General features: G+C 56.0%; 62 protein-coding genes (2 of these 62 only partly in view). 32 read left to right on the top strand and 30 right to left on the bottom strand.

Annotated features, from left to right (window positions below; translation table 11 throughout):
* The 6 genes in view from FHS72_RS12715 to FHS72_RS12740 are tightly spaced (at most 58 nt apart) and all read left to right on the top strand, a layout consistent with a single transcriptional unit that may run on beyond the window.
* Positions 1-778 carry the 3' portion of a formate dehydrogenase accessory sulfurtransferase FdhD gene (locus FHS72_RS12715; RefSeq protein WP_183529708.1) on the top strand. Its footprint begins 101 nt before the window's first position, so the window shows 778 of its 879 coding nt (coding positions 102-879); its start codon lies off the left edge, out of view; the stop codon is at positions 776-778.
* 58 nt (positions 779-836) lie between these two features.
* Positions 837-1,418, top strand: coding sequence for a molybdenum cofactor guanylyltransferase MobA (gene mobA, locus FHS72_RS12720; protein WP_183529710.1), 582 nt, complete (start codon positions 837-839; stop codon positions 1,416-1,418).
* Entirely contained in the window at positions 1,415-1,906 is a 492-nt protein-coding gene (gene mobB / locus FHS72_RS12725) for a molybdopterin-guanine dinucleotide biosynthesis protein B (RefSeq protein ID WP_183529712.1), read from the top strand. The genes mobA and mobB overlap by 4 nt, the downstream gene beginning before the upstream one ends.
* Positions 1,903-2,718, top strand: coding sequence for a molybdopterin guanine dinucleotide synthesis (locus FHS72_RS12730; protein ID WP_343042685.1), 816 nt, complete (start codon positions 1,903-1,905; stop codon positions 2,716-2,718). The genes mobB and FHS72_RS12730 overlap by 4 nt, the downstream gene beginning before the upstream one ends.
* A gap of 47 nt (positions 2,719-2,765) precedes the next feature.
* Positions 2,766-3,983 (top strand): molybdopterin-binding protein, encoded by a 1,218-nt coding sequence (locus FHS72_RS12735; protein WP_246414668.1) that lies wholly within the window; start codon positions 2,766-2,768, stop codon positions 3,981-3,983.
* Between the two features lie 9 nt (positions 3,984-3,992).
* Positions 3,993-4,571, top strand: coding sequence for a GNAT family N-acetyltransferase (locus FHS72_RS12740; protein WP_183529714.1), 579 nt, complete (start codon positions 3,993-3,995; stop codon positions 4,569-4,571).
* Positions 4,572-4,575: 4 nt separating this feature from the next.
* Here FHS72_RS12740 and mbfA read toward each other — a convergent pair whose 3' ends face one another.
* Together mbfA and FHS72_RS12750 are read right to left on the bottom strand one after the other, a co-directional pair.
* Complete coding sequence (gene mbfA, locus FHS72_RS12745) at positions 4,576-5,553, bottom strand: iron exporter MbfA (protein ID WP_183529716.1); 978 nt, start codon at positions 5,551-5,553, stop codon at positions 4,576-4,578.
* Positions 5,554-5,667: 114 nt separating this feature from the next.
* Positions 5,668-6,780, bottom strand: coding sequence for an S-(hydroxymethyl)glutathione dehydrogenase/class III alcohol dehydrogenase (locus FHS72_RS12750; RefSeq protein WP_183529718.1), 1,113 nt, complete (start codon positions 6,778-6,780; stop codon positions 5,668-5,670).
* Between the two features lie 113 nt (positions 6,781-6,893).
* Here FHS72_RS12750 and FHS72_RS12755 point away from each other — a divergent pair, with 113 nt between their 5' ends.
* The 4 genes from FHS72_RS12755 to FHS72_RS12770 all read left to right on the top strand — a co-directional run bounded on the left by FHS72_RS12755 (position 6,894) and on the right by FHS72_RS12770 (position 8,346).
* Positions 6,894-7,169: an I78 family peptidase inhibitor gene (locus FHS72_RS12755; protein ID WP_183529720.1), complete on the top strand. Its 276-nt coding sequence runs from the start codon at positions 6,894-6,896 to the stop codon at positions 7,167-7,169.
* A complete protein-coding gene (locus FHS72_RS12760; protein WP_183529722.1) occupies positions 7,160-7,453 on the top strand; it encodes a hypothetical protein in 294 nt (97 codons plus the stop codon). Before FHS72_RS12755 ends, FHS72_RS12760 begins: the two co-directional genes overlap by 10 nt.
* On the top strand, positions 7,444-7,740 hold the full coding sequence (locus tag FHS72_RS12765; protein WP_183529724.1) for an I78 family peptidase inhibitor: 297 nt from the start codon (positions 7,444-7,446) through the stop codon (positions 7,738-7,740). The genes FHS72_RS12760 and FHS72_RS12765 overlap by 10 nt, the downstream gene beginning before the upstream one ends.
* A gap of 273 nt (positions 7,741-8,013) precedes the next feature.
* Positions 8,014-8,346, top strand: coding sequence for a DUF2794 domain-containing protein (locus tag FHS72_RS12770; protein ID WP_183529726.1), 333 nt, complete (start codon positions 8,014-8,016; stop codon positions 8,344-8,346).
* A gap of 51 nt (positions 8,347-8,397) precedes the next feature.
* Here FHS72_RS12770 and FHS72_RS12775 read toward each other — a convergent pair whose 3' ends face one another.
* From FHS72_RS12775 to FHS72_RS12785, 3 genes are all read right to left on the bottom strand, one after another.
* The gene (locus FHS72_RS12775; protein WP_183529728.1) at positions 8,398-9,225 is read right to left on the bottom strand and encodes a C40 family peptidase; all 828 of its coding nucleotides are present in this window, start codon (positions 9,223-9,225) and stop codon (positions 8,398-8,400) included.
* Entirely contained in the window at positions 9,222-10,601 is a 1,380-nt protein-coding gene (locus FHS72_RS12780; RefSeq protein WP_183529730.1) for a leucyl aminopeptidase family protein, read from the bottom strand. Before FHS72_RS12780 ends, FHS72_RS12775 begins: the two co-directional genes overlap by 4 nt.
* A gap of 97 nt (positions 10,602-10,698) precedes the next feature.
* Positions 10,699-11,034, bottom strand: coding sequence for a hypothetical protein (locus FHS72_RS12785; RefSeq protein ID WP_183529732.1), 336 nt, complete (start codon positions 11,032-11,034; stop codon positions 10,699-10,701).
* A gap of 211 nt (positions 11,035-11,245) precedes the next feature.
* Here FHS72_RS12785 and FHS72_RS12790 point away from each other — a divergent pair, with 211 nt between their 5' ends.
* Positions 11,246-11,890 (top strand): carbonic anhydrase, encoded by a 645-nt coding sequence (locus FHS72_RS12790; RefSeq protein ID WP_183529734.1) that lies wholly within the window; start codon positions 11,246-11,248, stop codon positions 11,888-11,890.
* A 126-nt stretch (positions 11,891-12,016) separates the two neighbouring features.
* Here the strand turns inward: FHS72_RS12790 and FHS72_RS12795 are convergent, their stop codons facing one another.
* The 3 genes from FHS72_RS12795 to FHS72_RS12805 all read right to left on the bottom strand — a co-directional run bounded on the left by FHS72_RS12795 (position 12,017) and on the right by FHS72_RS12805 (position 14,898).
* Entirely contained in the window at positions 12,017-13,039 is a 1,023-nt protein-coding gene (locus tag FHS72_RS12795; protein WP_183529736.1) for an aspartate-semialdehyde dehydrogenase, read from the bottom strand.
* Positions 13,040-13,105: 66 nt separating this feature from the next.
* Complete coding sequence (locus FHS72_RS12800; protein WP_183529738.1) at positions 13,106-14,284, bottom strand: MFS transporter; 1,179 nt, start codon at positions 14,282-14,284, stop codon at positions 13,106-13,108.
* The gene (locus FHS72_RS12805; protein ID WP_183529740.1) at positions 14,281-14,898 is read right to left on the bottom strand and encodes a hypothetical protein; all 618 of its coding nucleotides are present in this window, start codon (positions 14,896-14,898) and stop codon (positions 14,281-14,283) included. Before FHS72_RS12805 ends, FHS72_RS12800 begins: the two co-directional genes overlap by 4 nt.
* A gap of 303 nt (positions 14,899-15,201) precedes the next feature.
* Here FHS72_RS12805 and FHS72_RS12810 point away from each other — a divergent pair, with 303 nt between their 5' ends.
* The 7 genes from FHS72_RS12810 (at position 15,202) to FHS72_RS12840 (ending at position 20,559) form a co-directional block, all read left to right on the top strand.
* Positions 15,202-15,996: a TIM barrel protein gene (locus FHS72_RS12810; RefSeq protein WP_183529743.1), complete on the top strand. Its 795-nt coding sequence runs from the start codon at positions 15,202-15,204 to the stop codon at positions 15,994-15,996.
* Between the two features lie 83 nt (positions 15,997-16,079).
* Complete coding sequence (locus FHS72_RS12815) at positions 16,080-17,015, top strand: sugar ABC transporter substrate-binding protein (protein ID WP_183529746.1); 936 nt, start codon at positions 16,080-16,082, stop codon at positions 17,013-17,015.
* Positions 17,016-17,107: 92 nt separating this feature from the next.
* The gene (locus tag FHS72_RS12820; RefSeq protein WP_183529748.1) at positions 17,108-18,181 is read left to right on the top strand and encodes an ABC transporter permease; all 1,074 of its coding nucleotides are present in this window, start codon (positions 17,108-17,110) and stop codon (positions 18,179-18,181) included.
* Between the two features lie 7 nt (positions 18,182-18,188).
* Entirely contained in the window at positions 18,189-18,965 is a 777-nt protein-coding gene (locus FHS72_RS12825) for an ATP-binding cassette domain-containing protein (protein WP_221235417.1), read from the top strand.
* The gene (locus tag FHS72_RS12830) at positions 18,965-19,195 is read left to right on the top strand and encodes a hypothetical protein (protein ID WP_183529752.1); all 231 of its coding nucleotides are present in this window, start codon (positions 18,965-18,967) and stop codon (positions 19,193-19,195) included. The genes FHS72_RS12825 and FHS72_RS12830 overlap by 1 nt, the downstream gene beginning before the upstream one ends.
* A gap of 9 nt (positions 19,196-19,204) precedes the next feature.
* Complete coding sequence (locus tag FHS72_RS12835) at positions 19,205-20,209, top strand: LacI family DNA-binding transcriptional regulator (RefSeq protein ID WP_183529754.1); 1,005 nt, start codon at positions 19,205-19,207, stop codon at positions 20,207-20,209.
* An 89-nt stretch (positions 20,210-20,298) separates the two neighbouring features.
* Positions 20,299-20,559, top strand: coding sequence for a hypothetical protein (locus FHS72_RS12840; protein WP_183529756.1), 261 nt, complete (start codon positions 20,299-20,301; stop codon positions 20,557-20,559).
* A 105-nt stretch (positions 20,560-20,664) separates the two neighbouring features.
* Here the strand turns inward: FHS72_RS12840 and FHS72_RS12845 are convergent, their stop codons facing one another.
* From FHS72_RS12845 to FHS72_RS12855, 3 genes are read right to left on the bottom strand one after another with little or no spacing between them, the layout of a single operon-like run.
* A complete protein-coding gene (locus tag FHS72_RS12845; protein WP_183529758.1) occupies positions 20,665-21,819 on the bottom strand; it encodes a Gfo/Idh/MocA family protein in 1,155 nt (384 codons plus the stop codon).
* A 57-nt stretch (positions 21,820-21,876) separates the two neighbouring features.
* Positions 21,877-22,767: a TIM barrel protein gene (locus FHS72_RS12850; RefSeq protein ID WP_183529760.1), complete on the bottom strand. Its 891-nt coding sequence runs from the start codon at positions 22,765-22,767 to the stop codon at positions 21,877-21,879.
* A 13-nt stretch (positions 22,768-22,780) separates the two neighbouring features.
* A complete protein-coding gene (locus FHS72_RS12855; RefSeq protein WP_183529762.1) occupies positions 22,781-23,884 on the bottom strand; it encodes a Gfo/Idh/MocA family protein in 1,104 nt (367 codons plus the stop codon).
* Between the two features lie 83 nt (positions 23,885-23,967).
* Here FHS72_RS12855 and iolD point away from each other — a divergent pair, with 83 nt between their 5' ends.
* The 6 genes from iolD to FHS72_RS12885 all read left to right on the top strand — a co-directional run bounded on the left by iolD (position 23,968) and on the right by FHS72_RS12885 (position 31,145).
* Entirely contained in the window at positions 23,968-25,830 is a 1,863-nt protein-coding gene (gene iolD / locus FHS72_RS12860) for a 3D-(3,5/4)-trihydroxycyclohexane-1,2-dione acylhydrolase (decyclizing) (protein WP_183529764.1), read from the top strand.
* Position 25,831: 1 nt separating this feature from the next.
* The gene (iolC, locus tag FHS72_RS12865; protein ID WP_183529766.1) at positions 25,832-26,827 is read left to right on the top strand and encodes a 5-dehydro-2-deoxygluconokinase; all 996 of its coding nucleotides are present in this window, start codon (positions 25,832-25,834) and stop codon (positions 26,825-26,827) included.
* 3 nt (positions 26,828-26,830) lie between these two features.
* Complete coding sequence (locus tag FHS72_RS12870; protein ID WP_183529768.1) at positions 26,831-27,673, top strand: 5-deoxy-glucuronate isomerase; 843 nt, start codon at positions 26,831-26,833, stop codon at positions 27,671-27,673.
* Positions 27,674-27,799: 126 nt separating this feature from the next.
* Positions 27,800-28,642, top strand: a complete 843-nt coding sequence (locus tag FHS72_RS12875; RefSeq protein WP_183529770.1) for a class II fructose-bisphosphate aldolase — start codon at positions 27,800-27,802, stop codon at positions 28,640-28,642.
* Between the two features lie 4 nt (positions 28,643-28,646).
* Positions 28,647-29,633 (top strand): inositol 2-dehydrogenase, encoded by a 987-nt coding sequence (gene iolG / locus FHS72_RS12880; RefSeq protein ID WP_183529772.1) that lies wholly within the window; start codon positions 28,647-28,649, stop codon positions 29,631-29,633.
* A 129-nt stretch (positions 29,634-29,762) separates the two neighbouring features.
* On the top strand, positions 29,763-31,145 hold the full coding sequence (locus FHS72_RS12885; RefSeq protein ID WP_183529774.1) for a serine/threonine protein kinase: 1,383 nt from the start codon (positions 29,763-29,765) through the stop codon (positions 31,143-31,145).
* Positions 31,146-31,151: 6 nt separating this feature from the next.
* Here the strand turns inward: FHS72_RS12885 and FHS72_RS12890 are convergent, their stop codons facing one another.
* Positions 31,152-31,610, bottom strand: a complete 459-nt coding sequence (locus FHS72_RS12890) for an Lrp/AsnC ligand binding domain-containing protein (RefSeq protein WP_183529776.1) — start codon at positions 31,608-31,610, stop codon at positions 31,152-31,154.
* A gap of 135 nt (positions 31,611-31,745) precedes the next feature.
* Here FHS72_RS12890 and ald point away from each other — a divergent pair, with 135 nt between their 5' ends.
* Positions 31,746-32,864, top strand: coding sequence for an alanine dehydrogenase (ald, locus tag FHS72_RS12895; protein ID WP_183529778.1), 1,119 nt, complete (start codon positions 31,746-31,748; stop codon positions 32,862-32,864).
* Positions 32,865-32,920: 56 nt separating this feature from the next.
* Here the strand turns inward: ald and mscL are convergent, their stop codons facing one another.
* Entirely contained in the window at positions 32,921-33,334 is a 414-nt protein-coding gene (mscL, locus tag FHS72_RS12900; protein ID WP_183529780.1) for a large conductance mechanosensitive channel protein MscL, read from the bottom strand.
* Between the two features lie 157 nt (positions 33,335-33,491).
* Between mscL and FHS72_RS12905 the strand changes: the two genes are divergently transcribed.
* A complete protein-coding gene (locus FHS72_RS12905) occupies positions 33,492-34,193 on the top strand; it encodes a glutathione S-transferase family protein (protein ID WP_183529782.1) in 702 nt (233 codons plus the stop codon).
* On the opposite strand, the gene FHS72_RS12910 is transcribed toward FHS72_RS12905, so the two are convergent.
* The 9 genes from FHS72_RS12910 to pyk form a co-directional block, all read right to left on the bottom strand.
* Positions 34,190-34,633, bottom strand: coding sequence for a YtoQ family protein (locus tag FHS72_RS12910; RefSeq protein ID WP_183529784.1), 444 nt, complete (start codon positions 34,631-34,633; stop codon positions 34,190-34,192). The two genes, FHS72_RS12905 and FHS72_RS12910, sit on opposite strands and share 4 nt — an antisense overlap.
* Positions 34,634-34,703: 70 nt before the next feature.
* Positions 34,704-37,097 (bottom strand): phenylalanine--tRNA ligase subunit beta, encoded by a 2,394-nt coding sequence (pheT, locus tag FHS72_RS12915; RefSeq protein ID WP_183529786.1) that lies wholly within the window; start codon positions 37,095-37,097, stop codon positions 34,704-34,706.
* Positions 37,098-37,206: 109 nt separating this feature from the next.
* Positions 37,207-37,632: an ASCH domain-containing protein gene (locus FHS72_RS12920; RefSeq protein ID WP_183529788.1), complete on the bottom strand. Its 426-nt coding sequence runs from the start codon at positions 37,630-37,632 to the stop codon at positions 37,207-37,209.
* 161 nt (positions 37,633-37,793) lie between these two features.
* The gene (locus FHS72_RS12925) at positions 37,794-38,102 is read right to left on the bottom strand and encodes a hypothetical protein (RefSeq protein ID WP_183529790.1); all 309 of its coding nucleotides are present in this window, start codon (positions 38,100-38,102) and stop codon (positions 37,794-37,796) included.
* The gene (gene pheS, locus FHS72_RS12930) at positions 38,099-39,172 is read right to left on the bottom strand and encodes a phenylalanine--tRNA ligase subunit alpha (protein ID WP_183529792.1); all 1,074 of its coding nucleotides are present in this window, start codon (positions 39,170-39,172) and stop codon (positions 38,099-38,101) included. The genes FHS72_RS12925 and pheS overlap by 4 nt, the downstream gene beginning before the upstream one ends.
* A 155-nt stretch (positions 39,173-39,327) precedes the next feature.
* Entirely contained in the window at positions 39,328-39,690 is a 363-nt protein-coding gene (gene rplT / locus FHS72_RS12935; RefSeq protein ID WP_183529794.1) for a 50S ribosomal protein L20, read from the bottom strand.
* Between the two features lie 18 nt (positions 39,691-39,708).
* The gene (gene rpmI / locus FHS72_RS12940; protein WP_183529796.1) at positions 39,709-39,909 is read right to left on the bottom strand and encodes a 50S ribosomal protein L35; all 201 of its coding nucleotides are present in this window, start codon (positions 39,907-39,909) and stop codon (positions 39,709-39,711) included.
* 138 nt (positions 39,910-40,047) lie between these two features.
* Positions 40,048-40,272: a hypothetical protein gene (locus tag FHS72_RS12945; protein WP_183529798.1), complete on the bottom strand. Its 225-nt coding sequence runs from the start codon at positions 40,270-40,272 to the stop codon at positions 40,048-40,050.
* 34 nt (positions 40,273-40,306) lie between these two features.
* The gene (gene pyk, locus FHS72_RS12950; RefSeq protein WP_183529800.1) at positions 40,307-41,755 is read right to left on the bottom strand and encodes a pyruvate kinase; all 1,449 of its coding nucleotides are present in this window, start codon (positions 41,753-41,755) and stop codon (positions 40,307-40,309) included.
* A 233-nt stretch (positions 41,756-41,988) separates the two neighbouring features.
* Between pyk and FHS72_RS12955 the strand changes: the two genes are divergently transcribed.
* Complete coding sequence (locus tag FHS72_RS12955) at positions 41,989-42,288, top strand: DUF1244 domain-containing protein (RefSeq protein ID WP_183529803.1); 300 nt, start codon at positions 41,989-41,991, stop codon at positions 42,286-42,288.
* Between the two features lie 6 nt (positions 42,289-42,294).
* Here FHS72_RS12955 and FHS72_RS12960 read toward each other — a convergent pair whose 3' ends face one another.
* The 5 genes from FHS72_RS12960 to FHS72_RS12980 all read right to left on the bottom strand — a co-directional run bounded on the left by FHS72_RS12960 (position 42,295) and on the right by FHS72_RS12980 (position 47,150).
* Positions 42,295-43,155 (bottom strand): D-amino-acid transaminase, encoded by an 861-nt coding sequence (locus FHS72_RS12960; RefSeq protein ID WP_183529805.1) that lies wholly within the window; start codon positions 43,153-43,155, stop codon positions 42,295-42,297.
* A 5-nt stretch (positions 43,156-43,160) separates the two neighbouring features.
* On the bottom strand, positions 43,161-44,126 hold the full coding sequence (gene dgcA / locus FHS72_RS12965; protein ID WP_183529807.1) for an N-acetyl-D-Glu racemase DgcA: 966 nt from the start codon (positions 44,124-44,126) through the stop codon (positions 43,161-43,163).
* Between the two features lie 96 nt (positions 44,127-44,222).
* Positions 44,223-45,224 (bottom strand): N-acetyltransferase DgcN, encoded by a 1,002-nt coding sequence (dgcN, locus tag FHS72_RS12970; protein ID WP_183529808.1) that lies wholly within the window; start codon positions 45,222-45,224, stop codon positions 44,223-44,225.
* Between the two features lie 253 nt (positions 45,225-45,477).
* The gene (locus FHS72_RS12975; RefSeq protein WP_183529810.1) at positions 45,478-46,797 is read right to left on the bottom strand and encodes an ammonium transporter; all 1,320 of its coding nucleotides are present in this window, start codon (positions 46,795-46,797) and stop codon (positions 45,478-45,480) included.
* Positions 46,798-46,811: 14 nt separating this feature from the next.
* A complete protein-coding gene (locus tag FHS72_RS12980; RefSeq protein ID WP_183529812.1) occupies positions 46,812-47,150 on the bottom strand; it encodes a P-II family nitrogen regulator in 339 nt (112 codons plus the stop codon).
* Between the two features lie 262 nt (positions 47,151-47,412).
* On the opposite strand from FHS72_RS12980, the gene FHS72_RS12985 reads away from it, so the two are divergent.
* Positions 47,413-49,593 carry a transglycosylase domain-containing protein gene (locus FHS72_RS12985; protein WP_183529814.1) on the top strand — a complete coding sequence of 727 codons (2,181 nt, stop codon included), beginning with the start codon at positions 47,413-47,415 and terminating at the stop codon, positions 49,591-49,593.
* 10 nt (positions 49,594-49,603) lie between these two features.
* Here the strand turns inward: FHS72_RS12985 and FHS72_RS12990 are convergent, their stop codons facing one another.
* From FHS72_RS12990 to FHS72_RS13000, 3 genes are read right to left on the bottom strand one after another with little or no spacing between them, the layout of a single operon-like run.
* Positions 49,604-49,954: a hypothetical protein gene (locus tag FHS72_RS12990; protein ID WP_183529816.1), complete on the bottom strand. Its 351-nt coding sequence runs from the start codon at positions 49,952-49,954 to the stop codon at positions 49,604-49,606.
* Positions 49,954-50,538, bottom strand: coding sequence for an MlaC/ttg2D family ABC transporter substrate-binding protein (locus FHS72_RS12995; protein ID WP_183529818.1), 585 nt, complete (start codon positions 50,536-50,538; stop codon positions 49,954-49,956). Before FHS72_RS12995 ends, FHS72_RS12990 begins: the two co-directional genes overlap by 1 nt.
* Complete coding sequence (locus tag FHS72_RS13000; RefSeq protein ID WP_183529820.1) at positions 50,538-51,263, bottom strand: MlaA family lipoprotein; 726 nt, start codon at positions 51,261-51,263, stop codon at positions 50,538-50,540. The genes FHS72_RS12995 and FHS72_RS13000 overlap by 1 nt, the downstream gene beginning before the upstream one ends.
* Before the next feature lie 156 nt (positions 51,264-51,419).
* On the opposite strand from FHS72_RS13000, the gene FHS72_RS13005 reads away from it, so the two are divergent.
* The 4 genes in view from FHS72_RS13005 to FHS72_RS13020 are tightly spaced (at most 54 nt apart) and all read left to right on the top strand, a layout consistent with a single transcriptional unit that may run on beyond the window.
* Entirely contained in the window at positions 51,420-53,159 is a 1,740-nt protein-coding gene (locus tag FHS72_RS13005) for a type I secretion system permease/ATPase (RefSeq protein WP_183529822.1), read from the top strand.
* Positions 53,156-54,463 carry an HlyD family type I secretion periplasmic adaptor subunit gene (locus tag FHS72_RS13010; RefSeq protein ID WP_183529824.1) on the top strand — a complete coding sequence of 436 codons (1,308 nt, stop codon included), beginning with the start codon at positions 53,156-53,158 and terminating at the stop codon, positions 54,461-54,463. Before FHS72_RS13005 ends, FHS72_RS13010 begins: the two co-directional genes overlap by 4 nt.
* Positions 54,464-54,517: 54 nt before the next feature.
* Positions 54,518-54,982 (top strand): RidA family protein, encoded by a 465-nt coding sequence (locus tag FHS72_RS13015; protein ID WP_183529826.1) that lies wholly within the window; start codon positions 54,518-54,520, stop codon positions 54,980-54,982.
* Positions 54,979-55,173, top strand: partial view of a glycerophosphodiester phosphodiesterase family protein gene (locus FHS72_RS13020; protein ID WP_183529828.1) — the 5' portion only. The gene runs 558 nt beyond the window's last position; only the first 195 of its 753 coding nucleotides appear in the window; its start codon is at positions 54,979-54,981; its stop codon lies beyond the right edge, outside the window. The genes FHS72_RS13015 and FHS72_RS13020 overlap by 4 nt, the downstream gene beginning before the upstream one ends.

A 55,173-nucleotide genomic window follows, 5' to 3' on the forward strand; every position in this document is an offset into this window, starting at 1 on the left:
CAGCGAGCTGCATGTCGTCGAAGAACGCCCTCTTACGATTTTCCTCAACAACCGCGAAATCGTGACCGCCATGACAATCGGCGACTACCCCAAATATCTCGCCCTCGGGTTTCTCAAAAACCAAGGGATGCTCGCGAATGGCGAAGACGTCACAGGCGTCGACTACGACGAAGAACTGGAAACCGTCGTCGTGCGCACGGCCTCCACCACAACGTTTGAGGATAAGCTGCAAAAGAAAACCCGCACCAGCGGTTGCGCCGTCGGTACGGTCTTCGGCGACATGATGGAAGGCGTGGAAAACGTGCGTCTGCCCGATACGCCCGTCAAAACGTCTGACCTCTATGCGCTCGCAGCACACATCAACCGAACGCCGTCACTCTACCTGACCGCAGGCGCGATCCACGGCACGGTGCTCTGCCAAGGCAACCGCCCGCTGGTGTATATGGAAGACGTGGGCCGCCATAACGCCGTCGACAAAATCGCAGGTTGGATGCTGTCCGAAAACGTCTCTGCCGCCGACAAAACGCTCTACACAACAGGCAGGCTCACCTCGGAAATGGTGATCAAAACCGCGCTCATGGGCATTCCCACACTCGCATCTCGATCCGGCTTTACCGCATGGGGCGTCGAAATCGCGAACCAAGTCGGCCTGACCCTGATCGGTCGCATGAAAGGCCAACGCTTCGTCTGCCTCTCGGGCGAACACCGCCTCATCCGCGACGCCGATCCGAGCCAAATCGCCGACGAACCGCGTAAATCAGGGCGCAAAGCCGGATGATCACACGCACCCCCACCCCTTCATTTCGCCAAAACAACTCAAATCCGCAGGCTCATCCATGAAACAACCTCTCGGTGTTATCCTCGCAGGTGGCCAAGCCACGCGCATGGGCGGCGGCGACAAATGCCTGCTGACGCTCGGCGGCATGCCCATCCTGAAACGTGTCCTCGACCGCCTAGAGCCGCAAACCGACGGTGTGATTCTCAACGCCAATGGCGACGCTACGCGCTTTGCGGACTACAACATCGCGGTTGTGGCCGACAGTATCACAGGTTTCGCCGGACCTTTGTCCGGCGTCCTTGCTGGTTTGGATCACGCGGCTCAGTTGGGGCATACCCACATCATCACCGCCGCCGCTGACACGCCGTTCTTTCCTTGCGACCTGACCCCGCAACTGTTGCTTGCGGGCGAGACAAATGGCCTCGCACTTGCCGCCTCGCCATCCGGTCGCCAGCCAACCTTCGGCCTTTGGCCAGTTGCCCTGCGCGACGACCTACGGGCAGCGCTTGACGACGGATTACGCAAAGTTGTTATGTGGACCCAGAAACACAACGCTGGCACCGCCGAATTCCCCGACGATGCCGCGTTTTTTAACGTCAACACCCCCGAAGACCTGCAAAAAGCGGAAACCATGTTATGAAAATTTTCGGTGTCGCCGGATACAAAAACGCAGGCAAAACCGGCCTCATGGAACGGCTGGTGACAGAGATCACGGGGCGCGGTTTTACCGTATCCACGCTCAAGCACGCGCACCATGCTTTTGACATCGACCACCCCGGCAAGGACAGCCACAGGCATCGCACCGCTGGCGCACATCAGGTCGTGCTATCCTCTGGCAACCGCTGGGCGATGATGACCGAATTGCGCGGCACACCAGAGCCGCCCCTGTCCGAGTTGCTCGCGCAAATGGCCCCAGTTGACTTGATCCTGATCGAAGGTTGGAAACGCGACAGCCACCCCAAAATCGAAGCCTATCGCGGTGAAACCAATCACCCGCTGATTGCCCCTGACGATCCCACGATCAAAGCGATCGCCAGCGACACCTCGATCACGCTGGACCGTCCCGTTTTTGACCTGAACGACACGGCCATCATCGCCGATTTCATCCTCGCCGAGACTGGTCTGTGAACTGGGACAGCTTTGTCATGGTCGATTGGTCCGGTGGAAATGATCGCGGTCCAACCCCAACCAAAGACGCGATTTGGGTGGGCATCAGCCGCAGCGACACCTCCGAAGACCCGCGCTATTTCCGTAATCGCCAAAGCTTTTTCTCGTGGATCACTGATTTCCTCGATGCCGAACTCACCGCCAAACGCCGCACTTTGGTCGGGTTCGATTTTCCGTTCGGCTACCCCGCAGGCTTTGGCCGTCACCTGACGGGAACCGACGATCCGCTGACCCTGTGGCAATGGTTCACTGACCGCGTCGAAGATTCCCCCAAAGCGAATAATCGATTCGATATCGCGGGCCAGATCAACCGCACATTGCCCGGCGTTGGCCCATTTTGGGCGAACGGCCTGAAACGCGACATCGCTGACTTGCCGCGCAAGGGACTTGCCCGCACTCAAAACCCGTTCCCCGAAAAGCGCATGGTTGAAACACGCGCCAAGGGCAGCTTTACCTGCTGGCAACTCGCGGGTGCTGGCGCCGTTGGATCGCAAGTCATCATGGGCTTGCCGATCCTGCACCGCCTTAGACAGATATTCGCCAATAAAATAAGCATCTGGCCGTTCGATCAGCTCACCCGCCCAATCGCGTTTGTCGAAATCTGGCCAACCCTATTTGCAGGCCCCGCACCCGCAGATATGATCAAAGACGCACATCAGGTGAAGGCCACTGCGCAGGCGCTCGCTCAAAAATCAGTCACAACTCTTCACGCAGACTTGCAAATCACTTCACCCGTTGAGGGTTGGATTCTGGGGATCGGACAGCCAAATTGACCACTATGGGACTTAGACCGCCACCACTTCGCAATGATTGCTTTGCCATGCCTCAAGGCGCCTATTGGACGCCTGTGGCGGACGCATTGGCACATCTTCGCGAAAAATTGCATCCGGTGTGCGGTGTCGAAGGCATTCCGCTGTGCCAAGGTGCCAATCGCATCCTCGCTGGCCCCGCGATTGCGCTGCGGGCGCATCCACCAGCGACTAACTCTGCTGTTGATGGATACGCGTTCAGCGGCCCGATCCCCGAAGGCGCGCATGAACTCACGCTTGTCGATGACCGCTCTGCCGCTGGCGATCCGTACACTGGCGTTGTGCCCGCCGGACATGCCATTCGCATTCTCACGGGCGCTGACGTGCCGCAGGGCACCGACACGATCATCCTGCAAGAAGACATCACAACAGACGGCAAGGCGATTGCGTTCAATGGACCGCTGAAAACCGGTTCAAACGCGCGGCAAGCGGGCGAAGACATGGCACGCGGCCAGATCATCCTGCCCGGTCAACACAAACTAAAACCTTGCGATTTGGCAACGCTTGCGTCTGCAGGCGTGGGCCGTTTGAACGTGCGAAAACGTCTGCGCGTCGGCATTTTATCGACGGGCGACGAACTGCTCGAACCGGGTGCAATGGCTTGCCCTGGCAAGATTTACGACGCCAACCGTTCCATGCTTTGCGCGGCGATCACGCGCTGGGGCTACGACGTGCGCGACCTTGGCATCGCACCGGATAACCGCGACACGATCAAAGCAACCCTTGATCAAGCGGCACGCGATTGCGACGTGATCCTAACCTCCGGCGGCGCGTCAGCAGGCGACGAGGATCATATTTCCGCGCTATTGCAAAACACCGGATCGCTCGCGCTTTGGCGCATCGCGATCAAACCGGGCCGCCCTTTGGCGCTGGGTATCTGGAACAAAACACCAGTCTTCGGCTTGCCTGGCAATCCCGTTGCAGCCGCCGTTTGCGCCCTGCTTTTCGCCCGCCCTGCCCTTTCCGTCCTTGCGGGTGCCGGTTGGGTCGACCCCGTCAGCTACAAAATCCCTGCCGCGTTTCGCAAAAACAAAAAGGGGGGACGCCAAGAATATCTGCGCGCCCGCATGACCCCCGAAGGCAGCGCCGAAATCTTCGGCTCCGAAGGGTCAGGTCGCGTTTCTGGTCTGAGTTGGGCAACCGGATTGGTGGCTTTGCCGGACGAAGCCGTCGCAATTGATATCGGAACGCCCGTGACCTACATTCCGTTTGGCGAAATGGGGTTGTAAGGACGGGACATGCGAATACAAATGGGCATTCCCAGAGGGGCCAAGGCGCAAGCCGCGGCGCTTTACTGGGGGGCATTTGGGGAAAAACTCGGCACCGTGATGGGCCCAGAGCCCAAGGCGATGGCCTATATTTTACGCGTCATTGATTCGCGCCATGCTATTTCCGCGGTTGATGATGACGGGACGTTACTGGGCGTTGTCGGGTTCAAAACCAACAAAGGTGCGCTTGTCGGCGGCACATATAGCGACTTTGCCGCGATCTACGGGCATTTGGGCGCGATCTGGCGGGCGGTATTGCTATCCCTACTCGAACGCGACACCGAAAATCGGCGTTTTCTGATGGACGGCATTTTTGTAGCGCCCGCCGCCCGTGGGAAAGGGGTCGGCAGCGCCTTGCTGGTGGCGATCATGAACGAAGGGCATCAACGGGGTTATCCATCGCTGCGCCTTGATGTGATCGACACCAATCCGCGTGCTAAGGCGCTATATGAACGCCACGGCTTTGCGCCAACGGATACCACGAAACTCGGCCCGCTCAGGCATATCTTCAAATTTCACAGCGTCACGACGATGGTTAAAAAGCTCTGACGCGTCAGCCAGAACCAATCAACGCACCCGCAGCAAACACCAATGCACCGCCCAGCACGACCTGAAACACGGCTTTCATAAACGGCGTCTGCATATAGCGGTTTTGAATCCACGCAATCGCCCAAAGTTCAACAAACACAACGATCAACGCAATGATTGTCGCCGTCCAAAAATCCGTAATCAAGTATGGCAACGCATGACCCAGCCCACCAAGCGTTGTCATCACACCCGCCGACAGACCGCGTTTATAGGGCGATCCGCGCCCCGAAATCTGCCCGTCATCTGATGCGGCCTCGGTAAAGCCCATCGAAATGCCGGCGCCCACGGACGCTGCCAAGCCAACCAAGAACGTCGTCCATGTGTTTTGCGTCGCGAAAGCCACCGCAAAAATCGGCGCAAGCGTCGACACGGACCCGTCCATCAAACCCGCCAAGCCTGGTTGCACCCATGTCAGCACAAACTGGCGGTGCGCGGCGTCGTCTTCTTGCTCTTTCGCATCCTTGTCCAAATGCTCTTCGGTCAATTCACTGGCACGATCCGCATGGCCTGCCTCTGCCGCTGCCAAATCACCAAGCAATTTGCGCGTCGCGGCATCCGTGACCCGTTTGGCCGCGTTTTCATAGAACCGCTGCGCGTCGTGTTCCATCTGCGCCGCTTCACCGCGCACGCTATCCAACGACAGATTCTCAACCAACCACACCGGACGGCGGGCGTAATATCCAGCAACATGTTCACGGCGGATCAGCGGAATTACATCGCCAAACCGCTGCGTGTGCAAGTCGATCAAACGTTGGCGGTGCCCGTCTTCCTCGGTTGCCATCCCGTCAAAAATCGCGGCAGACGCCGGATAATCGTCGCGCAACATATGCGCATATTGACGATAAATCCGCGCATCGTCTTCTTCAGACGAAATCGCCAGCGCAAGGATTTCTTGCTCTGACAGGTCTTTAAACTGACGACGATTAGCAAATCCGGGAATCATAGCGCACCTCTTTTAGAATGATTCTAATATAGAAGGCCGCCCGCCCAAGACAAGCCCCCCATGAACGCAAAAAGGGCGCGTACTGCGCCCCTTTCACCACCTATAACGGCAGTCTTAAAATTCGATCACAGCCCGAATGGATTTACCTTCGTGCATCAATTCAAAGCCGTGGTTGATGTCTTCCAGCTTCAATTTGTGCGTGATCATCGGGTCGATCTCGATTTTGCCATCCATGTACCAATCAACGATTTTCGGCACATCAGTCCGGCCAGACGCGCCACCAAACGCGGTCCCGCGCCAGCTACGACCCGTGACCAATTGGAACGGACGGGTGGAAATTTCAGCGCCAGCAGGGGCCACGCCGATAATGATGCTCTCGCCCCAGCCTTTGTGTGCCGCCTCAAGGGCTGTGCGCATGACATTCACGTTGCCCGTCGCGTCGAAGGTATAGTCAGCACCGCCGCCTGTCAGTTCAACCAGATGCGCTACCAAATCGCCTTCAACGTCCGACGGGTTCACGAAATCGGTCATGCCAAAATGCGTCGCCATTTCCACTTTGCTCGGGTTTAGATCAACGCCAACGATCTGGTCAGCGCCTGCAAGGCGCAGCCCTTGGATCACGTTCAAACCGATGCCACCCAGACCAAAGACGATGCTGGTCGATCCGATCTCGACCTTCGCCGTGTTAATCACAGCGCCGATACCTGTCGTGACACCACAACCGATGTAGCAAATCTTATCAAACGGGGCGTCTTTGCGGACCTTCGCAAGCGCGATTTCAGGAACAACCGTGTGGTTCGCAAACGTAGAACAGCCCATGTAGTGGTGGATCGGCGTACCATCCAGCATCGAGAACCGTGTCGAACCATCAGGCAACAGCCCAGCGCCCTGCGTGCTACGGATCGATTGGCACAGGTTCGTTTTCGGGTTCAGACAATATTCGCATTCGCGACATTCCGGCGTGTAAAGCGGGATCACGTGATCGCCCACTTCCAACGACGTCACACCTTCACCGACTTCGATCACAACACCAGCGCCTTCGTGACCCAAGATCGCGGGAAAGATGCCTTCGGGATCGTCACCAGAACGGGTAAATTCGTCTGTATGGCACAGGCCAGTTGCCTTGATCTCGACCAGCACTTCGCCAGCGCGAGGACCTTCAAGGTTGACCTCCATGATTTCAAGGGGTTTTCCGGCCGCTACGGCGACAGCTGCACGAGTACGCATGGGCGTGACCTTTCCAAATTTGTATCGGGGCCAGTCTTGATAGCAAAGAGTTTCAGTTTCAAGGGTGCAGTCGGGGCTTGCCAAGGCAAAGCAGGTCGCGGCAAAGTAGGTGCATGAAAAATACCATCATTCCCGGCTTGTGCCTTATGACGACGCTACTCGCAGGTTGCGCCGATGTTGTCAGCGATCCTGTCGATGAAACCGACCCTTGCGGGGCGCAGAGACATACGGCGCTTTTGGGGGCCAACATCGCGGCTGTCACATTGCCTGCGGACCTCAATGACCGCGTGATCGGGCCGAACGATGCCGTCACCATGGATTTTGTGGCAGATCGGTTGAATATCGAAACCAACGCGGACGGCCTGATCATCGGTTTGTCATGCGGATAGGTGCATCCATCCTGTGCCTCTGCGCGCTTGCAGCCTGTAGCACACGGCCGCCAGCAGCACTTGCGCCCGTCGATCCGGTCCCCGCACCCGCAGCAGATACATGCGGCGCAGCACCCTACGGTTATCTGGTTGGACAAGACGCAACCTCGCTTGAACGGGTGCTGATCCTACGCCAAGTCCGCGTGACCAGACCCAATACACCTACCGCCGACGCCCTACGTCCGGTGCGCATCAACTTTAACATAGGAGCGGACGAGCGGATCCGATCAATCACATGCGGTTAATTATTCTTGCCATGTTAGGCACACTCACCACGGCCTGTATCCCTGCAACCGCGATCAGCGAACCACCCGTCGCCGACCCGATCCCCACGGGCATCAACGACAGCTGTGGTGCTGCGCGGTACGCAGGCATCATCGGGCAAGACGCCTTTGTCTTGGAACGCGGTTTCCGACCCGGCGAAATCCGGATCATCCGACCCGGCACGGTCGCGAGCCAAGAATACCTGCCCGAGCGGATGAGCTTTGAAATCGGAGCGTCCGGCAATATCCGACGCATCGTCTGCGGCTAAGACCAAGCAAACATCTGAACGCAAATACCCCTGCCACTGCTATGGCTGGGTCGCTTGCGGGCTTTGGGGGTTCACAAAGTCTCCGGTGTCGCACACTGGGTGGGGGCTATCGAATGCAACACCGGAGTAGCACTTTGCTGACTAAGTGTTTGACGGACCCGCATGGCGGCAAGAGGGTCGGCAAAGGGCAATCTGCCGTTCATTTTGTGGCGAGATTGGGGCGCAGCTTCAAACGGGCTTGATTCCCCGCCTGAATGCCCCAAACTAAGACACATGACATTCACCCAACTTCACCAGCCCTTTCCCGAACAGGTCTCATTTCACCGGACTGAACTGTCCGTGATCATGTCGCTCTACGGACGCATGGTTGCTGCAGGCGAATGGCGGGACTACGGCATTTCATCGCTACGCGATTTCGCGGTCTTCTCGATATTCAAACGCACAGCCGAGAACCCGATCTACAAAATCGAAAAGCGGCCCAAACTGCGGATGAAGCAAGGACAATATGCGCTGGTCGGCATTGACGGTCAGGTCTTGAAACGCGGCAACGACCTGAAATCCGTGTTGCGGGTGTTAGAGCGGAAATTGATCCGAATCGTGGATTGAAACCGCAGAATTTGAGTTGTTTTGGCGAAATGAAGGGCGGGCGGGGTGCCCCTATGTCAGCCGTTTACGCGCGGTCACATCGCCATCGCCTTGCGCCTTGATACGGATGATCGCGGCCGTGATTGGTTCATAGGTCGCGGCCATATGATGCGCGTTCGCATGCAGCATCACATCCGCATCGACCATGATCCCGACGTGCCCTTTCCAGAACATCAGATCACCGCGCTGTAATGGTGCGTCTGGCGCTATGTCTTGTCCCAGTTCCATTTGCTGCAGATCACTATCACCGGGACAGAACATACCGCAGGACTGCAGCCCTGCCTGCACGAGGCCAGAACAATCGACGCCAATCGTGCTGTTGCCGCCCCAAAGATACGGCGTCCCGAAATAGAGCTGCGCGACAGTGACAGGGTCAGCAAAGGGGCGATCCAGCGGGCGCAAATGTTTCTTAGGGATGAACCCCTGCGGCGTCTCATACATTTTATGACGTTCATCAATCACCTGCACCTGCGCACCAAAAGTCAGGCGCATCAGGTCGGATGATTTGAAGCTCTCGGTCTCGTAAGCGTGCGTTGCCGTGGTCGCGATCCGGAATGTCGGCGTGTCAACATCAGCAACTGCACTGCTTGGCACATAACCCACGTAGCCATCGGCATCGGACTGCACAAAAGCCCAGCCGTTCAGGTTTTCAAACACGCTCACCCCTGCCCCCAGCAAAAGCTGCCGATCACGCTTGCCTTCGGGCTTTGCGCAAATATCCACAATCGGCTGTGTGATCCGTTGCGGAATGCCATCGACGTAAGCATCCGCTGGCACGATGCCTTTCAGGTGCTTGGCCGCGACCCTGCCGTTGGCGGGCGTGAGACGTCTATCGCTCATAGGTCGAGCATCGCTGGTAGCGCCGCGAGGATTGCCCGTGCGCCCATGCCAACGCCGCCTTTGGGTCGCGCTGGAGCCGCGGCAGGGTTCCAGCCGTAGACGTCGAAATGCATGTAGGGTGATTGCACAAAGCGGCGCAGGAATAGGGCCGCCGTGATCGTGCCAGCAAATCCGCCTTTGGGCGCGTTGTCGAGATCAGCGATCCCCGGTTCGATCATCGCCTCGTAGGGTTCGTGGAAGGGCAACCGCCAGACAGGATCGGCCACGTCATTCGCGACGTTTTCCAACGCTTGGGCGAATTTCGGGGTGTCGGTGAAATACGGCGAAATGTCCGGCCCAACTGCCACACGCGCAGCGCCCGTCAGCGTCGCCATTGAGATCACCAAATCCGGCGTCGTCTCGTCCGCAAGTGCAAGCGCATCCGCCAGCACCAGCCGCCCTTCGGCATCGGTATTGTTAATTTCGACCGTCAGGCCTTTGCGCGATGTCAGGATATCTTGGGGCCGGAACGCGGTCCCATCAATGCTATTTTCAACCGCAGGGATCAGAACACGCAGACGCAGCGGCAATTTCAGCCCCATAATCATATGCGCCAAACCTAGCACCGTCGCCGATCCGCCCATGTCTTTTTTCATCAGGCCCATCGACGCACCGGGTTTGATGTTCAGCCCGCCCGTGTCGAAACAAACGCCCTTACCGACCAACGTCAGCGTCGGACCTGCATCACCCCATGTCATGTCGATCAAACGCGGGGCGCGGTGTGGATCAGGGCCAACAGCGCGGCCAACCGTGTGGATCATCGGGAAATTCTGGGTCAACAGATCCTCGCCTGCAATCACGTTCACAGCAGCGCCATGTTGATCCGCCAAATTACGGGTCGCGGCTTCCAGATCGCCCGGTCCCATGTCCGCCGTTGGGGTATTAATCAAATCGCGGGTCAATGCCTCGCCAGCCGCGATAACCTCTAACCTTGCAGCATCAACGCCTTCAGGGGCTTTCAGACGCGCAACGGGTTTCGCAGGGGCCACATAGCGGTCAAAACTGTAGCTCGCCAACAGCCACCCAAGCACTGTTTCCTCTAGCGCCAATCCCGACAGGCCAGCCGCAATATGATAGGTCGCGACAGGTAGCGTGCGCGCGGCAGCAGACACTTGAAACCGACCACGGGCGCGGGCTTTTGCCGTTCCATAACCGACCAAAGCAAATGCAATCGCGCCGTCATTCCCCGGCACGGCTAGCGTTTGGCCCAAGCTACCGTCAAATCCATTGGCATCAGCCCAAGCACGGGCTTCGGCAGGAATCGCATCCAAATTTTCAGAAGGAATCACGTGAAGAGGGATGCTTTCTGCATCTTGGCGGGCAAACGTCAGCGACATATTTTTATCCTAGTTCGGGCATTTAACGCCAGACTAGCAACCCACGTGGGCGCTGCAAGGATGATCGTGACGGACCGGCACCTCTTTGTGAGATCGGTTAAGCGTAGTCGCGGAAATCCCAAACGTGGCTGACAGCAGCATCAAACGCGCGTTCTAACCGCGCAATCGTCGCCCCTAATGCCACCCCACATCGCATCTCAGCCGCAGTGGCCGTGTGACGGGCAACCAAGGCAACCTCGGTCAGGCCAATCTGATCGGCAATCGCACCCATGCGTTTGGCTGGTGCGGGAATCTCTGAAAACGCACCGATTCTGCGGGACGTCTGCAAATGATCCAGCTTTATGGCGATGTCTTGCAGTGCGCGGCATACGATATCCTCTGCATCATGATCGGCCAACGTATTGAACAACGTGCATAATGGGGCCGGATTCATTGTGAAATTCTCCAGACATCGCAAGACGGCGACGCTGGCGGTGGGACGGGCTGGTGGATGCACCAGTAAGGGGCTGAAATATGTCATGACACTGTTCTACCCGCAGTTGGTGTCTGAATGGTTGATCTCTACAATTGAAAAGGTTCAAAAACCTCTCGAAATCCAAGTAAATTCGACGTAAGAGCCAGTGACCTATTCGGGAGAGTCTATCATGCCGTACCGCCACGCCCTGCCCGCATATTTAGCCAAACGTTACCATGGCTGGAAAGCGACCACCTACGCCGAGAATAAAAGCTGGTACAAACGACTTGCCGAAGACGGGCAACATCCACGTGCGATGGTGATTTCGTGCTGCGACAGTCGTGTGCATGTGACGTCGATTTTCGGGGCGGATCAGGGTGAATTCTTTATTCACCGGAACGTTGCGAACCTCGTGCCGCCTTATAACCCAGACGGGGAATATCACGGGACGTCGGCAGCCGTGGAATATGCGGTAAACACATTGAAAGTGTCGCACCTGATTGTCCTTGGGCATTCGAACTGCGGCGGCGTTGCAGGTTGCTACCACATGTGCGCTGGCAACGCGCCCGAACTGGAAGACAAAAGCAGCTTTGTTGGGCGCTGGATGGACATTCTACGGCCCGGCTACGACCGTCTGCCGAATGGCACGGACGCGGACCGCCTGACGGCTTTGGAAAAAGAATCGGTTCTGGTGTCGCTGGAAAACCTGATGACGTTCCCGTTTGTGAAAGCAGCAGTTGAAAGCGAAAACCTGTCACTGCACGGCCTGTGGAACGATATCGGTGAAGGTACGCTCGAAGCCTACACCGACGACGCTGGATATCAGGCTGTTTAAGGGTTTCTTAACCATCATCTGCTAAACAAAGCAGGTGGACATCCAAAGCAGCGCGTCGCGCTCAAAACGTCGGATGATGCTCGAAGACGACAAATGCACCGTCTTCGAGCTAATCAATCAAGGCATTTAGCCTTTTTTCAGGCACTCACGTCCCAGCAATTCCGCGATCTGAACCGCGTTCAATGCCGCACCTTTGCGCAGGTTGTCGGACACGCACCACAGGTTCAAACCGTTGTCGATTGTGCTGTCCTGACGGATGCGGGAAATGAACGTCGCATAATCGCCGACGCATTCGATTGGCGTCACGTAGCCGCCATCTTCGCGCTTATCGATAACCATGATGCCCGGTGCTTCACGCAGGATATCGCGGGCTTCGTCTTCGTCGAGAAATTCTTCAAACTCGATGTTGATCGCTTCAGAATGGCCAACGAATACTGGAACACGCACACAAGTCGCCGTGACTTTGATGTTCTTATCGACGATTTTCTTCGTCTCAACGACCATCTTCCACTCTTCTTTGGTGGTGCCGTCTTCCATGAACGCATCGATATGCGGGATCACGTTGAACGCGATCTGCTTGGTGAACACGTCTTGGGTCTTGTTGTCAGTCGGGTTGTAGATCGACTTTGTCTCGTCCCACAGCGCATCAATCGCAGCTTTACCGCCACCAGAAACAGACTGGTATGTCGACACAACAACGCGTTTGATCTTTGCACGGTCGTGCAGCGGCTTCAGCGCCACAACCATCTGCGCAGTCGAGCAGTTCGGGTTCGCGATGATGTTCTTTTTCGAATACCCGTGAACCGCCTCTGGGTTCACCTCTGGCACGATCAACGGAACATCCGGATCGTAGCGGTAGAGGCTAGAGTTATCGATCACAACGCAGCCCGCTTTTGCAGCAATCGGCGCGTATTTCTGTGTCGCTTCAGAGCCGACAGCGAACAACGCCATGTCCCAACCCGTAAAGTCGAACGTATCAAGGTCTTTGGTCTTCAGGGTTTTGTCGCCGAATGACACTTCGGTGCCCAGCGATTTACGGCTGGCCAGTACTGCAATTTCATCCACCGGGAACTCACGCTCCGCGAGGATATTGAGCATTTCGTGACCCACATTACCTGTGGCGCCTACGATGACAATTTTATAACCCATTGATCCTATCCTTGGTTAAACCGCTGTCCCTTTAGCGTGCAGGTGCGCCAAAAGAAAGAGGCATCACTAATCCGTGCGATCTGTCGCAAAGAAATAAGCGATCAAGCCACACATCAACGCCCCTAAAAAGAAGGCAAAGATCAAGGTATATGCGGTCGTTGCACCGCCAGCCATCGCCATGCCCTGCGTATGTAAGGGGGCCGTGATAAACTGCGCAACACCAACGCCGCCGATGCTAAACAGGTTGACCAAGGTCACACCGCGTCCGGTCAAATGCGCGGGAAAGAACGCCTTTGCGTGGGCGACCAACAGCGGAAACGCCGTGCCGCCAAACCCGATCATCGCCAGCAAAACCGCAGAAGCCCAAACGCCCGGCGCTGGAAAAAGAGCCAGCGTCGTCAAAGCAACAGCGCTCATCATACTGCCGCCCACGATCACCCATTTGCGCGTGCGGAACATACGTTCTAACGGGCCATAAGCAAAACTGCCCGCAATCATGGCCAGCCCCATCACAAGGGTGACTTGGCCGATCAGGCTCACATCTGCCCCATACATATCACTGATATACGGACCCGCCCAAAGACCGCGCAGACCAGCGGCGGGCGCATAACTTACCAGCATCATCGCAAAAATCGGCCAGAGTTGCGGCATTTTTAACAACTCGAAAATCGACCCACGGTGCGCGGTTTCTATCATCGGCGGGTTTTTCACTGTCACCCACATCAAGACTGCAACGGCGAGGGACGTAAATCCCAAACCCTGCATCGTTTCGCGCCAACCGAACTCTGTCACCGCCCACGCCATTGGTGATGCCCCCGCGAGATTACCCAGTGACCCGATCCCGATTGTAGCCCCCGCCAAGGTGGCAAAAACAGCAGGCGAATAGGTGCGTGCAAAGATGAAATAACTGGCCATCAGGACAGGCGCGCAGCCGATCCCGATCAAGCCCATCGCGATTGTGACATGCACAGGACTTTGAGCCGCTGCGAAAACAAACGCGCCGCCACCCGCGCCCAGCGCGAACAGGACTACAGCCGTGATCTTGGGTCCAACGCGGTCTAGCGCCACGCCAATCGGAATTTGGATCGCAGCAAAGACCAAGAACCAAACACCCGAAGCAGTCGCCAAGTCATCAGGCATAGCGCCAATATCGGCCTGCAAATCAGGTGCAAGCACCGGCAGAAACGCGCGGAAAAACTGTGACAGCCCATAGGCCAGCACCAAAAACGCAATACCCAACTTCATGACAACGCCACCCCTATCACACGGTCCGCCGCCAGTGCTGGCGACGACAAAACCGGTATTTTCAAATCTCTTAACGCAGGCTCTGCGACACGCATCGACGCTTGCGCCAAAATCACACAATTATGCCCGACACTGGCCTTGCGCACCGACGTCGCGACCGCATCGGCAAATCCAGCCATATCGCCCGATTCAAACAACCCCCATGCCCCGTCACACAGATGCACGGTTGGCGCTATAGCTGCGTCCGCCTCCATCAGCAACGACAGCGACGCGGCCCGCGTGCTTTCCAGATAAATCGCAAGCAACGGCTTGGTGCCGAGGGTCGCTGCGACCTCCATCAGCGGGCGGTCAATGCGGATCACCTTCGGGTTCTGCAACTGATCCACCAACGGCCCAAGCGTCGAACAGGTGCACAAGATCGCGTCCGTCTCGCCCAGCGCAGCTATCACATCAGCAAACATTTCAGCGACGGCTGAAATGCCACCAACTTGGGCCCGCGCCAATAAATCTTCGCGTACAACATGCACAACTTGAGCGTCGGGCGCCTTGTCCGCAAACAGGTCAGAAAACGTCGCGACATGAACCTGCGCCGTATGAAGACAAGCGATCCGCATTTCGAAATCCTTTTCAAGTCCGCGATGTCTGACACAAGCCTTTCACCCCAACAAGAGCGGCGCATCTTCTTTTCAAATTCAACTCAAGCGAGTCGTTTGCGACCAGATTCGCGGCGGCTACTTCATATCGGATTGCACGAAACGAACCGGAAATACCTCAGTAAACCTTACCAAAATCAGCCCGTTACGCGAAATATTTCGACACTTAATGCAACCGGTTGCAATAATTTAAAACCATGCCTACAGTAACGCTACGGAACTCGGGAAAGACCATTTCACATGCTTCAATTCGGACTCAATCACATGACGACGCCAGCCTTATCGGTTGATGCTGTCTTTCGATTGGCCCGCGATTTGGACTGCGTCGGGATCGAATTTCGCAACGATCTGGAACGGCCCTTGTTCGACGGCAAATCCCCTGCCGCGATCAAAGACCTTGCCGCAGAACACAACGTCCGCATCCTCGCTTTGGCCGAGGTAAAGGCGTTCAACGACGCCCCCGAAACCAAGACAGCGAAGGCGCGCGCGCTGATGCAAACCGCGCAAGCGTGTGGCGCTGAAGGTGTTGCATTGATCCCGCGCATGGGCGACGCACCGCTTGACCGCGCCGCACAACGCGACTCATTACGTCATGCGCTGGCGATCTATCAGCCGATGCTAACGGACATGAACCTGATCGGATTTATCGAACCGCTCGGCTTTGCGGCAAGCACCCTGCGTCACAAAGATGACGCCGCTGACGTGCTGGCTGACATGGGCAATCCGGATTGCTTTAAACTGGTCCACGACACGTTCCACCACCACCTGTCCGGCGACACCACGTTCTATCCGGACCTTACCGGGATCGTCCACATCTCGGGCATCTCCGATCCCGCGCCAAACGTCGCTGATATGACCGATGCCCACCGCATCTTGGTCGATCAGGACGACAGGCTTGGCAATATTGCACAACTACAAACACTCCGTGCGCAGGGCTATGCCGGCCCCGCCTCGTTCGAATGTTTTGCACCCGAAATTCACGCCATCACAGACCCGTCCGCCGCATTGGCAGGGTCTATCACATTCATCACCGCACAGTTGACGGCCAAAGCCGCATGAGCCGTGATACCTCAGACGCCCTGCAAAACAGGGCCCGGCATCTACCACTTGTGCGGCCGGGCACATTCCTTGGGAGGGAAACAATGAAAAAAGTACTACTAGCCGCTGGCCTGATGGGCCTCATGGGTACAACAGCAATTGCACAGCAAATCGGCGTATCTGTTGCGCGTTTCGACGACAACGGCCTGACCGTGATGCGGAACGGCATGACTGCGCACGAAGAAACGCTGGACGGCGTGTCCTTGCAAATCGAAGACGCCACTGACGACGTGGCCAAGCAATTGGACCAGATCAACAACTTCATCGCCTCTGGCGTTGATGCGATCATCGTGAACGCAGTTGACACCAATGCAACGGAAGCGATGTCCAACGCGGCCTCTTCCGCAGGCGTCCCATTGGTCTACGTGAACCGCCAGCCGGTCAACATGGATACACTGCCAGACGGTCAAGCATTTGTGGCGTCCAACGAAATCGAATCCGGCACGCTTGCTGCGTTCCACATGTGCCAGCAATTGCGGGCCGAAGGTAAATCCGGCGGGGCGACTGCGTATGTCCTGATGGGTCAGCTTTCCAACCAAGCTGCGGTTCAGCGGACCAAAGATTTCCATGACGTCATCGGCATGGATATGTGTAACTTTATCACGATCATCGACGAGCAAACCGCCGAATGGTCCCGTGACCAAGCGTCCGACCTTATGACCAACTGGATTTCATCCGGTGAACCATTCGACGCCGTCTTCGGCAACAACGACGAAATGGCAATCGGCGCGATCCAAGCGATGAAAGCGGCGGGCATTTCCATGGACGACGTGGTTGTTGGTGGCGTTGACGCGACATCCGATGCGCTTGTGGCAATGGCCGCTGGCGAAATGGACGTCACAGTATTCCAAGACCTCGCAGGTCAAGGCGCTGGGTCCATCGACACCGCAATCGCACTGATCAATGGCGAAGAAGTCGACAAGCAAGTCTTCATCCCATTCAAATTGGTCACACCAGCGACGCTTGCTGACTTCCAATAAGCCTTCGCTTTCGATCAAAAACACCGGTGGGGCGGCCCTTGCGGCCCCACAGCCTAACAATTTCCTCAGACAGTTAAAAAGGGAGCTGACAGATGTCAGACACCAGCCATGGGACGGGCGGCCTATCTTTTGATAAATCAAAACGACAGTGGCCTAATGAACTGAACGTCTTCGGCGCTCTTATCCTCATCGTCGTGATCTTTGAAATTCTGGGCGCGGTCTATGTCGGCCAAAGCCTACTTTTCGACAGCAACGACCGCTTCGACACTATCTTTAACGAAGCGCGCCTGCGGATCATTATTATTCAGGTCGCCATCGTCGGCATCATCGCATTGGGCGTGACCCAAGTGATCATCACGGCTGGTATCGATCTGTCGTCAGGCTCCGTTCTGGGTGCGACAGCGATGATCGCAATGAGCTTCGCGCAAGTATCCGAAGTCAACGGCGGCCCGAACCCAAAGGCGATCTTTGGGCCCGCGCTGCAGGATCTCCCATGGCTCGTCCCCGTGCTTGTTGGCCTCGCTTGCGGTATTGTTGCAGGGATCGTGAACGGTATCTTTGTGGCCTTTGCCCGCATCCCCCCATTCATCGCAACACTCGGCATGATGCTGTTTGCGCGCGGCGTGGCGCAGTGGTGGTCATCTGGTAACCCGGTGTCCTTCCCAACCGAAGCCTACGCGAAAATCGGCGCCGGCATGATGCCCGTCATCATCTTCTTGTCGCTCGCAGTTGTGTTCCATTTCGTGATGAACTTCACCATCTACGGCAAACACACTTATGCAATTGGTTCGAACGAGGCCGCAGCCCGCATGTCCGGTATCAACGTGCCGCGTCACCTTGTGATGGTCTATGCGATTGCAGGGATGCTGGCGGGCTTGTCCGCCGTGATCCTGACGTCGAAAAACTTGACCGCACAATCCGGCATGGGCCTCAGCTACGAGCTTGATGCGATCGCTATGGCCGTCATCGGCGGTGTGTCCCTGTTCGGCGGACGCGGGTCTATCATCGGCACTGTGATCGGTGCGCTGATCATCGGTGTGATTACATCCGGCTTCACCTTCCTGCGTCTCGGCGCGTTCTATCAGGAAATGGTGCTAGGCGCGATTATCGTGGGTGCGGTTGCACTGGATCAATGGCAGCAACAACGCGCTGCGGCACGGTCATAAGGGGGTTATGATGTCTGATATTATCTTAGAAACCAAAGGCCTCACCAAACACTATGGTGGTGTACACGCCCTAGAGGACGCCGATTTCGTTCTCAGAAAAGGCGAGCACGTCGCGATCATGGGCGACAACGGGGCGGGGAAATCCACCTTCGTGCGTCAGATCACTGGCGTGGAACAACGGACACGCGGAACCGTCGTGTTCGACGGGAAAGAAGTCCACTTTGCAGGTCCACTTGATGCCCGTGAAGCGGGGATCGAAACCGTGTTCCAAACGCTTGCGCTCGCTGATGATCTGAACGTGCCCGACAACCTGTTTCTTGGCCGCGAAAAGACCAAGTTCAACTGGCTCGGCCCGTTCCGTATCCTTGATTACAAAGCGATGCGCGAAGACACGATGGCAGGACTTGTGAAAACAGGCGTGAAAATCCCGAACATCAAGAACACCATCGCTAACATGTCAGGCGGTCAACGCCAATGTGTGGCGATTGCCCGCACAGCGACGTTTGCCAGCAAGCTGACGATCATGGACGAACCGACAGCGGCCTTGGGTGTGCAGGAAACTGCACAGGTGGAAAACATCATCCGCACCCTCAAGGAACAAGGCGAAAGCCTGATCCTCGTGTCGCACAACATGCGGCAGGTGTTTGACCTTGTTGACCGGATCATCGTATTTCGGCGCGGTCGCATCGTGGCAAACCTCGATGTGAAAGAAACAGACGGCAACGACGTTGTGGCCTATATCACCGGGTCCAAAACCGGTGCCGAATATGAAGGCGCCGCCTAATGAAACTACTCGACCTCAACCACCCGTTCTTCAAACCTGTTTGGATGCGGGTGGCTGTGGTCGCAGTGTGTTTCGGCTGGGGTTTACTTGAATTTGCAAATGGGAACGGCCTTTGGGGCGTTCTTTTTATCGGGTTAGCTGTGATTTGTGGCTACCGATTCACCGTTATTGACTATTCAGCCATTGATGATGCGGCTAAAGACACTCATCCAAATGACAAAACACACTAAGGGAACGCAATGGCAGTAACGCTCAAGGACGTGGCCGAAAGGGCCGGAGTCTCGCGTTCCGCTGTCTCACGTACCTTTACCGAAGGGGCATCAGTGTCCCCGAAAACCCGCAAAAAGATTGAAAAAGCAGCAGCCGATTTGGGCTATAGTCCAAACGCGCTGGCGTCGTCTTTGACCACGGGCCGCACCAAGATGATCGGGCTGGTGTCTAACAACTTTCACAACCCGATTTTTCTAGAGGTTTTCGACCTGTTCACACGCGGGTTGCAGGAACGCGGATTGCGGCCTTTGCTGGTGAACTTGACCGATGAAATCGATGCCGAGAACTCTGCACGGTTGCTGCGGCAATATTCGGTCGATGGCGTGATCGTCGCGTCCTCGACCTTGCCTGCGTCCTTTGCCGATACGTTCCGCAAAGCGGGCGTGCCCGTGGTGCATTCGTTCGGACGCCACACAGACACGCCCAGCGTGAATGTCATTGGAATCAACAACATATCTGCAGGCCAACTGGCCGCGCAAACGCTGGTCGCTCGTGGCTACAAACGGGTCGGGTTTTTGGGCGGTCCACGGTCAGCCACATCCACACAGGACCGCGAAAAAGGCTTTGTCACCGAACTCGCCGATAACCACCCCGACATGATCGTGACGACGAGCGCCGCGAGCGCCTATTCATTCGAGGCAGGCCGCGCCGAAATGCAACGTCTACTGGCGGCTGGCACGCCCGCAGAGGCGTATTTCTGCGGTGATGACGTGCTGTCGATTGGGGCATTGTCCGCGATTGCTGATGCGGGCCTCAAAGTGCCTGAGCACATTGGGATTATCGGCCTGAACGACATGGAAATGGCGAGTTGGGCGAATATTAATCTGACGACAATTCATAACCCGATCAAAGACATCATAGCCAAATCCATCGACCTCGTCGCGGCGATGATCGCAGACAATACGCTGACGCCAAAGGCACATATGTTTGATTGCTCTGTCATTGAACGCGGCACACTGCGCCCGCTGCCATAAGGCGAAACCGTGCCGATGTGATTATTGACCGTTGATTTGGCAATACGGATCGGGCCAAACAGGTGCAAACAAACTGATAAGGCCCTAACATGTTGAAAACACGTATCCTTGCCACCGTAGCAATCACAGCCCTGTCCGCAGGATCAGCCATGGCGTGCACCGTTGAAGATGTGCAAGCCAAACAAGGCGCATTGATCGAAGCGGTTCAAACCTTGATGGCCGTTAACCCGGACAAGGCCCAAGAAATCGTCGCACAAATGCAGGTCGAACTAGAAGCTGCGGCCGCAGCAGATGATGAAGAAGCTGTCTGTGAGATGATGGATCGCTTGACAGCCGAAGCTGCGGGCTGACGCATTTTCGCGAAAATGCGATTGGGGGCCAGCCCCCAAACCCCCGGGATTTGGAAAAAGTCAAGGAAGCAAGAAGGCCTGCGAGTGATCGCAGGCCTTTGTTTTTTAACGGAACATTGGCGGGCGGGCGTCGAGCCATTTGCCATCCGCCTTGCCGGATTCCGCGACAGCGACGACGGCGGCCATTGACCGAAGGCCGTCTTCGGCACGTGGATAGAGGTTTGCGGCAGGGTCCATCACGCGACCATCTTTGCGCGCGCCGATGGCTTCGGCGAGATCTTTGTAGATGTTCGCAAAGGCCAATGGCATCCCTTCGGCGTGTCCGATGGTGACGCGGCTGGTGCGATCTGCTTCTGGGGACAGGTTTGCTTCTCCCCGTTCAATGATCTGCAGTCGTTCACCAAGAGGCATATAAAACAACTGGTTAGGCTGTTCTTGTGACCAGCGTAGACCACCCGTTTCCCCAAAGACTTGGATGCCCAAGCCGTGTTGACGACCGATTGCGATGGAGCTGGTCCAGAGACGCCCAACGGCACCGCCGTCCATGCGGAAGTTGACCATTGCGTCGTCTTCTAGCGTCCGCACGGGGATCGCAGAGACGATGTCAGCTGACAATTTGGTGACTTCTTGGCCCGTGACAAAGGACGCCATGTGCATCGCGTGGATGCCGCAATCGGCGAACTGCGCAGACACGCCAGCTTGGGCCGGATCGTAGCGCCAGCGCACCCGTGGATTGTCCGCATCGGTTGCATCAGCGTGATGCCCGTGCGCGAATTCAGCGTTCACGACACGGACCTTGCCAATGTCGCCGCGTGCGATCATTGCTTTCATGTGCCGCACGAGCGAATAGCCGCTGTAGCCGTAGTTCACCGCACAGATGTTACCCGTCTTTTTGGCAATCTCTACAATGGCTTCGCCTTCTTCGACGGTCATTGTCATCGGCTTTTCGCACAGCACGTTGAACCCGCCTTCGAGAAAAGCTTTGGTGATTTCAAAATGGGTCGAATTGGGCGTCGCAACGGTCACAAGGTCCACTTTGTCGTCGCGCTTTTGCTCGGCGGCGAGCATCTCTTCCCAGCCGCCATAGGCGCGATTACCGAGCCCCATGCGTTGACCGTAATCGATGCCATACTCTGGGCGGTGATCCAGCGCGCCAGCCGCAAATTCGAACAGCCCGTCGAGGCCAGAACCGAGGCGGTGTGCGGGTCCGATCTGACTGCCTTCACCGCCGCCGATCATGCCCCATTTGAGTTTTGTCATTTGTCTATTCCTTACCAAAAATCAGCGTGTGACTCGCGTGCACTGCTGTTGCAGCCATCAAAAGCCGATAGATTCGAGATATTTACGGTTTGCTTCTGCATCTTCGAGCGGCGTGCCGGGCATGGATGGATCGCAATCTTGTTCGACCGTGCACCAACCGCTGAAGTTGTTGTCCACCAAGACTTGCCGCACTGCCGGAAAATCGACGTCGCCTTGACCGAGGTTACAGAAAATGCCCTGACCGCAGGCTTTGTAAAAGTCGGTCCGGTTTTTCACAACGTCAGCTTTGACCGCAGGATCGATGTCTTTGAAGTGCATGTAGCTGATGCGGTTGATGTGTTTTTTCATGAAGGCGACAGGATCGAAACCAGCATAAGAATGGTGGCCCGTGTCAAAGCAAATCTTAAGAATGCTTTCATCTACTTCGGCTAGAAGGCGTTCGAGTTCTGGTTCAAAGTCAATAAAGCCGCCAGCGTGTGCATGGATACCAACGGTGAGCCCGTATTCTTCGGTGCCCATTTTCGCGATGGCCGCTATCCGGTCGCGGAAGGCGGCCCATTCAGCGTCATCCATTTGTTCGGCTTCATCGGCCCGGCCAGCAGTCGGGGCGCGGCGCGGTGAGATACTGTCGATCAGAACCAGATGCTTTGCGCCATGTGCTTTCAACGCTTCGCAGGACCGCTTTGCCGCATCTAGGATCGTGTCCCACTTGTCGGCGTCGTGGAACGGCTGGAACACAACGCCGCCGATGATCGACAGATCACGTTCAGCGAGGGCTGGCGCGAGGACTGCCGGATCTTCAGGCATGTAGCCGATTGGGCCAAGTTCGATCCCTTTGTAACCAGCGCCTGCGCATTGGTCCAAAACCGACTGCCATGTCGGGTACGCCGGATCAGATGGAAATTCGATGCCCCAAGAACAGGGCGCGTTACCGATTCGTATGGTCATGGAAGTGCTTTCTTTAGAAATCATTGACGTTGAGCCATGTCTTTGCCTGCGATGAGGCATGCGACGCGGCTACGATTTGATTGACCTCCATCCCGTCACGGAATGTGGGCCAGATGTTTTGTCCGGTGTGGATTGCGGTCAGGAAATCCTTGGCTTCAATAATGATCTGGTCTTGGTAACCAGTTCCGTGACCCGGCCCGAGGCAGAAGGATTTGTAGTCGGGGTGCGCTGGACCTGTCAGTATTTTAGTGAACCCGCGCTGCGCATCGGGGCCTTCCATCTTGTAGAGATGAACCGCGTTCTGGTCTTCGCCATCGAAATAAATAGCACCTTTGGTGCCTGTGATTTCATATTTGTAACCCATTTTGCGACCTGTCGCCGTGCGGCTCGCAAAGATGCTGCCCAAGACGCCAGAGGCGAACCGGCACATGATTTGCGCCTGATCGTCATTGGTCACATCACCACCGGGACGTGTGTGAATGACAGTTTCAACTTCGGCGATCAGCTTTTCAATTGGCCCCATCAAACGCAACGCACAATTGATCGGATGCGGCGACAAATCACCCATGCAGCCGTTTGCGACACCGTGACTGCGCCACGTTGCTGGCTCTTGCGGATCGGCCATGAAGTCTTCGGTATGTTCTCCGCGAAAATTAGTGATTTCGCCGATTTCACCAGCATCCAGCAATTGCTTTACAAATTGGCTGGCGGGGGTGCGTATGTAGTTGAAACCGCTCATGCTTATCGCACCCGCAGCTTCGGCTGCGGCGACCATTGCGCGGCTATCCGCAACATCACGCCCGAGCGGTTTTTCGCAAAAAACGGGCTTGCCCAATGTGAATGCCAATTCGGCAATATCGCGGTGCGTATCTTGGGGTGAGGCGATGACAATTGCCTCTACCTTTTCGTCGGTGACTAGCGCCTTCCAGTCGGACGTAGCCCGTTGAAAACCATAAGCATTTCTGTACTTTTCCGCCGAGGCATCATTGGTTGCGCACACCATCTCAAGTCGCGGTCGCAATGCCGTGTCGAACAGCGCCCCCACAGCAGAATGCGCGACAGCATGCGCTTTGCCCATGTAGCCGCCGCCCACAATTCCAATTCCAATTTGTTTCATATTGCCTCCCTCTCAAAAACGGTTTGCAACCGGTTGCAAAATGAGTAACCTAAGAATCGAATTACCGTCAATGGGCGAAACGCATGACTATCGAAAACAAAACTGTGACACTCACCACGGCCCAAGCGATCATTCGCTGGCTGGCCGCGCAATACATCGAAATCGACGGGGTCGAGACCCGTGTATGTGGTGGAGGTTTTGGCATTTTCGGCCACGGCAACGTCACATGTTTGGGCGAGGCGCTGTATAATCACCGCGACGAACTGCCCGTGTATCGTGGGCAAAATGAACAGGGCATGGGCTTTGCTGCGGCGGCATATGCAAAGTATCATTTGCGGCGTCGGTTCATGTTTGCCTCGGCGTCTGCGGGACCAGGCACGGCGAATTTGCTGACCTCTGCGGCGCTGGCCCATGCGAACCGTTTGCCGATGTTGTTGTTGTGCGGCGATGCGTTTCTGACGCGTTTGCCCGATCCGGTTTTGCAGCAACTAGAGCATTTCGGAAACCCGACGTTGGGTGTGAATGATGCGTTCAAAGCTGTGTCGCGGTTCTGGGACCGAATCACGCATCCGGCACAGGTCATGAATTCACTGCCAGCCGCGTTGAACACGATGCTAGATCCGGCAGACTGCGGGCCCGCGTTTATTGGTTTGCCGCAGGATGTGCAGGGCTGGACCTATGACTATCCGGAAGCGTTTTTCGAAAAGCGCGTCCACCGCATTCGCCGCCAAGCCCCTGATATGGAGGAAGTTATCGACGCGGTTGCACTGCTGAAAACAGCCAAGCGCCCGATGATTATCGCCGGTGGTGGCGTGCAGTATTCCGGTGCGGTCGCTGAACTGACCGCCTTTGCGGATGCAACGGGAATTCCCGTGGTTGAGACGATTGCAGGTCGTGCGAATATGACAAACGACCATCCGCTGAACTGTGGTCCGATTGGGGTCACTGGATCGGATTCGGCAAATACCATCGCCGAAAAGGCTGATGTGATTTTGGCGGTCGGGACACGTTTGCAGGATTTCACGACAGGATCGTGGACCGCATTTGCGCATGACGCCAAGATTGTTGGCATTAACGTCGGCCGACATGATGCCGCGAAACATATGTCGCTGACCGTCGTCGGGGATGCTGCGATTTGTTTGGCGTCGATGGATACCGACTACAAAGCGCCCACAGACTGGACCGCCTTTGCGCAAGAAGAGCGGGCCAAGTGGGACGCCTATGTTGCCGAGAACTGCAAACCTGGCAATCGCCCGAATTCCTATGCCCAAGCGATTGGCGTTGTGAACGATCTGATGGACCCACGTGACCGCGTTGTTGCGGCGGCTGGCGGCTTGCCTGCCGAGGTGACAGCGAACTGGAAAACGCTGGATATCGGGACTGTCGACGTTGAATTCGGCTTTTCCTGCATGGGCTACGAGATCGCTGGCGGCTGGGGTGCGCGGATCGCGCAGGCCGAGAAAGAGCCGGATGCGGATACTGTGATCTTCACAGGTGACGGGTCGTATATGCTGATGAACTCGGACATCTATTCTGCGGTTCTGACAGGTAAAAAACTAATCATCTGCGTGCTGGATAACGGTGGCTTTGCGGTGATTAACAAACTGCAAAACAACACTGGCAACGAGAGCTTTAACAACCTGATCGCGGATACGCCGACTGCTGTGAACCAAGTGGGCGTGGACTTTGAGGCACATGCGCGCGCCATGGGTGCGAACGCGGAAACCGTGTCCAACCCTGCTGAATTGGGCGAAGCGTTCAAACGCGCAAAGGCCGCGACGAACACATCGGTGATCGTGATGAACGTCGATCCCTACGAGGGCTGGACGACCGAAGGTCACGCATGGTGGGAAGTCGGCACGCCGCACATCACCACGTCCGACAAGGTTCGCGAAAAGCATATCGAGCAAGAAGCCGATCGTCATAAACAGCGCAAAGGTCTCTGATATGGATGTGTTCGGCGGGATCAAAAAGAACAACTTTGTTGTGGTTGGGCGCGTGGGCTTGGACTTGTTTCCGACTGAGGTCGGCATCGGGATCGAAGAGGCCACCGCGTTCACCAAAGACATGGGCGGATCATCGGCGAATATCGCTGCCGGTATCGTGAAACTGGGCGGTCAGGCTGCGCTGGTCACGTCTGTGTCGGACGACGCGGTTGGCCGGACCTGCCGGACAATGTTGCGCGACACATACGGCGTTGATGATACCTATGTAACGACAGTGGGCGGCGAAGCACGCAATTCGCTAGCCTTGTACGAATCGCGCATCAAGGGGCACCAATCGGTGATCTATCGCAACGGGGCTGCCGACTTTGAAATGACCGATGCGGACGTGCAAGCGGTTGATTACACACGCTTTGGCGCGTTGGTCACGGCTGGCACAGTATTTGCGGCAGAACCATCACGCACCGCTGCATTCAAGGCGTTTCAACTGGCACACGAGGCCGGATTGCCGATCATCTTTGACGTGGATTACCGGCCCTACAGTTGGCCAAGCCCGCAAGTCGCGGCGGATGTTCTGTCGCGTGCAGGCGCTATGTCAGATGTGATCATCGGCAATGACGAAGAGTTCGGGTTCATGGCGGGCGGGATCGAAAAGGGTCTTGATAAGGCCCGCGATCTGGCCGCCTCAACCGCCACAATCGTCGTCTACAAAATGGGTGAACGTGGCGCTGTCACGATCACCAAAGACGGGGAATTGCGCACTGGCATCTACAACGTCACGGCGCTGAAACCGACGGGGGCTGGTGACAGTTTCATGGCGGGCATGCTGTCGTCCATCGCCGATGGCTACGATTTGGAAGACGCCGTTTTGCGCGGCTCTGCCTGTGCGGCCATCGTGGTCGGCAAACCAGGCTGTGCGCCCGCGATGCCCTACCCTGCTGAATTAACTGAATTTTTGAACACACATCCGGGGCCTTCATCCCCGAGAACCGAAGGATAACCCATGCATATCGCCCCGTTTGACAACCAGAACAAACCTATCGTCGACATTGACGATGCGACAGTGCCGCTGAACTATTTCAACATCGTAAAGTTGAAAAAAGGACAGGCGTTTGAATACATGGTGCCGGGCTATGAAACCTGCATCGTGCCTGCGACCGGCACGATTGACGTTGACGTCGAAGGCTTCAAATGCGCGGGCCTTGGGCTGCGTGTGGTCGATGTGTGGGACGGCGAACCCGAAGGTGTTTACGTGCCAACAGGTGCAAAAACCACGATGGTCTGCACCAGCGACGAGGCCGAAGTGTTCATCGCAGGTGCGCGTTACGACAAAGTGTTGGATGCGTTTGCAGTCCGCGCGGATGAGTTGGACAAAGTGCAATACGGCTCTGACGACACAAAAACCCATCGCAAAATCAAACACATCCTTGGCACAAAATATCACGACAAAGTGGGCCGCCTTTTGGTGTCCGAATTGTTCACAGTTGGGCAAGGCGGCTGGTCAGGTTTTCCATCACACAAGCACGACACGGACCGTCTGCCGATTGAAACGCGCCACGACGAGACCTACAATTTCCGCTTCAAACCGAACCACGGCTCTGGCGTGCAAATGCTACAACGCGAAGACGGCAAGTCAGGCGAAGCGTATCATATCGTAGATGGATCAACGATCTGTCTCGATTCTGGCTACCACCCCTGCGCGGTTCTGCCCGGCTACGAGATGTATTACTTCACGATCCTTGGCGGCCTGTCGCAGCGCAGCCTCGTGCAGTTCTTCCAACCGACACATGCGTATCAAGTCGAAACCATTCCCGGCATCAAAGATATGATCGCAAAGTTCAAATAGGCCACGCCGTTCCGGCTTCTTTGGCTCTCTTAAATCCCCGCCGGAGGCATCGAATTTTCGCGAAAATTCGTACGATTTTTCTAGAAAAATCGGTGCCACCGCACATGTTTCGCATAAGGATCAACTATGCCTCTCGTCACCTTAAAAGACGTACTGCAACCCGCCCTCAAAAAAGGCTACGCGGTTGGCGGACTTGTCACCCTAGGTTGGGAAGATATGCGTGCCTATGTCGCTGCCGCAGAAACCCTTGGCTGTCCGCTGATCCTACAAGCGGGTCCTGGGTGCCGCGAACACACACCGCTGCCGATTTTGGGCAAGATGTTCCGTCATTTGGCTGAGGCTGCGTCGGTCCCCGTCGTCGCCCATCTGGATCATGGTTACACCTATGACGATTGCTCAGAAGCGTTGGATAGCGGTTTCACCTCGTTGATGTATGACGGGTCGCGCAAGCCATTACGGGACAATATTGCCGAGACCAAGATGATCGCCGATATGGCCCATGCTGCGGGAATTTCTTGCGAGGGCGAGATTGGTTTTGTTGGTTACGACAATGGCGAGGCGTCGGCTGGCACTGACCCGCAAGAGGCCGCGATTTTTGCTGGTGAAACTGGCGTTGATGCGATGGCTGTGTCTGTTGGCAACGTGCATTTGCAGCAGGATAAATCCGGCGGGCTTGATCTGGAACGGATCAAAGCGATTGAGGCTGTGACCACAGTTCCGCTGGTTATTCACGGTGGATCGGGCGTTCCTGTTGAGCAGCGCACGCTGCTCGCCACCACGTCAAACGTGTGCAAATTTAACATCGGAACCGAATTACGCATGGCCTTCGGTGCTGCGTTGCGCAATGCTGTAAACGCCGATCCTGACAGGTTCGACCGTAATACGATCCTTAAAGAAACCCATGACCCCGTACAGGCCGCAGCCGAAACCGTTTTACGCGCCTTTGCTGCCCCTCAATTGAAAGGCTAATGCTATGATCCGAATTGCACTTCTTGGCGCTGGCCGTATTGGTCAGGTTCATGCCCGCACCATTCGCGGAATGGACAATGCGACTGTGACCGCCGTGTCCGATTTCTTTCCTGAAACGGCTGAAAAGCTGGCAAAGACGCTGGGCGCAGAGGTCCGTGATAACGACACGATTATGGCGTCCGATGACGTCGATGCGGTTGTTGTCGGCACGCCCACCGATACCCATTTTGACCTGATTATGGCCGCTGCCAAGGCTGGCAAAGCGATCTTTTGCGAAAAGCCCGTGGATATGTCCGCTGACCGTATTCGCGAATTGATCGCCGTTGTCGAAAAGGCTGGCGTGCCGTTTATGACTGCGTTTAACCGCCGCTTTGATCCGAGCTTTGCCAATGTGCAGTCACGCATCAGTGCTGGCGAAGTTGGCGATGTCGAGATGGTGACGATCCTGTCCCGCGACCCTACCCCGCCGCCGCTGTCTTATGTGAAATCGTCGGGCGGCATCTTTCGCGACATGATGATTCACGATCTGGATATGGCGCGGTTCTTGCTGGGTGAAGACCCGATTGAAGTCGTCGCTTATGGCTCTGCGTTGGTTGATCCTGCGATTGGCGACGCGGGTGATGTGGATACTGCCGGTGTGATGTTGAAAACGGCATCGGGCAAAATTTGCCAGATCAGCAACTCGCGCCGCGCGACATATGGCTACGATCAACGGATCGAAGTGCATGGCGCAAAAGGAATGCTGCGGGCGGAAAATCATCTGGAAAACACCGTCGAGGTCGCAACTGAAGCGGGCTATCGCCGCGCGCCGACGCTGAATTTCTTTCTTGAGAGATACGAGAGCGCGTATCGTCGCGAGATGGAGCATTTCGTTGCTTGCCTGAACGACGGCACGGCGGTTACTCCGACGATCCATGACGGATTAAAGGCGCAGATGCTCGCGGATGCGGCTACAGTGAGCTGTCAAACGGGCAAACCTGTCGCGGTATAAGGTGATTTGAGGGGTCGCGGTTACGATTCCTCAAATTCGTCTAAAATCGAACACATTCACCGCGTGTTATCTGTCCAAAGATTTCACAAACAAAGGGCGCGTCCCGTTTGACGTGTTGACCGGTGTATTATGTCCGCGATGCCACAACCGATTGATAATTACAGCAACGACAAGCCTGATGATCCGGGCTTGCCGGATGGTGTGTCCCTGCTGAATGGTGAGTTCGAGATCACGGGGCGCATCAGTCACGGCGGTTTTGGTATTACCTATCTCGCCAAGGACGTTGGCCTGAACCGCACCGTGGTGATCAAAGAATGCTTCCCCGAAGCGTTTTGCAATCGACGTAGCAACAGTAGCGTCATGGTCCGATCGTCCAGCCACGAGGATCAGTATCGGTCAATTGTGGAAATGTTCATGCGCGAGGCGCGTAGCATTGCCAAAATGCGGCACCCTAATATCGTCGCTGTTCACCGTGTTTTTGAGGACAATCACACCGCTTACATGGCGCTGGACCTGATCGAGGGTGACGATCTGAAAGAGATCATCGACGACGAAGATCGCAACCTGACGCCGACCCAGATCAAGGACATTTTGTTCAAGATTTTGGACGCGATCGAGTTGGTTCACGCCCATGATTTGCTGCACCGTGATATTTCGCCGGATAATATCTTGTTGGATAAATGGGGCAATCCGGTCCTGATCGACTTTGGTGCTGCACGCGAAGAGGCCAGCAAAAAGACCCGCACGGTGTCTACTGTGATGATCGTCAAAGACGGGTATTCGCCGCAGGAATTCTACTTTGCAGGCGGCAACCAGAACGCCAGCAGTGACCTTTATGCGTTGGCTGCGACGTTCTACCACCTGATTTCCGGTCAGGCCCCGACAAACAGCCAGACACGTGTGTCTGAAATTGCGATGGGCAATGCTGATCCGTGTATGCCGCTGTCGGGGTCGTTCCCTGATTATGACGACACGTTTCTTGCCGCTATCGACAAAGCAATGCGCGTCGCCCCGAAAGATCGAATCCAATCTGCACGTGCGTGGATCGAGATGATCGACCCGCATAATACGCATGTCGAAGATTACGAACGCCCTGTGGTGAACGAAAGCCTAGGGATGACGTTAACCAGTCTTGTTGCCCAGACGAACAACGATTTGCTGACGATTCCGCCCACGGCATTGAAGAAAACGCCGTTGGAGATGCTGCAAGAAAACACCGCAGTTGATGTGGCCGACTGGATCAAGGAATTCAACGAAGAGACCAAAAATAGCGGTGGTGACCGCCCGATCGAGCTGGATGATGCACCGAAATTCAGCGGTCGATTTGGTCGTCAAAAGACGATCCCGCCGATGTCCGCGATTCCGCGCGATCCTGACTTTGACATGGACGAGCCGGAAAAAGTTGCAAAGCGGTTTAACTTTAAACTCGTTGGCGCGGTTCTGGGTCTGCTTGGTGGTTGTTACCTCGCGTTGAGCAATCCACAGATGGTTCTAGGGCTGATGGGGCTTTAGGCCGATCTAAACTGGCATCGCCGTGGTGTTGCGCACGGTCCGCAATGCAAACGACGACTGCATTTGCGCGACGCCCGGAAGGGTCGCGAGATAGCGGCGGTGAATGCGGGCGAAATCTTCGGTGTCGCCCGCCACGACTTTGAGCAGATAATCCGCCGTGCCCGCCATCAGGTGACATTCCAGCACGTCCGGGATCAGCGCGATTGCTTTTTCGAACGCATCCAGCACCTCGTCTGCCTGCCCTGATAGCGTGATTTCCACAAAAACTGTCGTGGGCCGTCCGACCTTGCGCGAATCCAAAAGGGCGACGTAGTCTCGGATAAACCCGTCTTTTTCCAAGCGTTGCACACGCCTATGACACGCCGAGGCGGACAGGTTTACCATTTCTGAGAGTTCGGCGTTGGACATGCGACCGGTCTTTTGAAGCACTTCGAGGATTCGTCGATCGATCTGGTCAATATCCACTGGGCGCACGATCCTTCGTTAAAACATGGTAAACACGCGCATTTTTACGGGTGATCACGCTAACAAGCAATGATTTTACAGCAGCAATTGCGCGAAATCAGGCAGACTATCAGACTATAGAGAAGGAGAATCACTATGCACATCGGTTGCCCTAAAGAGATTAAGCCTCAGGAATTTCGCGTCGGTTTGACGCCGAACGCCGCCCATGAAGCGGTTGTTCACGGCCACACGGTCACTGTCGAAGAAGGGGCCGGCATTGGCGCGGGCTTTACTGACGCTGATTATACCGACGCTGGTGCGCAGATTGCGGGCACGGCTGCAGAGGTGTTCGCGGCTGCCGACATGATCGTGAAGGTGAAAGAACCGCAACCTGTCGAACGCAAAATGCTGCGCGAAGGGCAAATTCTGTTCACCTACCTTCACCTTGCCCCTGACCCCGAGCAGACCAAAGACCTGATCGCGTCCGGTGCGACCTGCATCGCGTATGAGACTGTCACCGATGATCGCGGCGGTTTGCCATTGCTGGCCCCGATGTCCGAGGTCGCAGGTCGTCTGGCCCCGCAAGTTGGCGCGTGGACTTTGCAAAAAGCGAACGGCGGACGCGGTGTGCTGATGGGTGGCGTGCCCGGTGTTGGCCCTGCCCGTGTTGTGGTGATTGGCGGCGGTGTTGTTGGCACGCAAGCGGCCAAGATCGCCGCAGGTATGGGTGCGGATGTGACGGTGCTGGACCGTTCGTTGGCGCGGCTCAGCTATCTGGACGATGTGTTTGGTCCGACATTCAAGACGTCATACGCGAGTGCAGGCAACCTGATTGATCTGGTCCGCGAGGCTGACATGGTGATCGGTGCTGTGCTGGTGCCGGGTGCGGCAGCCCCCAAGCTGATTTCACGGGTGCAACTGTCCGAGATGAAGCAGGGTGCTGTGCTTGTGGATGTGGCGATTGATCAGGGCGGGTGTTTCGAGACGTCAAAGGCCACGACCCACCAAGATCCGATCTACGAGGTCGATGGGATCATGCATTATTGCGTTGCAAACATGCCGGGTGCTGTGGCGCGCACGTCGACCATCGCGCTAGGGAACGCGACAATGCCGTTTATGTTGGCGCTGGCCGATAAGGGGTGGCGTCAGGCCTGTGAAGACGATCCGCATCTGCTGAACGGGTTGAATGTTCACGCGGGCAAGCTGACCTACTTTGCTGTGGGCAAGGCGCTGGGCATCGACGTTTTGTCGCCGCAGCTAGCCCTCAAAGCTTAAACGCAAAAGGCCCGCAACATATGTGCGGGCCTTATCGTATCGCGGTAAAGCGACGCTTATTTCTTCAGCTGAACCAAGATTTCGGCAAGCAGTTCTTCTTGTGTTGGGCCAGCAGGTGCTGCTGGAGCCTCAACAGGCGCTGGGCCCTTTGCTTTGTTCACGGCTTTCACAAGCATGAACACGACGAACGCGATAATCAGGAAGTTGATGATTGCCATGATAAAGCGACCGTATGCGAACACCGCGCTGCCAGCTTCATCGGCTGCTGCGATTGTTGTGTAATCACCACCGCCCAAGTTCACGAACATGTTCGAGAAATCAACGCCGCCAGTGAACAGGCTGATGATTGGATTGATCAGGTCGCCCACAAGCGATGTGACAATCGCCGTAAATGCTGCACCGATGATGATACCAACAGCCATGTCCATGACATTGCCTTTGGCGATAAAATCTTTGAATTCGTTGATCATTGTAGTCCCCACATTTGAATCACAAGCGCGGCTGATCTAATGTCAATTGCGCGCTTGCGCACACCTGTAGAGTAAAAACACAATAACGCTATGGGTTTTATTCAGGGGTGTTCCCCCTAAATGTAACAGATAGCGCAAATAAATAAGGACTTGTGTGATGGCAGACCTCTCTGATTTTCCGATTACGACCCGATGGACCCCGACCGACCCGAACGTGATCCAGCTGTTTTCGTTCCCGACGCCCAACGGTGTTAAGATTTCCATCGCACTAGAGGAAATGGGTCTGCGCTACGAGCCGCACTTGGTCACGCTTTCGGATACAGATGTCAGAAGTCCCGAGTTTTTGTCACTGAACCCGAACAACAAAATCCCTGCGATTATTGATCCCAATGGTCCAAACGGCCCGATTGGATTGTGGGAAAGCGGTGCGATTCTGCTGTATCTGGGCGAAAAATCCGGCAAGTTCATTGGATCGAATGCCGCCGATAAGGCCGAGATTACCAAATGGCTGATGTTCCAGATGGGTGGACTTGGGCCGATGTTTGGTCAAATGGGTTTTTATTATAAATTCGCTGGCAAAGATATCGAAGACCCGCGGCCCCGTAACAAGTACCGTGATGAATCCAAACGCCTACTAGCGGTGCTGGATGGTGCGTTAGAGGGCAAAGACTGGATCGCGGGCGATTATTCCATCGCGGATATGGCGATTGCACCTTGGCTGAATGCCTTGAGTTACTACGGCACACGGGACGCCGTTGAATTTGAAAAACTCAAAAACGTCCCGGTCTATTTGGACCGTTTCCTTGCGCGTCCAGCAGTTACACGCGGACTTAACATCCCGCCGCGCCCTGCTGCTTAGGACGGTAGTTTGCCAGAGGCGACATATTCCAGGATTTGAACAACCTGCTGCGGCGTTTCCACGACGGCAAGCGCCGCAGCATCAACTTCTTTCAACGCATGCTGGTGATCTGCGCCGTGCATCACGATCAGCGATTTACCAAGCGCTGCAGCCATGCCTGCATCAAACGCCGCGTTCCACTGCTTGTATACCTCGCCAAAGCGGACAACAACGATGTCAGCGTTTTCAATGCCATGGCGGGTGCGGATCGCGTTCAGCTTAGAGCCTTTGTGATCGTGCCAAAACTTATTAGGCTCCGCGCCCATGATCGCCACACCACAATCATCGGATGCCGCGTGATCCGTTACAGGCGCCTCAAAGGTCATATCCAACGACCCAGCACCTGCGATAATTTCATCGCGCCAATCCGTATGAATTTCGCCTGACAAATAGACCTTCATCGCAACATTCCTTGTTTCTTTGACTCTCTCTAAATCCCCGCCGGAGGCATCGATTTTTCTAGAAAAATCGTTAACCGCGCAAGGTTCCGCCCGTGGCTTTGGTTACTTTTTCCACGATCTTCGCGGCGACCGCTTCGATCTCTTTGTCTTTCAGGGTGGCCTCGACGGGTTGCAAACGCACCGTCACAGCAAGCGATTTTTTGCCCTCGCCCAGCGAACCACCGATGAATTCGTCAAAGACGCGCACGTCGGTGATCAACGCTTTGTCAGCACCTGCGGCTGCGTTTACCAAGGTTAACGCTTCGACTTCTGCATCGACGACGAAAGCAAAGTCGCGCTCTACCGCTTGCAAATCTGTCGACTTCAGCGCGGGGCGTGTCGCTGATTTTTTCTTCGGCACTGGCACGTCTTCTGGATAGATCACAAAGCCGACTGCCGGACCTTTGACGTTCATCTCGCGCAGGATTTTCGGGTGGATTTCACCAAACACTCCCAGAACCTTTTTCGGCCCAAGGCAAATCCGACCGTGACGCCCCGGATGCCACCAGCCTTCGCCGCCACGCAAGATTTGCACTTTGGCGGGCGCACCAATCGCGGACAGCACCGCTTCGGCGTCGGCTTTGGCGTCATAGACATCAACCTCACGGGATTCGCCCAACACGTCTTTTGGTCCGGTCCGCCCGATCAGGATGCCCGCAACCTGCAAGTGCTGTTCGCCCGGCTCGCCGCCTTGGAAGGCATGTCCGATCTCGAACAATGCCATGTCCGCGAAACCGCGTGCTTGGTTGCGTGCTGCTGCCCGTAACAGACCCGGCAAAAGACCGGGGCGCATGTGGGACATATCGCTGGAGATCGGGTTTTCGAGCATGGTCGCGTCGTCACCGCCGCCGAACAAGCTGGCCGCTTGTTTGTCGATGAACGCGTAGCTGATGCATTCGTTATATCCCAATGCCGCCGCTGTGCGCCGTGCTGCGGAAGATCGCATTTGCATCGGTGTCAGCACAGGTTTCGGCACGCCTGCGATACGCGGCAATGGTTTGCCTTGCAGTTTGGTCAGGGAGGCGATCCGTGCGACCTCTTCGACCAGATCGGCTTCGCCTTGCACGTCGGGACGCCATGACGGCACATGCGCCATGTCGCCTTCGAGGCGGAAACCGAGGGCGGTCAAGGTCTGGCGCTGTGTGCTTTCGGGGATGTCCATGCCGACGAGCGAGATCACCCGTTTCGCGTCCAGTTTATAGGCCCGCGACACGTCTGGGACTGCGCCCGCAACGATCATTTGCGAGGCTTCGCCGCCAGCGTTATCGACGATCATGCGCACAGCATGCTCTAGCCCTTCGGGTGTGAAGGACGGGTCGATGCCGCGCTCGAAGCGGTAGCGCGCGTCGGAATTAATCTTGAGCGCACGGCCCGCGTAGGCGATTTGCACCGGATCCCAATAGGCGGATTCGACGATCACATTGGTCGTCTCGGCCGTGCAGCCTGTGTCGAGACCGCCCATAATGCCAGCGATGCTTTGCACGCCGTTATCGTCGGAAATAACCATCTGGCCCGCTTGCAGCGTGTATTCTTTGTCATCCAGTGCTGTCAGCGTTTCACCGCCAGCCGCACGATGGACCTTCAAATTTCCGGCCACTTTATCCGCGTCAAAGACGTGCAAGGGGCGGTTCAGATCGTGGGTGAAAAAGTTCGTCACATCGACAAGGAAGGAAATCGGACGCAAGCCAATCGCCCGCAGCAGGTCTTGCAACCATGCTGGCGACGGGCCGTTTTTCACGCCTTTGATCAGGCGGCCTGTGAACACAGGACAGCCGTCGCGCGTGTCGTCGTCGATGGAAATGGACAGGTCAGTGTCAAACGCGGCAGGGATGACTTCAACCTCGCGCGGTTTCATTTTGCCCAAGCCACGCGCCGCCAAATCACGCGCGATGCCACGCACGCCTAGCGCGTCCGGGCGGTTAGGCGTGATCGCGATTTCGATCACTGGGTCAACTTTGGACGGGTCATGCGCAGCCAACCAATCGGTGTAGGTCTGGCCCACGTCGCCCGATGGCAGTTCGATGATGCCGTCGTGCTCTTCGGACAGTTCCATCTCTTTTTCGGAACACATCATGCCGAAGCTTTCAACGCCCCGAATTTTGCCAACGCCGATGGTGATATCAAGACCCGGCACATAGGTGCCTGGCGATGCGATGACGACGGTGATGCCTTCACGTGCGTTGGGTGCGCCGCAGATGATTTGCGTTGGCCCGTTCTTGGTGGCTACCTGACAGATTTTCAGCTTGTCCGCATCGGGATGTTTTTCCGCGCTTTCGACGTAGCCGATTGTGAAGGCTGACAGCTTTTCGATGGGGTTTTCGATGCCTTCGACCTCTAGGCCGAGGTCGGTCAACGCCTCTGCGATGTCCGCTACAGAAGCGTCAGTGTCGAGGTGTGATTTCAGCCATGAGAGCGTGAATTTCATAAGGGTCGTCCGTGCATCAGGTGTGTTGCATTTGTCCTAACCCAAAGCCGCGCGAGGGGGAAGTGCGGGAGCCTGCGGCGCGAGTTGTTTTGGGCGAAATGAAGGGGGGCTACAGCGCCCGACCATCGAGGTCTTCGACGAGTTCGAATTCCTCGAAAATCAAAAGCATTTCGGGGTCGTAGCCGCCGTTGCGTTTGAAGAATGCTTTGTGGTCTTTGCGCCAGCCGACGAGGGCGTCGTTTTCGCCTTCTTTCAGGGCGAGTTCTTCTGGGACGTCGCAGAACCGGATTTCGTGGACGGCTGTGGTGCGGATCACGAGGGCGGGTGTGCCGTCCCAGTTGGCCGCGATGTCGCAGCGTCCGACGACAGGCATGGCCTCTGGTTCGTCAGCAAAGTCACTGGCCGCGCCACAGGTCGCGGTTTTACGGCCCTTGCGGACAAGCTGGATCAGGCGTTCGCACATTTCAGCGGAGTCGCCGAATTGGAAGGTGCCAGCGCCGGGGTATGTGTTTTGGAGTTCTTCGGTTTCAGCCATTAGGGACGTCCTTTGGATGCGAGACAGGAGGGCCGCGCACGGACCTCGGGGAGGTTATCGGAAGCGCGATTTTCTTGATAATATATTGAACGGGTGCAATTGGCGAGGCGTTGCGTAAAGCGCCCCCCATGGGGGAGGTCCGGGCGCTGCCCGGCGGGAGATCAGATTGTCTTTATAGACTCTAAAACGTCCAATTCCCGCATTTCGATTTCAAATAGTTTTCTTTGTTGTTTTTTAATGTAGGCCCAACGCGCAGCAGCTACGATCAGAACAACAATACCGGCGCTGTTACCAACGTGCGAATCGGGAAAGAACATCAACAAAAGTATGGGGATCAAAGCAAATCCACCGGCTTTCATTCCCTCTTCTTCAGCGGAAACATTTTCGAACTTAGCTAAATCAGGTCGAAGCTCCTTGGCCCTGATCTTTGCCAATTTCATATTATTTGCAGTTACTTTGAAGTCACTCACCTACTCAAACCACCATCCAATGTTGGTACGTCAAGCGATCTAAATCCGTAGTGCCGCAGCCAACGCAGGTCGCTGTCAAAGAACGCGCGCAGGTCGGGGATGCCGTATTTGAGCATGGCGATGCGGTCGATGCCGACGCCGAAGGCGAAGCCTTGGTAGACGGATGGATCGACGCCTGCTGCTGTCAGCACTTTGGGGTGCACCATGCCTGAGCCGAGAATTTCGAGCCAGTCGTCGCCTTCACCGACTTTCAGCGTGCCGCCTTCCCATGAACAGCGGATGTCGACCTCGGCTGAGGGTTCCGTGAACGGGAAGTGGCTGGCGCGGAAACGGAGTTCGACGTCGTCAACTTCAAAGAACGCCTTAACGAATTCTTCAAGAACCCACTTTAGGTTCGCCATTGAAATGTCTTTGTCGATGGCGAGGCCTTCGACTTGGTTAAACATAGGCGTGTGCGTTTGGTCGTAGTCGGCGCGGTAGACGCGGCCCGGACAGATGATGCGGATCGGTGCGCCGTTTGCTTCGAGGGACCGGATTTGCACGGGCGATGTGTGTGTGCGCAGAACGTGCGGCGGGCGGTTGTCGCCTTCGGCGCGGTGCGTGTAGAACGTGTCCATCTCGGCCCGTGCAGGATGGTGGCCGGGGATGTTCAGCGCGTCAAAGTTGTACCAGTCGGATTCGATCTGGGGGCCTTCAGCGACGGCAAAGCCCATGTCAGCGAAAATTGCGGTAACTTCGTCGGTGACTTGGGAAATCGGGTGGATCGTGCCAGCCGGACGATTGCGCGAGGGCAGCGTCACGTCGAGCCATTCGGACCGCAGGCGTTCATCGAGCGCTGCATCTTGCAGGCCGGATTTTTTCGCGACCAAGGCGCTGTTGATCTCGTCTTTCAGCGCATTCAACGCAGGGCCCGCTGTTTTGCGTTCCTCTGGCGTCATTTTGCCCAGTTCGCGCATCTGCAAAGAAATCTCGCCCTTTTTGCCAAGCGCCTGCACGCGCAGGTCTTCGAGAGAGTTTTCGTCGCCAGCATCGGCAATCAGGGTCAGGTATTTGGATTTGAGATCGTCCATGGCGCGCCTCTTGAATGGGTTGATGCGGTGTTAGTGAATGGGGGGCGCGGTTGCAAGCATTGGTCTGGCAGGGTCGCGGGTCCGCATAGCGCTGTTACGAACGCAAAAGGGCCGCCCCAATGGACGGCCCTTTCGTATTCTAAACGACGAGAGGCTTAAGCAGCCAATGCGTCTTTTGCTTTGCCGACGATTGTCGCAAATGCATCTGGTTCGTTGACTGCCAAGTCAGCCAGAACCTTGCGGTCGACTTCGATGCCAGCCAGAACGAGGCCATTGATGAACTTGGAATAGTTCAGTGTTTCGTCGATTGACCGTACACCAGCGTTGATCCGTTGGATCCACAACGCGCGGAAATTCCGCTTGCGGTTGTGCCGGTCGCGAGTAGCGTACTGGTTTGCTTTTTCGACGGCCTGTTTCGCGACTTTGAAAGTCTTGGAACGACGGTCATAATAACCTTTGGCAGCGTCGAGAACTTTTTTGTGACGACGATGTGTGACTGTACCACCTTTAACGCGCATATCTCAATTCCCTCTAAATTAACGTGCGTAAGGCATCATTGATTTAACGATACCTTCATCAGCTTTGCTCAATGTGGTTGTGCCACGAGCGTTACGAAGGAACTTGTTTGAGCGTTTGATCATGCCGTGTTGCTTGCCCGCTTGGGCTGCTACGACACGGCCAGATGCCGTCGTCTTGAACCGCTTTTTGCAGCTCGATTTTGTCTTCATCTTAGGCATTTCCGTCTCCTCTTGAGTTCGGTGAACGCACGACTCGGCATGCCAGATAGGCCGGTCGCACGGGTGGAAGCGCTTCATTAGGTCTGGGAGGCGCGAAAAGCAAGCGTTAAGTGGGCAAAACCGACCCGCGCTTGCGATTTAGTTGATGATCTTGCCGACCACACTGACGAAGACGTCCGGCAAAGTTTCAAAATTATACGCACCGGGCTTTGTGTTGACCGCGTATCCGATCATCAAAGCACCGATCAGGACCACAATCGCCGACACGCGCGGTGATCTACTGTCCGAAAAGGCGGACACAATCGCAGGAATGGACAGCACGGTGATCACAACGCCCACCACAAATATAACGTCTGAATCCATGCCTTTACCCCTGCGATTGTACGCTTAGGGCAGCTTAATCCGCATCAGATGCGAAAATCAACTTTTCTGAACAAGGTGCAACCCGCAGGATGTTCGTGGTGCCAGGTGTGTTGAACGGCACACCCGCAGTCACGACGACCATATCGCTCTCGTCGGCCAGATCTTCGGATTTGGCAGCACGCACAGCGGCGATCACGGCTTCTTTAAACCGCGTCACATTGCCTGTGACCACGCAGTTGGTGCCCCATGTCAGGCAAAGGCGGCGCGCGATTTCAATGGCGCTGGTCATCGCAACGATCGGCACGCGCGGACGTTCGCGGGCAACCAGAGCAGCAGTTGTGCCGGATTGCGTGAAGCAGCAGATCGCTTTGACGTCCGTTGTTTCCGCGATTTCACGGGCAGCGGACACGATACCGTCGGCGACTGTTTTGCCGCTGGTTCTGCGTGTTGCCTCGATAACGTCAGTGTAGGCTGGGTCTGCTTCGACTTCGGCTGCGACATTGCTCATCGTGGTGACGGCCTCAACGGGGTAAGACCCTGCTGCGGATTCAGCGGACAACATGATCGCATCGGTGCCTTCGTAGATCGCAGTTGCGACATCGGACACTTCGGCACGTGTTGGCATTGGCGAATCGATCATTGATTCGAGCATCTGTGTCGCCACGATGACCGGTTTCGCCGCTGCACGGCATTCACGGATCAAGCGTTTCTGGATTGGCGGTACGTTTTGCACAGGCAGCTCGACACCCAAATCGCCACGCGCAACCATGATACCGTCGGAGACCGCGAGGATCTCGTCAAAGGCTTTGACCGCGTTTGGTTTCTCGATTTTGGACAGGATCGCAGCGCGACCATTGCACAGTTTACGCGCCTCTTCGACGTCAGCAGCACGTTGCACGAATGACAGCGCCAACCAGTCCACACCCAGTTCGCAAACGAATTCGAGGTCTTTCAAATCTTTCGGTGACAAGGCCGCCAAAGGCAGCGTCACATCAGGCACGTTCACGCCTTTGCGGTTGGAAATCACGCCACCGACGATGACTTCGCAATTGGCAAATTTCGCACCGCAGTCTTTGACCCGAAGCTTGATTTTACCATCGTTTACAAGCAGATGCGCACCTGGCTCAAGCGCGTCGAAAATCTCGGTGTGCGGCAGTTGAACGCGGTTCACGTCGCCCGGCTCGTCACTGAGGTCGAGACGGAAATCAGCGCCCGGAATAAGGTCAACGCCTTCGTCATTCGCGAAAACACCAACCCGCAGTTTCGGTCCCTGAAGGTCGGCAAGAATGCCAATCGGGCTATTCAGGTCTTTTTCGACCTGACGGATGATCTCGTGGCGGACTTTGATTTCAGCGTGATCGCCATGAGACATGTTCAGGCGGAACACATCAGCGCCCGCTTCGACAAGCTTGCGGATCATCGCGTAGTCATTGGACGCTGGCCCCAAAGTAGCTACGATTTTGACATTACGGTGACGTCTCATACAGGTGATCCTTATGCTTCAACTATGCTGGCGTTAGCGTTAACACCGGTTGCATCCCTTATTACGCAAAACCCCCGACGTCACAACTGTACTGCATCGCAATTTGATGAAACCTGTATGACTGTTATCGGCCCATCACACTGGTCAATCGGCCGTGATCGGGCTGGTCTACCCTTGTAGGTGCCGGAAATTACACCAATATTGAGCAAAATCAGCCTTTGGAAGGGATCACCATGGACGACCAAACCCGTATCGAAATCGAAGCCGCAGCATTTCGCCGTCTGCAACAGCATCTGCTGACAGACCGCCCCGATGCCCAAAACATCGACATGATGAACCTTGCGGGATTCTGTCGCAACTGCCTGAGTCGCTGGTATCAAGAGGCAGCAAACGAGCGCGGCATCGAGATGGACAAAGAGGCAGGCCGCGAGGCGTTTTACGGGATGCCCTTCGCCGAGTGGCGTGAAAAACACCAGACCGAGGCGACAGACGCCGCCAAGGCTGCATTTTCAGAGAGCCACCCGACGACGTAATCGGAGCTAGATCGCGACTTTACGGCTTTCATCGAGGTAAATTTCACGCAAGCGCGGGGCGATTGAACCGGGCTTGCCGTCACCGATCTGCTTATCGTCGATTTCAACCACAGGCATCACGAAGGTCGACGCAGACGTGATAAACGCCTCGTCCGCCTCTTGGGCTTCCGCGATGGTAAAGCTGCGCTCTTCGACCGTCATCTGTGCCTCACGGGCGAACCGCAGCACAGCAGCGCGGGTGATCCCGTGCAAGATTTCATTGCCGAGGTGACGTGTGATGATCGTGTTGCCTTTGACGATATAGGCGTTGTTGGATGATCCTTCGGTCACCATACCGTCCTCAACCATCCACGCATCGTCTTTGCCAGCTGCTTTCGCGGCCATCTTTGCCATCGACGGGTAAAGCAGTTGCACGGTCTTGATGTCGCGGCGCGCCCAGCGCTGGTCTTCGATAGAGATAACCTTGATGCCGACCTTAGCAGCCGGGCTATCAGCCAGACCTGGCTTGTTCTGTGTGAACAGCACGACAGTCGGCTTGGTGGTCTCTGGATCAGGGTAAACAAAGTCGCGGTCATCTGGTGCGCCGCGTGTGATTTGCAGGTAGATCATGCCGTCGGTGATGTCGTTGCGTGTCACCAACTCGCGGTGAATGTCCAGCAGATCGTCAAAGGCTGCGGGTTTTTGAATGTCCAATTCGCCCAATGACCGCTCGAGCCGTTTCGCATGGCCTGCAAAATCGATCAGCTTACCGCCCAGAACCGACGTGACCTCGTAAACACCGTCCGCCATCAGGAAACCACGGTCGAAAATCGACACCTGCGCTTCGTTTTCAGGTACATATTCGCCGTTCAAATATACTGTGCGCATCGGTGTTATCCCCATAAGGCCGCCGCAGGTGCATGGACCCCGGCATCATCAAATTTCAAAGGTTCATCACGGTCTTCGGCCAACAAGAGCGGGCCGTCAAGATCGGTAAACGCAACGCCTTGCGCCAAAAGCACTGCAGGGGCCATGGCAAGCGACGATCCGACCATGCAGCCGACCATAACGTCGTAGCCTTGGGCGATAGCGTCTTCCTTGAGTGCAAGCGCCTCGGTCAGCCCGCCGGTTTTATCCAACTTGATATTCACCATGTCGTATTTGCCCTTCAGCTTGGGCAACGACGTGCGATCATGGCATGCCTCATCCGCACAGACAGGCAGTGGGCGTGCGATTTCCGCAAGCATATCATCATCGCCCGCAGGCAACGGCTGCTCGACCATCTGCACGCCAAGACGCAACAAGTGCGGGGCAAGATCGGCGTAAACCTCTGCGGTCCAACCTTCATTCGCATCGACAATGATCCGCGAGGCAGGCGCACCACGGCGCACGGCCTCAAGCCGCGCCATATCATCCGGCGTGCCCAGCTTGATCTTTAACAATGGTCGGTGAGCATTCTGTGCGGCCTGCACCTGCATCTTTTCGGGCGTATCCAGCGACAACGTATAAGCGGTGATCTCAGGACGCGGTGCGGCGACGCCCAACAAATCCCAAATGCGCTTGCCAGACTGCTTAGCCGCCAAATCCCACATCGCACAATCCACAGCATTCCGCGCAGCACCAGCAGGCAACAGGTCCTGCAAGGCGTCCCGCGTCAGATCGCGCGGCAGCCCCATAATCTCGGCCGTCACACTATCCAGACTTTCGACATACCGCGCATAAGGGACACATTCCCCAACGCCAACATGACCACCATCCGCGACCCGCACGGTCAAAACTTCGGCTTGCGTTCGTGATCCACGGCTGATGGTAAACACCTGCGCCAGTTGAAACACATCTCTCGTGACTTGAATATCCATAACGCCCTGCTTCTTTGGCTTTCTCTATATCCCGGGGGATTGGGGGCTGGCCCCCAAACGAATTTTCTAGAAAATTCGCCCCCCCTTCGCAGAGGTTTAGATCGCTTCGAGAGCATCCACCAGCTTTTCGGCACCAAACCGGAACGGATCAGTTGCTGGCAGACCCATGCGTGTCTCAATATCCGCAAGGCACGCTTTGGCATCTTCTTCGTTCAGTTTTTGCGTATTCACAGACACACCAACGATCTGGCAATCCGGGTTGGCTATCCGTGCGATCGGCAGTACCATGTCGCGCAACGCTTCGAGTGTTGGCAGCTGATAATCAGGCAAGCCGCGCATGTGCGTCCGCGTTGGTTCGTGCGCCAGAACAATCGCGTCGGGCTGGCCGCCATGGATCAGGGCCATCGTCACGCCGGAATAGGATACGTGGAACAAGCTGCCCTGCCCTTCGATGTGATCCCAGTGATCCGCGTCGTTGTCTGGCGTCAGGTATTCAACCGCACCCGCCATAAAGTCAGCGATGACCGCATCAAGAGGCACACCGCCGCCAGTGATCAGGATACCTGTTTGGCCAGTTGGACGGAATGTGGATTTCATGCCACGCTTTTGCATTTCAGTGTCCATGCACAACCCAGTGTACATTTTACCCACGGAACAATCGGTCCCGACTGCCAAGCAGCGTTTGCCTGTCCGCTTTTTGCCGTTTGCGATCGGGTAGGCAACGGATGGAATACGCACGTCGAACAATGTCTGACCGTGGACGCGTGCCGCTGACATCAGTTCTTTTTCGTCGCGCAGCAAGTTGTGCAGGCCGGAGGCAATATCGTAGCCAAGCGTCAGTGCCTTGACCAAGATTTCTTTCCACGCGTCAGAGATCACGCCGCCACGGTTGGCAACACCGATAACCAGCGTTTTGGCCCCAGCAGCAATGCCTTCTTCCAGCGTCATATTTGCGATACCGAGGTCCGCGCCGCAGCCTTCCATACGGAATTGGCCGACCGCGTTTTCAGGACGCCAGTCGTTGATGCCTTGCGCAACTTTGGCTGCAAGACCGTCAGGGGCGTCGCCTAAAAACAAGAGATATGGGGTCTGGATCATGTAGTCGCTCCGCAGATGAAAGTGGATTCGTGTTTGAATGGGACAATGCACGAAAGGCCGCGCAATGTCTTTCGTGATAACGCCATGATTGCAGTTATTTGTCGAATAAATCTTCGCCTTTTGGCGATCCTTAGCAATAATTCAGCGCACGTCAGGCGGCACCGAACACATATCCCCCAAAAACAAAGACCCGGGCGCGTGTGGCGCCCGGGTCAATTTTGCTAAACCTCTAGGGTTGAGAGGAGGTCGAGGATTAGCCTTTGTTGAACTCTGGGTAAGCTTCCATGCCCAACTCAGCCATGTCGAGACCGTTGATCTCTGCTTCTTCGCTGACACGGATGCCTACTGTTGCTTTCAGGATGAACCAAACGACACCGGCGGCGACGAATGTGAATGCGCCGTAAGCTACGATACCCGTGATCTGTGCGCCCCAGTTGCCTGTGTAGAAAGCAACCGCAAGAGTACCCCAGATACCTGCACAGAGGTGAACAGGGATCGCACCAACAACATCGTCGATTTTCAGCTTATCAAGCAACGGCACAGTGAAGACCACGATCACACCACCAACAGCACCAGTCAGCAAAGCGCCGAACAAGGACGGTGCAAGTGGTTCAGCCGTGATGGACACCAGACCAGCAAGCGCGCCGTTCAACACCATCGTCAGGTCGACCTTTTTGTACATGATCTGTGTCAGGCAGAGTGCAGCGATCGCACCGGCAGCCGCAGCCATGTTTGTGTTCGCAAAGATACGGCCAATGTCAGTGATGTCGCCAACAGTACCCGCAGCAAGCTGTGAACCACCGTTAAAGCCGAACCAACCGAGCCACAGGATGAACGTACCCAGTGTTGCAAGTGCAAGGTTAGAACCTGGCATTGGGATTGTGCGGCCATCTTTGTATTTACCGATACGTGGCCCAAGGATCAGCGCACCAGCCAAAGCAGCCCAGCCACCAACAGAGTGTACAATTGTAGAACCGGCGAAGTCAGAGAAGCCGATTTCGGACAACCAGCCGCCGCCCCACTGCCATGAACCCGAAATTGGGTACATCACGCCAGTCAGCACAACAACGAATGCCAAGAACGGCCACAGTTTGATACGCTCGGCAAGTGCGCCGGATACGATGGACGCAGTTGCGGCAACAAACATCAACTGGAAGAAGAAGTCGGATGCAACGGATGCGTAATCAAGTGCGGCGTCAGCGGCGTCGAGACCAACTGGTTCTAGCGATGTGACTGCAAAGAATGGTCCAACCCAGCCCGGGATGATCCATGCGTCGCCCGGGTACATCAGGTTAAAGCCGATGAGCCAGTATGCGATGGACGCAAAACCGAACAACGCAATGTTTTTGGTCAACTGCATGGCAACGTTTTTGCCGCGCACGAGGCCCGCTTCGAGCATCGCAAAACCTGCGGCCATGAAGAACACGAGGAAGCCAGCAACCAAGAACAACAATGTTGTCATGATGTAAGGGCCGATTTCATCGAACCCCGGCGCTGCGGCTTCTTGGGCGAAAGCGAAGGTTGGCAATGCTGCCAATGCTGCCCCCGCAAATAATGTTTTGGTGAATTTCATCTGTCCCGTGTCCCTTAGATAGCGTCGTCGTTGAGTTCGCCAGTGCGGACGCGCATTGCGGCTTCCACATCAAGCGTAAAGATTTTGCCGTCGCCGATTTTGTCGGTCTTGGCTGTTGTTGCGATGGTCGAAACCACTTGCTCGGCCATGCTGTCTTGCACGACGATTTCAAGTTTCACTTTTGGAACAAAGTTCACGGCATATTCAGCGCCACGGTAAATTTCCGTGTGGCCAGATTGTGCGCCGAAGCCTTTGATTTCAGATACCATCATCCCGCGTACACCGATTCCAGTCAGCGCCTCGCGGACCTCTTCCAGTTTAAAGGGTTTGATTGTTGCAATGATCAGTTTCACGAGGGGTCCCCTTGTCGTGTCTTCCAATGCCGCCAATTTGCGGCTGTGAGCCTAAGGGGCGGCATCAAGGACCAAGGAACAACGATTCCGGCTGGATTTTGTGACCTCAAACCAGCCATGTTGCACATTTTTTGCACAATCACGCATTGCCGTCTGTTTTTTAGGCAGAACATAAATCAGCCACCGGTTAATCTGGGCGCTCTACATTCCCTGCCAGTGTCGTTATGATGCCTCAAAGATACCGAAGCGGTGCAGGCGATACATGAGCGGAAACAACAAAAATCGCGACCCATTGGTCGCTGAGAAACGATATGGCGCGGCAGCCCCGAAAAAGGCAGCCCCAGCACGTAAACCCCGAAAGGCAAAGCGCGCACCCGTAAAAAGGCGCGGCCTGATTGGTCTACTGACTGCTTTTATCGGCGGTATTTTCCGCGCAATTTGGCGTTTGATTTGGGGTGGCACCGCGATTGTCGCCACGATGACGGGCCTTGGCGTCTATTATTACGCCTCTAATCTGCCCCCTGCCGAAAGCCTGATTGATGGCCGCGCACGCGGTTCGGTTACATTACAAGACCGCACAGGCGAGACATTTGCGTGGCGCGGCGACCAGTTCGGCGGGATGATTACGACTGAAACGGTCAGCCCACATCTGGTGAATGCCGTTGTGGCATCCGAGGATAAGCGGTTTTACACGCACTTTGGCGTATCGCCGCGCGGTGTCGCCTCTGCTGTGCGGATCAACTTGCGCGCGGGTCGCGGCCCGTTGTCTGGCAACGGCGGCTCAACCATCACCCAACAGGTTGCGAAACTGCTATGCCTTGGCGTGCCTTACAATCCGACTGACTGGGATTCAGAGGCTGCTTACGAGGCCGACTGCCGCCGCACCACACTTTGGCGCAAGGTCAAAGAGGCGGTTTATGCGATGGGCATGGAAGCGGCCTATACCAAGAACGAAATCCTGACGATCTACCTGAACCGCGCCTATCTGGGTGCCGGGTCTCGTGGTTTCGAGGCCGCATCAGAACGGTATTTCGGCAAATCAGCCGCTGAGTTGCGCCCTGCTGAGGCCGCGATGCTGTCCAGCTTGCTGCCTGCTCCGTCATCCCGCGCACCGACACGCAACCTAGAAGCAGCCCAGCAACGCGCAAATGTCGTGATCGGCTTGATGGAGGTCCAAGAGCGCCTGTCGCCAGAATTGGCCGAAGACGCCCGTACAAATCCCGCCACGCTGTCGTCAGCGGCGAAACAAGACACGGGCGGCTATTTTGCCGATTGGGTCATGGCGTCGGGACCAGAATTCTTTACCCGCAACACCACCGAAGACGTGAACATCCGCACGACCTTTGACCAAGACATCCAAGCCAGCGCCGAAGACGCATTGGAATGGATCTTTGAAAACAAGGTCCGTGAAGGATCAGAAGCAGAAGCCGCGATTGTCGTCATGTCCGCAGATGGTGCTGTCCGTGCCATGGTCGGTGGGCGCGAGGCACCAAACGTCGGTGATTTTAACCGCGCGATCCAAGCCCGTAGGCAACCCGGATCGGCGTTCAAACCGTTCATCTTTGCGGCCGCGTTGGAGATGGATTTCTCGCCGAACGACTACGTGAACGACACCGATATGTGCTGGTCGACACCCGGCTCGGGCAACTGGTGCCCGCAAAACTATGACCGCCAATTCAAGGGTCCGGTGACGCTGTTGCAATCACTTGTCGAGAGCCGCAACATCCCCGCCGTGATCCTGTCGGAAAACGTGGGCCGCGATATTGTGCGGCAAGTCGCCGAAGGGTTCGGCATTGAAAGCGATATGGCCGATGGGCCCGCGCTTGCGCTGGGCGTGTCGGAAAGCACCTTGATCGAAATGACGGGCGCTTATGCTGGTATCTTGAACGGTGGCTCGTCGGTTGATCCTTACGGGTTGGTTGAACTGCGCTTGCAGGGTGAAGCCGAGCCGTTGATGGGTCTTGGCGGTGGTATCCGTGATCGGGTGATCCGTGAACGTGCTGCGCGTGAACTCACGTGGATGATGAACCAAGTTGTCGAACGTGGCACGGGTGCGCGTGCAAAAATCCCCGGTTGGCAGATCGCTGGTAAGACAGGCACAACGCAATCCGCGCGTGATGCGTGGTTTATCGGCTTTACTGGCGATTATGTGACGGGCGTTTGGATGGGCTACGACGACAACAGCCCGTTGGCTGGTGTGACTGGCGGCGGTTTGCCTGCTGATATCTGGCGCGAAACCATGACACGGATTTTGGCGAACCAGCAGCCCGTGCCATTACCGATGCAAGAACCGGGTGACGGGTTGCGGCGCAGTGACCCGAATTTCCAACCTGGTGTCGAGGCCCCTGCCCCCGCATCACCTGCATCCCCAGACGCCCCGAACTCGCCCAATGACGGTGCGATCTTGGATGTGTTGAACAATATCCTGAACAACGCCAACTAGCGCGGGGTGGTTATGACCCTTCGGGGTCACACCGCGCATAGGCAAAGGCGTAGCCGTTCCATACCATGATGATGCCGGTCCCTTCGGCATCATCCATGACCATGGCGCGTTCGGCCCAGACTTGATCACCGCCAGAACATTGCATGGTGTAAAGTTTGGCATCCATTTGCAGCACATCGACAGGGCTGCTCATCCGGCATTCGACCTCGACACCGTAAAATATGCCGTCTTCGATTTTTAGCGCACCACCGTCCACGCCGACATTCGCGCAATCAGCGTTGGCGACCTGTTTGTAGGTGCCATCAAAAGGCCCCGCCATCGCGGCGACAGGCAGCAGGGCGAGAAGTGCCGCGAACCGCATCACACCGCCCCAATTTCTGCTGTCAGCGCATCAAGGTTGCGACCTTGCCGATCCAGCAACGCGCCGATTTCGGCCCGTTCGGTCAGCAACATGTTCACGCCTTCAATGATGAAGTTGAAGAACTTGTGCGACCCAGATCGGTCAGAGACATGGAAATCCATGCGTAGTGGTGAACGTCCGCGCAGTTGCACAGTTGTTTCGACCTCAATCCAGCTTTTTACGGGTGCGGCACCTTCGACGATGATTTCGCCGCCGACGAATTCACGGAAACGACGCCCGTATTTGCTGGCGATATAGCCACGGAATGCTGCGGTGTAGGCTTGCATCTGGGCAGGGCTTGCGCTGCGGGCATCGGCCCCGAGGCAATAGCGTGCGATTGTTGGCACGTCGGAATAGCGGTCAAACAACACAGCAAAGTCGCTAATCATCGCGGCCTCTGATTTGCCGGATGCGATGACTGCGTTCACTTCGGTCACAAGTGCAGCGACGATGGATTGCGATTCACTGACCGACAAAGCGGCGGCGGCTTGCGGCAGAATGCTTGCGCTGGCAGCAGCAATGATCACTTGGCGACGGTTCAACATTATTGGTCTCCGTATAGGTCAGCGTAGGGGTCTGCGACTTCGGCCGCTTCAATACCCAGTTCGTAGCGACGGTTTTGCAGGTAGATTAACCGCGCCTGCGCATAAGAATCCGCGCTTTCGTTTAGCACATCACCAATCGTATCGCCAACTTGGTCGATTTTTGCGATCCGACCCGCGATAGAGCCAACAGACGCCACAACCAATTGGTCATCAGTTACGAACAACCCAAGCGGGTCGATCAGCACGTCAACAATATCACCGGCAAAGTCACGTTCGGTCGATGGACCCAGCAGCGGAAGTTCGAGATACGCACCTTCTGGCGCGCCCCAAACCGAAAGGGTTTGCCCGAAATCGGCGTCGATTTCTTCCAATCCCATAATGTCGGCAGGGTCAAAAACCCCAAACGCACCAAAGACGGTGTTAATCAAAAACCGCATCGTATTCGATGTCGCGCCAACGAAATCGCCCTGCAACGTGTTGTTCAGGATCACACCGGGCATCGCCACGTTATCAGCAAAATCGATCAAACGGGCCGAGATATCCTGTGGAATACGCGGACCACTACGGTCTTCATCGCTACCCAGTCCACCCGTTAAACGCTTGTTAAACTCGTGCACGCTACGATTTCGCGTCTCGTAGGGGTCATGCACCGTGGCACCATCAGGGGCAGTGCTGCAGGCAGCGACGCTGGCGAGGGTCAAGCAAAGGGCAAAAGCTATCTTCATAATTTCAATATCTTCAGTCTTTATAATTAGGTGTTCTTGATGTGACGCTTGTCCGTTATAATTGCAATAACCTTAGATTGCGGTGGCTTTGTAGGCTTTATCGCGCAAAAGATGCCGCAAGTAGTATCGAAAAGTACAAAGAGCGATGAACCGCCAATGGTAGACAAGTTGACCGCACAAGGCCGTGCAGAATTAACCAATACCCGCAAACAAAGCCGGGGCTTGTACTGGATGGTTGCGGTCTTCAGTTTCTTTGTGAACATGCTGATGCTGACCGGCCCGCTGTATATGTTGAACGTATATGATCGGGTTTTGGGGTCGCGCAGCCTAGAGACGTTAATCGCGTTATCGGTGTTGGTCGCGTTTTTATACGGCATGATGGGCATCATGGACTACGTGCGGGGCCGGATCATGGCCCGCGTTGGCGCACGGTTCCAAGCGGGCATGGACCGCCGTGTTTTTGCTGCTGTGCTCAAGGCATCGACAATCAACAAGGCCCGCAACGAAGCTGCAACAGGCTTGCGCGATCTGGAAAGCGTGCAGCGATTGATCACCTCGCCAGCCCTGATGGCCGTGTTCGATCTGCCGTGGACACCGTTGTTTTTCCTAGGGATATTTATCTTTCACCCTCTGATGGGCCTTTTAGGCATCGTCGGCGGCGTGATTTTGATCGCCGTGGCGATCACCAACCAATTAACCACCCGCAAGCCACTGCAAAAAGCCAACGCCGCGACATTCCAGTCCGAGACGATGGGAGCGCAAATCCGGCAGGAATCCGAGATGGTTCATGCGTTGGGGATGCGCGATGCTGCGTTTAGTCGGTGGCAGATTGCCCGTGCACAGTCGCTGGATGCCACGATTGCCGCCGCTGATGGCGCTGGCACGTTCAGCGCGATGACCAAGACGTTCCGCCTGTTTTTGCAATCCGCGATGTTGGGGCTGGGTGCGTATCTGGTGCTGCGTGGCGAGTTGACGCCCGGTGCGATGATCGCTGGTTCAATATTGCTGGGCCGTGCGTTGGCCCCGATCGAACTGATCGTCGGCCAATTTGCGACGTTCCAAAAAGGACGCGAAGGCTGGAAAAACCTATCAACGCTGCTGGGCAACGTACCAGAGGATGATGCCCGTACCACGCTGCCGCAACCCGCCGCCCGCATTATCGCGGATCAGGTGACGGTCGTCCCGCCGGGTGAACAAACAGCTTCGCTGCGAATGATCAGTTTCGCAGTCCAACCAGGTCAAGCCGTTGGTGTTATTGGGACTTCTGGATCGGGAAAAACGACGCTTGCGCGTGCGTTAACCGGTGTTTGGCGTCCTGCTGGCGGGAAAATCAGGCTCGATGGCGCGGCGCTGGATCAATACAACCCAGACGTTTTGGGACAGCATATCGGGTATTTACCCCAGCGGGTGCAGCTATTTGACGGGACGATTAAGGAAAACATCGCCCGCATGTCGATGCAGCCGGATGACGCCGCCGTGGTTGCTGCTGCCAAAAAAGCGGCTGCGCACGAGATGATTTTAAATCTGCCTGACGGGTACGACACGCGGGTCACATCGAACGGTGGTCGCCTGTCTGGTGGTCAAATCCAACGGGTCGGTCTGGCGCGTGCGATGTACGGCAATCCGGTTGTGCTGGTGCTGGACGAGCCGAATTCGAACCTTGATAACGAAGGGTCAAATGCGCTGAACAACGCGATCCGGCTGTGTAAAGAAGAAGGTAAAATCGTCTTTATCATGGCACATCGTCCGAACGCGATTCAAGAGTGCGATTTGCTGCTCGTGATTGAAAACGGGGCACGGCGGGCCTTTGGGCCCAAGGATCAAGTGCTACAAGAAATGGTTAAGAATGCCGATCAAATCAAACAAACTTCAGGCAAAGGGGCGGGCGTATCATGAGCGACCAAACCCTGAATAAACGCTGGTCAGTCTTGCGACCAATGACCATCGGTTTGCTGGCGATGCTGGTGCTGGTTGGTGGCTTTGGAACGTGGGCCGTGGTGGCGCAGATCACTGGCGCTGTGATTGCATCCGGCCAGATCGAAGTCGACCGCAACCGGCAAGTTATTCAACACCCTGACGGCGGCGTCGTCGAAGCGATTTTGGTCAAGGAAGGCGATACTGTTGCTGCCGGAGACCTGCTTATTCAATTGGATTCCGATGCGTTGCGGTCGGAATTGGCTATCGTCGAAGGCCAGTTGTTTGAAATTTTGGCGCGTCGCGGACGGCTAGAGGCAGAGCGCGATGCGAGCGATTCCATCACCTTTCCAGAGGTGCTGTATTCCTTTGATCGACCTGAAATCGAAAGTCTGATTGCCGGGCAAGAACGCCTGTTCGAAGCGCGATTAGAATCGTCAGCTAAGACCAAAGAACAGCTCGCCCAGCGCCGTGCGCAGATCGTGAGCCAGATTGGCGGCATAGCGGCGCAACGCGACGCGGTCGCCCGTCAACAAGAGTTAATTACGCAGGAACTGGCCGCACAGCAGACGCTTCTTGAGCGGGGCTTGGCACAGGCCAGCGGCGTTTCCATCTTGCAGCGCGAAGAGGCTAATCTGCTAGGGGATTTGGGGGAGCTTGTCGCATCCGAGGCGCAAGCCGCCGAGCAAATTACCGAGATCGAGATCGAAGTTCTGACGCTCGACACCACCCGCCGCGAAGAAGCAATCACGCGCCTACGCGATCTGCAATTCAACGAACTGGAACTGACAGAACGGCAGCGCACGCTGACCCAACAGCTGGATCGGCTTGACATTCGTGCGCCATTGGCCGGAATTGTCTACGGATTACAGGTATTTGCAGAAAGATCGGTCATTCGCGCCGCTGATCCGGTGATGTTTCTTGTGCCGCAAGACCGCCCGCTTGTGATTGCCGCCCAAGTCCAACTGACGGACGTGGATCAGATCTACGTCGGCCAAGAGGCGACGATGCGCTTTTCCGCCTTTGATCAACGCCGCACGCCGGAATTGTTCGGCAAGGTCACGCTGATTTCGGCTGATGCGTTTCAGGATGATAGCAATGTCGCGCCATTTTACCGTGTAGAACTGCGCCTAAACGAAGGTGAGATCGACCGACTGCCTGCCGATATGACCCTGATCCCCGGTATGCCTGTGGAATCTTTTGTCCGCACCGCAGATCGCAGCCCGATGGACTATCTGATCAAGCCGCTTGCTGATTATTTCGCCAAGGCATTTCGCGAGTCGTGATTGCGCCTGCCTGCGCCCAACGATAGCGTTCACCCAAACATCAAGGAGAACGCCATGTCGTCTGTGATTGAAACCAAACTTGCCGAACTCGGCGTGACTTTACCCGATGCGCCAGCCGCTGCGGGCAACTACGTCCCCTATGTGATCGCGGGTGATTTGGTGTTTGTGTCGGGCCAGATTGCGATGGACGCGACAGGGCCTTTGACCGGAAAACTGGGGGACGACTATACGGTTGACCAAGGGATTGCCGCCGCAAAAACCTGCGCGATCAACCTGTTAACGCAGTTGAAAGCCGCTTGCGACGGTGATCTAGATCGTTTGGTACGTGTGGTGAAACTGGGTGGTTTTGTGAACTCGACCCCTGATTTCACCGACCAACCCAAAGTGATTAACGGCGCGTCTGATTTTCTCGTTGAGGCGTTGGGCGACATAGGCCGACACGCGCGTGCAGCCGTCAGCGCACCTAGCCTTCCGCTCGGCGTTGCTGTTGAAATCGACGCGGTGTTTCAGATCAAATGAAGCTGCCTGCATCCTTCCTAACAAAGCCGATCACGCACCGCGCTTTGCATGACAAAACCGATGGTCGCCCCGAAAACTCAATCGAGGCGATCACGGCTGCGATTGATGCCGGCTACGGTATCGAGATTGATTTGCAGCTGTCGCAAGACGGTGTGCCGATGGTGTTTCACGACTATCACTTGGGGCGTTTG

The organism is Yoonia ponticola, assembly GCF_014199395.1.
In the GTDB taxonomy this organism is placed as follows: domain Bacteria; phylum Pseudomonadota; class Alphaproteobacteria; order Rhodobacterales; family Rhodobacteraceae; genus Yoonia; species Yoonia ponticola.

Excerpts from the sequence above, each read along its gene's own strand:
- FHS72_RS12770 (WP_183529726.1), top strand. The coding sequence starts at position 8,014 with ATGACATTCACCCAACTTCACCAGCCCTTTCCCGAACAGGTCTCATTT.
- FHS72_RS12995 (WP_183529818.1), bottom strand. The coding sequence starts at position 50,538 with ATGTTGAACCGTCGCCAAGTGATCATTGCTGCTGCCAGCGCAAGCATT.
- FHS72_RS12750 (WP_183529718.1), bottom strand. The coding sequence starts at position 6,780 with ATGCGTACTCGTGCAGCTGTCGCCGTAGCGGCCGGAAAACCCCTTGAA.
- FHS72_RS12875 (WP_183529770.1), top strand. The coding sequence starts at position 27,800 with ATGCCTCTCGTCACCTTAAAAGACGTACTGCAACCCGCCCTCAAAAAA.
- FHS72_RS12975 (WP_183529810.1), bottom strand. The coding sequence starts at position 46,797 with ATGAAATTCACCAAAACATTATTTGCGGGGGCAGCATTGGCAGCATTG.
- pheS (WP_183529792.1), bottom strand. The coding sequence starts at position 39,172 with ATGGACGATCTCAAATCCAAATACCTGACCCTGATTGCCGATGCTGGC.
- FHS72_RS12955 (WP_183529803.1), top strand. The coding sequence starts at position 41,989 with ATGGACGACCAAACCCGTATCGAAATCGAAGCCGCAGCATTTCGCCGT.
- dgcA (WP_183529807.1), bottom strand. The coding sequence starts at position 44,126 with ATGGATATTCAAGTCACGAGAGATGTGTTTCAACTGGCGCAGGTGTTT.
- FHS72_RS12775 (WP_183529728.1), bottom strand. The coding sequence starts at position 9,225 with ATGAGCGATAGACGTCTCACGCCCGCCAACGGCAGGGTCGCGGCCAAG.
- FHS72_RS12840 (WP_183529756.1), top strand. The coding sequence starts at position 20,299 with ATGTTGAAAACACGTATCCTTGCCACCGTAGCAATCACAGCCCTGTCC.
- FHS72_RS12820 (WP_183529748.1), top strand. The coding sequence starts at position 17,108 with ATGTCAGACACCAGCCATGGGACGGGCGGCCTATCTTTTGATAAATCA.
- FHS72_RS12755 (WP_183529720.1), top strand. The coding sequence starts at position 6,894 with ATGAAAAATACCATCATTCCCGGCTTGTGCCTTATGACGACGCTACTC.
- FHS72_RS12945 (WP_183529798.1), bottom strand. The coding sequence starts at position 40,272 with ATGGATTCAGACGTTATATTTGTGGTGGGCGTTGTGATCACCGTGCTG.
- FHS72_RS12790 (WP_183529734.1), top strand. The coding sequence starts at position 11,246 with ATGCCGTACCGCCACGCCCTGCCCGCATATTTAGCCAAACGTTACCAT.
- FHS72_RS12825 (WP_221235417.1), top strand. The coding sequence starts at position 18,189 with ATGATGTCTGATATTATCTTAGAAACCAAAGGCCTCACCAAACACTAT.
- pheT (WP_183529786.1), bottom strand. The coding sequence starts at position 37,097 with ATGAAATTCACGCTCTCATGGCTGAAATCACACCTCGACACTGACGCT.
- FHS72_RS12815 (WP_183529746.1), top strand. The coding sequence starts at position 16,080 with ATGAAAAAAGTACTACTAGCCGCTGGCCTGATGGGCCTCATGGGTACA.
- rplT (WP_183529794.1), bottom strand. The coding sequence starts at position 39,690 with ATGCGCGTTAAAGGTGGTACAGTCACACATCGTCGTCACAAAAAAGTT.
- mobA (WP_183529710.1), top strand. The coding sequence starts at position 837 with ATGAAACAACCTCTCGGTGTTATCCTCGCAGGTGGCCAAGCCACGCGC.
- FHS72_RS12920 (WP_183529788.1), bottom strand. The coding sequence starts at position 37,632 with ATGGCTGAAACCGAAGAACTCCAAAACACATACCCCGGCGCTGGCACC.
- dgcN (WP_183529808.1), bottom strand. The coding sequence starts at position 45,224 with ATGATCCAGACCCCATATCTCTTGTTTTTAGGCGACGCCCCTGACGGT.
- FHS72_RS12735 (WP_246414668.1), top strand. The coding sequence starts at position 2,766 with ATGCCTCAAGGCGCCTATTGGACGCCTGTGGCGGACGCATTGGCACAT.
- FHS72_RS12740 (WP_183529714.1), top strand. The coding sequence starts at position 3,993 with ATGCGAATACAAATGGGCATTCCCAGAGGGGCCAAGGCGCAAGCCGCG.
- FHS72_RS12960 (WP_183529805.1), bottom strand. The coding sequence starts at position 43,155 with ATGCGCACAGTATATTTGAACGGCGAATATGTACCTGAAAACGAAGCG.
- FHS72_RS12905 (WP_183529782.1), top strand. The coding sequence starts at position 33,492 with ATGGCAGACCTCTCTGATTTTCCGATTACGACCCGATGGACCCCGACC.
- FHS72_RS13015 (WP_183529826.1), top strand. The coding sequence starts at position 54,518 with ATGTCGTCTGTGATTGAAACCAAACTTGCCGAACTCGGCGTGACTTTA.
- pyk (WP_183529800.1), bottom strand. The coding sequence starts at position 41,755 with ATGAGACGTCACCGTAATGTCAAAATCGTAGCTACTTTGGGGCCAGCG.
- ald (WP_183529778.1), top strand. The coding sequence starts at position 31,746 with ATGCACATCGGTTGCCCTAAAGAGATTAAGCCTCAGGAATTTCGCGTC.
- FHS72_RS12780 (WP_183529730.1), bottom strand. The coding sequence starts at position 10,601 with ATGTCGCTGACGTTTGCCCGCCAAGATGCAGAAAGCATCCCTCTTCAC.
- FHS72_RS12855 (WP_183529762.1), bottom strand. The coding sequence starts at position 23,884 with ATGAAACAAATTGGAATTGGAATTGTGGGCGGCGGCTACATGGGCAAA.
- mbfA (WP_183529716.1), bottom strand. The coding sequence starts at position 5,553 with ATGATTCCCGGATTTGCTAATCGTCGTCAGTTTAAAGACCTGTCAGAG.
- mobB (WP_183529712.1), top strand. The coding sequence starts at position 1,415 with ATGAAAATTTTCGGTGTCGCCGGATACAAAAACGCAGGCAAAACCGGC.
- FHS72_RS12830 (WP_183529752.1), top strand. The coding sequence starts at position 18,965 with ATGAAACTACTCGACCTCAACCACCCGTTCTTCAAACCTGTTTGGATG.
- FHS72_RS13010 (WP_183529824.1), top strand. The coding sequence starts at position 53,156 with ATGAGCGACCAAACCCTGAATAAACGCTGGTCAGTCTTGCGACCAATG.
- FHS72_RS12795 (WP_183529736.1), bottom strand. The coding sequence starts at position 13,039 with ATGGGTTATAAAATTGTCATCGTAGGCGCCACAGGTAATGTGGGTCAC.
- FHS72_RS12765 (WP_183529724.1), top strand. The coding sequence starts at position 7,444 with ATGCGGTTAATTATTCTTGCCATGTTAGGCACACTCACCACGGCCTGT.
- mscL (WP_183529780.1), bottom strand. The coding sequence starts at position 33,334 with ATGATCAACGAATTCAAAGATTTTATCGCCAAAGGCAATGTCATGGAC.
- FHS72_RS12760 (WP_183529722.1), top strand. The coding sequence starts at position 7,160 with ATGCGGATAGGTGCATCCATCCTGTGCCTCTGCGCGCTTGCAGCCTGT.
- FHS72_RS12850 (WP_183529760.1), bottom strand. The coding sequence starts at position 22,767 with ATGACCATACGAATCGGTAACGCGCCCTGTTCTTGGGGCATCGAATTT.
- FHS72_RS12785 (WP_183529732.1), bottom strand. The coding sequence starts at position 11,034 with ATGAATCCGGCCCCATTATGCACGTTGTTCAATACGTTGGCCGATCAT.
- iolC (WP_183529766.1), top strand. The coding sequence starts at position 25,832 with ATGGATGTGTTCGGCGGGATCAAAAAGAACAACTTTGTTGTGGTTGGG.
- FHS72_RS12885 (WP_183529774.1), top strand. The coding sequence starts at position 29,763 with ATGTCCGCGATGCCACAACCGATTGATAATTACAGCAACGACAAGCCT.
- FHS72_RS12835 (WP_183529754.1), top strand. The coding sequence starts at position 19,205 with ATGGCAGTAACGCTCAAGGACGTGGCCGAAAGGGCCGGAGTCTCGCGT.
- FHS72_RS12805 (WP_183529740.1), bottom strand. The coding sequence starts at position 14,898 with ATGCGGATCGCTTGTCTTCATACGGCGCAGGTTCATGTCGCGACGTTT.
- FHS72_RS12990 (WP_183529816.1), bottom strand. The coding sequence starts at position 49,954 with ATGCGGTTCGCGGCACTTCTCGCCCTGCTGCCTGTCGCCGCGATGGCG.
- FHS72_RS12810 (WP_183529743.1), top strand. The coding sequence starts at position 15,202 with ATGACGACGCCAGCCTTATCGGTTGATGCTGTCTTTCGATTGGCCCGC.
- FHS72_RS12870 (WP_183529768.1), top strand. The coding sequence starts at position 26,831 with ATGCATATCGCCCCGTTTGACAACCAGAACAAACCTATCGTCGACATT.
- FHS72_RS12985 (WP_183529814.1), top strand. The coding sequence starts at position 47,413 with ATGAGCGGAAACAACAAAAATCGCGACCCATTGGTCGCTGAGAAACGA.
- iolD (WP_183529764.1), top strand. The coding sequence starts at position 23,968 with ATGACTATCGAAAACAAAACTGTGACACTCACCACGGCCCAAGCGATC.
- iolG (WP_183529772.1), top strand. The coding sequence starts at position 28,647 with ATGATCCGAATTGCACTTCTTGGCGCTGGCCGTATTGGTCAGGTTCAT.
- FHS72_RS12845 (WP_183529758.1), bottom strand. The coding sequence starts at position 21,819 with ATGACAAAACTCAAATGGGGCATGATCGGCGGCGGTGAAGGCAGTCAG.
- FHS72_RS12800 (WP_183529738.1), bottom strand. The coding sequence starts at position 14,284 with ATGAAGTTGGGTATTGCGTTTTTGGTGCTGGCCTATGGGCTGTCACAG.
- FHS72_RS13005 (WP_183529822.1), top strand. The coding sequence starts at position 51,420 with ATGGTAGACAAGTTGACCGCACAAGGCCGTGCAGAATTAACCAATACC.
- rpmI (WP_183529796.1), bottom strand. The coding sequence starts at position 39,909 with ATGCCTAAGATGAAGACAAAATCGAGCTGCAAAAAGCGGTTCAAGACG.
- FHS72_RS12910 (WP_183529784.1), bottom strand. The coding sequence starts at position 34,633 with ATGAAGGTCTATTTGTCAGGCGAAATTCATACGGATTGGCGCGATGAA.
- FHS72_RS13000 (WP_183529820.1), bottom strand. The coding sequence starts at position 51,263 with ATGAAGATAGCTTTTGCCCTTTGCTTGACCCTCGCCAGCGTCGCTGCC.